Annotated in this window: 50 protein-coding genes and 1 tRNA gene (1 of these 51 running past the window's edge); 29 read left to right on the plus strand and 22 right to left on the minus strand. The window is 64.2% G+C overall.

Going from position 1 to position 57,671, the window contains the following annotated elements:
* Positions 1–257: 257 nt before the first annotated feature.
* From DL237_RS02955 to DL237_RS02975, 5 genes are all read left to right on the plus strand, one after another.
* The gene (locus DL237_RS02955) at positions 258–1,922 is read left to right on the plus strand and encodes an alpha-amylase family glycosyl hydrolase (RefSeq protein WP_119397530.1); all 1,665 of its coding nucleotides are present in this window, start codon (positions 258–260) and stop codon (positions 1,920–1,922) included.
* A gap of 45 nt (positions 1,923–1,967) precedes the next feature.
* The gene (treZ, locus tag DL237_RS02960) at positions 1,968–3,782 is read left to right on the plus strand and encodes a malto-oligosyltrehalose trehalohydrolase (protein WP_158585579.1); all 1,815 of its coding nucleotides are present in this window, start codon (positions 1,968–1,970) and stop codon (positions 3,780–3,782) included.
* Positions 3,779–6,103, plus strand: coding sequence for a malto-oligosyltrehalose synthase (treY, locus tag DL237_RS02965; RefSeq protein ID WP_119397532.1), 2,325 nt, complete (start codon positions 3,779–3,781; stop codon positions 6,101–6,103). The genes treZ and treY overlap by 4 nt, the downstream gene beginning before the upstream one ends.
* A gap of 81 nt (positions 6,104–6,184) precedes the next feature.
* Positions 6,185–6,430 carry a hypothetical protein gene (locus DL237_RS02970; RefSeq protein ID WP_119397533.1) on the plus strand — a complete coding sequence of 82 codons (246 nt, stop codon included), beginning with the start codon at positions 6,185–6,187 and terminating at the stop codon, positions 6,428–6,430.
* Positions 6,423–7,400, plus strand: a complete 978-nt coding sequence (locus DL237_RS02975) for a sensor domain-containing diguanylate cyclase (RefSeq protein ID WP_119397534.1) — start codon at positions 6,423–6,425, stop codon at positions 7,398–7,400. Before DL237_RS02970 ends, DL237_RS02975 begins: the two co-directional genes overlap by 8 nt.
* Before the next feature lie 113 nt (positions 7,401–7,513).
* Here DL237_RS02975 and DL237_RS20455 read toward each other — a convergent pair whose 3' ends face one another.
* Positions 7,514–7,795 (minus strand): hypothetical protein, encoded by a 282-nt coding sequence (locus tag DL237_RS20455; protein WP_147405305.1) that lies wholly within the window; start codon positions 7,793–7,795, stop codon positions 7,514–7,516.
* 39 nt (positions 7,796–7,834) lie between these two features.
* Here DL237_RS20455 and DL237_RS02980 point away from each other — a divergent pair, with 39 nt between their 5' ends.
* From DL237_RS02980 to DL237_RS03000, 5 genes are all read left to right on the plus strand, one after another.
* A complete protein-coding gene (locus DL237_RS02980; RefSeq protein ID WP_119397535.1) occupies positions 7,835–9,196 on the plus strand; it encodes an ABC transporter substrate-binding protein in 1,362 nt (453 codons plus the stop codon).
* A gap of 28 nt (positions 9,197–9,224) precedes the next feature.
* Positions 9,225–10,475, plus strand: coding sequence for a carbohydrate ABC transporter permease (locus DL237_RS02985; RefSeq protein WP_119397536.1), 1,251 nt, complete (start codon positions 9,225–9,227; stop codon positions 10,473–10,475).
* Positions 10,476–10,503: 28 nt separating this feature from the next.
* A complete protein-coding gene (locus DL237_RS02990) occupies positions 10,504–11,709 on the plus strand; it encodes a carbohydrate ABC transporter permease (RefSeq protein ID WP_119397537.1) in 1,206 nt (401 codons plus the stop codon).
* A 4-nt stretch (positions 11,710–11,713) separates the two neighbouring features.
* On the plus strand, positions 11,714–12,760 hold the full coding sequence (locus DL237_RS02995; protein WP_119397538.1) for an ABC transporter ATP-binding protein: 1,047 nt from the start codon (positions 11,714–11,716) through the stop codon (positions 12,758–12,760).
* Between the two features lie 117 nt (positions 12,761–12,877).
* Positions 12,878–13,600 (plus strand): glutathione S-transferase, encoded by a 723-nt coding sequence (locus DL237_RS03000; protein ID WP_119397539.1) that lies wholly within the window; start codon positions 12,878–12,880, stop codon positions 13,598–13,600.
* 112 nt (positions 13,601–13,712) lie between these two features.
* Here DL237_RS03000 and DL237_RS03005 read toward each other — a convergent pair whose 3' ends face one another.
* The 6 genes from DL237_RS03005 to DL237_RS03030 all read right to left on the minus strand — a co-directional run bounded on the left by DL237_RS03005 (position 13,713) and on the right by DL237_RS03030 (position 19,347).
* Complete coding sequence (locus tag DL237_RS03005; protein ID WP_119397540.1) at positions 13,713–14,099, minus strand: DUF302 domain-containing protein; 387 nt, start codon at positions 14,097–14,099, stop codon at positions 13,713–13,715.
* 217 nt (positions 14,100–14,316) lie between these two features.
* Positions 14,317–15,264: a dihydrodipicolinate synthase family protein gene (locus tag DL237_RS03010; RefSeq protein WP_119397541.1), complete on the minus strand. Its 948-nt coding sequence runs from the start codon at positions 15,262–15,264 to the stop codon at positions 14,317–14,319.
* A 122-nt stretch (positions 15,265–15,386) separates the two neighbouring features.
* On the minus strand, positions 15,387–16,700 hold the full coding sequence (locus DL237_RS03015) for a TRAP transporter large permease (protein WP_119397542.1): 1,314 nt from the start codon (positions 16,698–16,700) through the stop codon (positions 15,387–15,389).
* 5 nt (positions 16,701–16,705) lie between these two features.
* Positions 16,706–17,221, minus strand: a complete 516-nt coding sequence (locus DL237_RS03020) for a TRAP transporter small permease subunit (RefSeq protein WP_119397683.1) — start codon at positions 17,219–17,221, stop codon at positions 16,706–16,708.
* Positions 17,222–17,254: 33 nt separating this feature from the next.
* Complete coding sequence (gene dctP, locus DL237_RS03025; protein WP_233544845.1) at positions 17,255–18,316, minus strand: TRAP transporter substrate-binding protein DctP; 1,062 nt, start codon at positions 18,314–18,316, stop codon at positions 17,255–17,257.
* 314 nt (positions 18,317–18,630) lie between these two features.
* Positions 18,631–19,347: a GntR family transcriptional regulator gene (locus DL237_RS03030; protein WP_119397543.1), complete on the minus strand. Its 717-nt coding sequence runs from the start codon at positions 19,345–19,347 to the stop codon at positions 18,631–18,633.
* 546 nt (positions 19,348–19,893) lie between these two features.
* On the opposite strand from DL237_RS03030, the gene DL237_RS03035 reads away from it, so the two are divergent.
* Positions 19,894–21,888 carry a putative bifunctional diguanylate cyclase/phosphodiesterase gene (locus DL237_RS03035; RefSeq protein WP_119397544.1) on the plus strand — a complete coding sequence of 665 codons (1,995 nt, stop codon included), beginning with the start codon at positions 19,894–19,896 and terminating at the stop codon, positions 21,886–21,888.
* 85 nt (positions 21,889–21,973) lie between these two features.
* Here the strand turns inward: DL237_RS03035 and DL237_RS03040 are convergent, their stop codons facing one another.
* From DL237_RS03040 to DL237_RS03090, 11 genes are all read right to left on the minus strand, one after another.
* Positions 21,974–23,437, minus strand: a complete 1,464-nt coding sequence (locus DL237_RS03040; RefSeq protein WP_119397545.1) for a YncE family protein — start codon at positions 23,435–23,437, stop codon at positions 21,974–21,976.
* 77 nt (positions 23,438–23,514) lie between these two features.
* Complete coding sequence (locus DL237_RS03045) at positions 23,515–24,828, minus strand: NADPH cytochrome P450 oxidoreductase family protein (RefSeq protein WP_158585580.1); 1,314 nt, start codon at positions 24,826–24,828, stop codon at positions 23,515–23,517.
* Entirely contained in the window at positions 24,825–25,808 is a 984-nt protein-coding gene (locus DL237_RS03050; protein WP_119397547.1) for an FAD:protein FMN transferase, read from the minus strand. Before DL237_RS03050 ends, DL237_RS03045 begins: the two co-directional genes overlap by 4 nt.
* A complete protein-coding gene (locus DL237_RS03055) occupies positions 25,805–26,449 on the minus strand; it encodes a PepSY-associated TM helix domain-containing protein (protein WP_119397548.1) in 645 nt (214 codons plus the stop codon). Before DL237_RS03055 ends, DL237_RS03050 begins: the two co-directional genes overlap by 4 nt.
* Position 26,450: 1 nt before the next feature.
* Entirely contained in the window at positions 26,451–27,038 is a 588-nt protein-coding gene (locus DL237_RS03060; protein ID WP_158585581.1) for a DUF2271 domain-containing protein, read from the minus strand.
* Positions 27,039–27,042: 4 nt separating this feature from the next.
* A complete protein-coding gene (locus DL237_RS03065) occupies positions 27,043–27,627 on the minus strand; it encodes a hypothetical protein (RefSeq protein WP_158585582.1) in 585 nt (194 codons plus the stop codon).
* Positions 27,628–27,721: 94 nt separating this feature from the next.
* A complete protein-coding gene (locus tag DL237_RS03070) occupies positions 27,722–29,671 on the minus strand; it encodes a TonB-dependent receptor plug domain-containing protein (protein WP_119397550.1) in 1,950 nt (649 codons plus the stop codon).
* 459 nt (positions 29,672–30,130) lie between these two features.
* Positions 30,131–30,206, minus strand: a tRNA-Thr gene (locus tag DL237_RS03075).
* A gap of 87 nt (positions 30,207–30,293) precedes the next feature.
* Positions 30,294–31,856 (minus strand): heme biosynthesis protein HemY, encoded by a 1,563-nt coding sequence (locus DL237_RS03080; protein ID WP_119397551.1) that lies wholly within the window; start codon positions 31,854–31,856, stop codon positions 30,294–30,296.
* A 12-nt stretch (positions 31,857–31,868) separates the two neighbouring features.
* On the minus strand, positions 31,869–33,320 hold the full coding sequence (locus DL237_RS03085; protein WP_119397552.1) for a COG4223 family protein: 1,452 nt from the start codon (positions 33,318–33,320) through the stop codon (positions 31,869–31,871).
* A 49-nt stretch (positions 33,321–33,369) separates the two neighbouring features.
* Positions 33,370–34,098: a uroporphyrinogen-III synthase gene (locus DL237_RS03090; RefSeq protein WP_119397553.1), complete on the minus strand. Its 729-nt coding sequence runs from the start codon at positions 34,096–34,098 to the stop codon at positions 33,370–33,372.
* A 117-nt stretch (positions 34,099–34,215) separates the two neighbouring features.
* Between DL237_RS03090 and tsaD the strand changes: the two genes are divergently transcribed.
* The 6 genes from tsaD (at position 34,216) to DL237_RS03120 (ending at position 39,576) form a co-directional block, all read left to right on the plus strand.
* Positions 34,216–35,307, plus strand: coding sequence for a tRNA (adenosine(37)-N6)-threonylcarbamoyltransferase complex transferase subunit TsaD (gene tsaD / locus DL237_RS03095; protein ID WP_119397554.1), 1,092 nt, complete (start codon positions 34,216–34,218; stop codon positions 35,305–35,307).
* Entirely contained in the window at positions 35,304–36,269 is a 966-nt protein-coding gene (locus DL237_RS03100) for an NAD(P)H-dependent glycerol-3-phosphate dehydrogenase (RefSeq protein WP_119397555.1), read from the plus strand. Before tsaD ends, DL237_RS03100 begins: the two co-directional genes overlap by 4 nt.
* Positions 36,270–36,273: 4 nt before the next feature.
* Entirely contained in the window at positions 36,274–36,546 is a 273-nt protein-coding gene (locus DL237_RS03105; RefSeq protein ID WP_119397556.1) for a YciI family protein, read from the plus strand.
* A complete protein-coding gene (locus tag DL237_RS03110; RefSeq protein WP_119397557.1) occupies positions 36,546–36,968 on the plus strand; it encodes an EVE domain-containing protein in 423 nt (140 codons plus the stop codon). The genes DL237_RS03105 and DL237_RS03110 overlap by 1 nt, the downstream gene beginning before the upstream one ends.
* Positions 36,969–37,579: 611 nt before the next feature.
* A complete protein-coding gene (locus DL237_RS03115) occupies positions 37,580–38,014 on the plus strand; it encodes a universal stress protein (protein ID WP_119397558.1) in 435 nt (144 codons plus the stop codon).
* Positions 38,015–38,031: 17 nt separating this feature from the next.
* A complete protein-coding gene (locus tag DL237_RS03120; RefSeq protein ID WP_119397559.1) occupies positions 38,032–39,576 on the plus strand; it encodes an alanine/glycine:cation symporter family protein in 1,545 nt (514 codons plus the stop codon).
* Between the two features lie 80 nt (positions 39,577–39,656).
* Here the strand turns inward: DL237_RS03120 and ahcY are convergent, their stop codons facing one another.
* Positions 39,657–41,051 (minus strand): adenosylhomocysteinase, encoded by a 1,395-nt coding sequence (gene ahcY, locus DL237_RS03125; protein ID WP_119397560.1) that lies wholly within the window; start codon positions 41,049–41,051, stop codon positions 39,657–39,659.
* Positions 41,052–41,160: 109 nt separating this feature from the next.
* Here ahcY and DL237_RS03130 point away from each other — a divergent pair, with 109 nt between their 5' ends.
* Entirely contained in the window at positions 41,161–41,754 is a 594-nt protein-coding gene (locus tag DL237_RS03130; RefSeq protein ID WP_119397561.1) for an HD domain-containing protein, read from the plus strand.
* The gene (locus DL237_RS03135; RefSeq protein ID WP_119397562.1) at positions 41,751–42,239 is read left to right on the plus strand and encodes a GNAT family N-acetyltransferase; all 489 of its coding nucleotides are present in this window, start codon (positions 41,751–41,753) and stop codon (positions 42,237–42,239) included. The genes DL237_RS03130 and DL237_RS03135 overlap by 4 nt, the downstream gene beginning before the upstream one ends.
* A 163-nt stretch (positions 42,240–42,402) precedes the next feature.
* On the opposite strand, the gene DL237_RS03140 is transcribed toward DL237_RS03135, so the two are convergent.
* Entirely contained in the window at positions 42,403–42,951 is a 549-nt protein-coding gene (locus tag DL237_RS03140) for an ActR/PrrA/RegA family redox response regulator transcription factor (RefSeq protein WP_119397686.1), read from the minus strand.
* Between the two features lie 105 nt (positions 42,952–43,056).
* On the minus strand, positions 43,057–43,689 hold the full coding sequence (locus DL237_RS03145) for an SCO family protein (RefSeq protein WP_119397563.1): 633 nt from the start codon (positions 43,687–43,689) through the stop codon (positions 43,057–43,059).
* Between the two features lie 104 nt (positions 43,690–43,793).
* Here DL237_RS03145 and regB point away from each other — a divergent pair, with 104 nt between their 5' ends.
* The 8 genes from regB to trxA all read left to right on the plus strand — a co-directional run bounded on the left by regB (position 43,794) and on the right by trxA (position 55,762).
* Positions 43,794–45,185 carry a sensor histidine kinase RegB gene (gene regB, locus DL237_RS03150; RefSeq protein WP_119397564.1) on the plus strand — a complete coding sequence of 464 codons (1,392 nt, stop codon included), beginning with the start codon at positions 43,794–43,796 and terminating at the stop codon, positions 45,183–45,185.
* Between the two features lie 98 nt (positions 45,186–45,283).
* Positions 45,284–46,858 carry a PAS-domain containing protein gene (locus tag DL237_RS03155; protein WP_119397565.1) on the plus strand — a complete coding sequence of 525 codons (1,575 nt, stop codon included), beginning with the start codon at positions 45,284–45,286 and terminating at the stop codon, positions 46,856–46,858.
* Between the two features lie 65 nt (positions 46,859–46,923).
* Positions 46,924–47,409, plus strand: a complete 486-nt coding sequence (gene tsaE / locus DL237_RS03160) for a tRNA (adenosine(37)-N6)-threonylcarbamoyltransferase complex ATPase subunit type 1 TsaE (RefSeq protein ID WP_119397566.1) — start codon at positions 46,924–46,926, stop codon at positions 47,407–47,409.
* On the plus strand, positions 47,402–48,421 hold the full coding sequence (locus DL237_RS03165; RefSeq protein WP_119397567.1) for an aminoglycoside phosphotransferase family protein: 1,020 nt from the start codon (positions 47,402–47,404) through the stop codon (positions 48,419–48,421). Before tsaE ends, DL237_RS03165 begins: the two co-directional genes overlap by 8 nt.
* Entirely contained in the window at positions 48,397–49,089 is a 693-nt protein-coding gene (locus DL237_RS03170; protein WP_119397568.1) for a nucleotidyltransferase family protein, read from the plus strand. The genes DL237_RS03165 and DL237_RS03170 overlap by 25 nt, the downstream gene beginning before the upstream one ends.
* The gene (gene addB / locus DL237_RS03175) at positions 49,082–52,003 is read left to right on the plus strand and encodes a double-strand break repair protein AddB (RefSeq protein ID WP_119397569.1); all 2,922 of its coding nucleotides are present in this window, start codon (positions 49,082–49,084) and stop codon (positions 52,001–52,003) included. Before DL237_RS03170 ends, addB begins: the two co-directional genes overlap by 8 nt.
* On the plus strand, positions 52,000–55,380 hold the full coding sequence (addA, locus tag DL237_RS03180; protein ID WP_119397570.1) for a double-strand break repair helicase AddA: 3,381 nt from the start codon (positions 52,000–52,002) through the stop codon (positions 55,378–55,380). Before addB ends, addA begins: the two co-directional genes overlap by 4 nt.
* A 58-nt stretch (positions 55,381–55,438) precedes the next feature.
* On the plus strand, positions 55,439–55,762 hold the full coding sequence (gene trxA, locus DL237_RS03185) for a thioredoxin (protein WP_267897001.1): 324 nt from the start codon (positions 55,439–55,441) through the stop codon (positions 55,760–55,762).
* A gap of 67 nt (positions 55,763–55,829) precedes the next feature.
* On the opposite strand, the gene DL237_RS03190 is transcribed toward trxA, so the two are convergent.
* On the minus strand, positions 55,830–56,729 hold the full coding sequence (locus DL237_RS03190; protein ID WP_233544846.1) for a hypothetical protein: 900 nt from the start codon (positions 56,727–56,729) through the stop codon (positions 55,830–55,832).
* A gap of 110 nt (positions 56,730–56,839) precedes the next feature.
* On the opposite strand from DL237_RS03190, the gene hslV reads away from it, so the two are divergent.
* Positions 56,840–57,394 carry an ATP-dependent protease subunit HslV gene (gene hslV, locus DL237_RS03195; RefSeq protein WP_119397573.1) on the plus strand — a complete coding sequence of 185 codons (555 nt, stop codon included), beginning with the start codon at positions 56,840–56,842 and terminating at the stop codon, positions 57,392–57,394.
* Between the two features lie 27 nt (positions 57,395–57,421).
* On the plus strand, positions 57,422–57,671 hold the start of the coding sequence (gene hslU, locus DL237_RS03200; RefSeq protein WP_119397574.1) for an ATP-dependent protease ATPase subunit HslU. It continues 1,058 nt past the right edge of the window; 250 of the gene's 1,308 nt are visible here — the first part of the coding sequence; its start codon is at positions 57,422–57,424; the stop codon falls past the right edge of the window.

Below are 57,671 nucleotides of genomic sequence, written 5' to 3' on the forward strand. Positions count from 1 at the left end.
CGCGCCCAAGTCGCCAGCGCGGCCTCAGATAAAGACCCAACACGTTCATCGATTTAACAGTTCCCCGCCCTCGGGTCGCTGCAATCCGCGTATTGCAGATCAAATCAGCATAGTTCGCCCGACGCCAGCCTTGAAAGACGCGCAACTAACGCAATCATTGTAATGGCTGACGCCCCGTCCCATCCTTTTTGCACGCGCTGCGGAAAGGTTGCGATTCTCGCCAGATACTTTCGCACAGAGCCAACCAGGGACACCGCATGTCGAACCGTCCAGCCGAAACCGACCCGCATCAGACACCGCGCCATACCGGCGGCTCCGACTGGTGGCGGGGTGCCGTTCTCTATCAGATATATCCCCGCAGTTTTCAGGACGACAACGGTGATGGCATCGGGGATCTGCCAGGGATTACCCGCCGTCTCGATCATGTGGCCAACTTGGGCTGCGACGGCATCTGGCTGTCTCCGATCTTTCCCTCGCCCATGGCCGACATGGGTTATGACGTCTCAGATTACGTCGATATCGACCCGCTGTTCGGGACGCTGACGGACTTCAGTGCCCTGATCGACCGGGCCCATGACCTGGGACTGAAAGTCATCGTGGACCAGGTGATGAACCATTCCTCGAACCTGCATCCCTGGTTCGTCGAAAGCCGCTCCAGCCGCGATAATCCGCGCGCCGACTGGTACGTCTGGCGCGATCCAAAGCCGGACGGATCGCCGCCCAACAACTGGCCTTCGGTCTTTGGCGGACCGGCCTGGACATGGGACGGCGAGCGTCGACAGTATTATCTGCACTCCTTCCTCGCCGAACAGCCCGACCTGAACTACCTCAACCCCGACGTGCAGCAGGCTGTGCTGGATGCCATGCGCTTCTGGCTGGAACGTGGCGTTGACGGCTTCCGCCTCGATACGGTCAATTATTTTTTCTACGACCCCGAGCTGCGCGATAACCCCGCAAAATCGTTCAAAGGGGAAAAACCCCCGGTGAACCACTACGACTGGCAGCTGCATCTGTATTCCAAAAGCCGCCCGGAGAACGTCGAGTTTCTGCGCCGGATGCGTGCCCTGACGGATGAATACCCCAACAGGATGCTGCTGGGCGAGGTTGGCGATGCCGATCAGGCGATCGAACTGATGGGTGAATACACCTCGGGCAACGACAAGCTGCACATGGCCTATTCCTTCGACATGCTTTCCGATCTCTACACGCCGGACCATTTCCGCGAGGTGATAAATGGCTTTTGGGCGGGCGCACCGGATGGCTGGCCGCTCTGGTCGATGTCCAACCACGACGTCGTGCGTCATGCGACCCGCTGGGCGGCCAAGGACAGCGGCAATGATGCGCTGGCCCGACAGGCGATTGCCTTGCTGCTGGCGTTCGAAGGCTCGATCTGCCTGTACCAGGGCGAGGAACTGGGCCAGACCGATACCGATCTTCTCTACTCGGAGCTGACGGACCCGGTCGGCCTGCGTTTCTGGCCCGCCAACAAGGGGCGCGATGGCTGCCGCACGCCGATGGTCTGGGTCGCCCAGGATCCACAGGGCGGCTTTACCACGGGCACGCCTTGGCTGCCCGTAAAGCCGGCGCAAGCGGCCCGCGCGGTCGACGTGCAAGTGGAAAACACCGCTTCGATACTGACACATTACCGACGCATGATTGCGTATCGCCGCGCCACGCCTGCGTTGGCTCATGGCAAGATGCGTTTTGTCGATGCGCCCGATCCGGTGTTGCGCTTCACACGCGGGGCCGGGGCCGACGCGCTCGACTGCGTCTTCAACCTGTCGACGAACCCGCAACGCGTACCATGCCCCGGCACAGCGGCGATCACCGGCCCCTCTCAGGCGGCTGAACTGACGGGCGATGAACTGACCCTCGGGCCGAACGGCTGGGCCTTTCTTGTCAATGACAGGGCCGGCAAATGACCCCAAGACTGCATCCTGGAAACCTTTAAGCCATTGGGAAACATGATGGATCAGACCGGACTGCCACAGACCGCACTCGTCGGACCATCTTCCATCCAAGATCAGCATCAGCCCTATTGGGGCGTTCATCTTCGCAACCGGGGCAACGATGGTGCCGCGCCTCTCTGGCAGGCCGCGCTTTGGGCCCCCGACACCGATCACGTGACCCTCGTCCTGCAAGGAGAGCGGTACGCCATGCACCGTGGCACCGATGGCAGGCATCTGCTTGAGTTTTCGGCCCCCTTCGGCGCGGAGTATGGCTTTGATCTCGGCGCGGGCCTGCGCCCCGATCCCGCCGCCCGACGTCAGGCAGATGGCGTTCACGGGCCCTCAGTCCTCGTCGACCCCCACCATGCGTGGCCCGCCTCCGAGGATGGCTGGAGCGGTCGCCCCTGGGACGACGCCGTCATCCTGGAAATCCATATCGGTCTCTTCACGCCGGAGGGGACATTCGCCGCCGCCGCGTCCCGCCTGCGCGGGTTGGCGGATCTGGGGATCACCGCTGTCGAAATCATGCCAGTGGCCCAGTTTTCGGGAACCCGGGGGTGGGGCTATGACGGCGTTCTGCCCTATGCGCCACATGGCACCTACGGCACCCCGACCGACATGAAGGCGTTTGTCGCCACCGCCCATGCCCTTGGCATCGCTGTCATTCTGGATGTTGTGTATAATCACTTCGGTCCTGATGGTGCCTATCTGCATGAAATCGCACCCGGCTTTTTCGACGCAGGGCGCAGCACACCATGGGGGGCCGGAATCGATTATACCCGCCCTGCCGTGCGCGACTTCTTTCTGTCGAACGTCGCCATGTGGATTGGCGACTTTCACATAGATGGCCTGCGCATCGACGCCGCACATCAGATCCGGGATCCGTCGGACCCGGAGCTGCTGACCGAAATCGCCAGGACAGCCCGCGTCACCGCTGGCCCGCGCACCATCTGGCTGGTGCTGGAGGATGAACGTAACCTGACCTGGCCAACACAGCCCGTCACCGGCCCCTACGATGCCCAGTGGAACGACGATTATCACCACGCCCTGCATTGCCTGCTGACAGGCGAGGATGAAAGTTACTACGCGCCCTTTGCCGCCGACCCCCTTGCCGATCTGCTGCTGGCTCTGCGCGAAGGCCAGGTCGATCAGGGCCAGCCGCGCCCAGGTGGCGCCAGCCCGCGCGGAATGCCCTCGGCGCATCTGCCCGTGACGGCCTTTGTCAATTCGAACCAGACACATGACCAGATCGGCAACCGTGCCCACGGCGACCGCCTGATCAGTCTTGTCGGCGACGAAGCGGCATGGATCGCCCATGCCCTGCTGCTGACGGCGCCTTTCATCCCGATGCTGTTCATGGGCGAAGAGGCGGGTGAAACTGCCCCCTTCTGCTTTTTCGCAGACCTGCCGGAACCCTTGGCCAGCGCCACCCGCAAGGGGCGGCAGGCCGAGTTTTCACGTTTTTCATCTTTCAGTGGCAAGGTGCCCGACCCCATGTCACGGGCAACCTTCGACGCGTCACGCCCCTATCTCGGGCAGGCAGATCGGCTTTCGCAATGGCGCGACTGGACCTCTCGTCTGGTTCAAGTCCGACGGGACCATGTCCTTCCCTTGATCAGATCTGGCCGAGGCGCGCCAACGCAAGCCAAGGCGACCGGCGCCCGCAGTCTTTCCGTGCTGTGGCGCTTTGCTGCCGGAGAGCTGTTGATCAACGCGAACCTCGGCTCGCCCCCTGACACCCCGGTTCCGCATGTCCCCCAGCCTGAAATCGCTGTCGGAAACATCGATACCGATCCCTTTGCCTTCACGCTCAGCATAAGGCCCGCATCATGATGGCATCCAGATGCCCGGACGCGCTCAACACCGCGACTGCAACCTACCGCATCCAGCTCCGCGATGACGTCGGTTTCGCGGAGGTCGCGGAGTGGCTGCCGCATCTCGCGCGGCTCGGCATCAGCCATCTCTACCTCTCACCGATCTTTACCGCGCAAACCGGATCGACCCACGGATACGACATCACCCGACCCGACCAGATCGAACCGACGCTGGGCGGGCGCGCGGGGTTTGAAAAGCTGGCACTGAGCGCGCAAAAGCATGGCCTGGATATCGTCATTGATATCGTGCCCAATCACACAACCCTCAGCTTTGAAAACATCTGGCTGCGCGACGTGCTGCGACACGGAGCCAGCAGCCGATACGCCCGACATTTTGACATTGATTGGGACGGTCGCATGCGGCTGACGATGCTGGGCGATGCGTTCGAGGTCGTTGCCGCCAATGAAACAGGAGAGCTGGCCCAGGAGCCTGATGGCCCCGTACTGCGCCTTGCCGGCCTGTCCGTTCCCCTGAACCCGGCCACGTGCGAGGGCCTGCCGTATGGCCCGCTGAACCCCGCCCGCCTGCGCGCCCTGCATGATGCACAGCCCTGGCAACTGGTCCACTGGGAGACGGAGCGCGATCATCTGTCACATCGGAGATTCTTCAACGTGACCTCGCTGATCGGGATGCGCATCGAGGATCCGCAGGTCTTTGAGGAGATGCACGCCCTGACCTTCGACCTTGTCGAATCCGGGCTGGTTCAAGCCTTGCGCGTCGATCACGTTGATGGGCTTGCAGACCCCGTTACCTACATGGAAAGGTTGGCCGCACGTCTGCCGGAGACGCCAATTTGGGTCGAAAAGATCCTGACCGGCGATGAAGCATTGGACGACAGCTGGCCCGTGGCAGGCACCACGGGGTATGAGGCTGCGCGCGCGATTACCGCGGTGCTCAGCGTGCCCGAAGGCGTGGCGCGCCTGGCAGGCGCCTGGGCAGAGACGACCGGCAGCAAGGCGGATTTTCATAGCGCCCTGCACACCGCGAAACACGAGGTAATCCGCCAAGAGCTGTCGGCGGAGCTGACGCAACTGGTCCTGCTGGCACAGGCGCTCGCCTCCAGTTTGCCACATCTGGAAACAGGCCCGGAGACATTGCGCGAAGTGCTGATTGCCTTGCTGGTCGAAATGCCCCGTTACCGTACGTACTTTGCCGACGGCCTTGCACGCCCCGAAGACATTGCGTTGTGGCAAACCGTACAGGATCGGGCCGCGACACATCTGCGCAATGATCGCGTCCTGCGGATTCTGGGTGCGGAAATTGCCACGGGCAGCGGTGCCGCAGCGCATCGCCTGCGTGTCCGCTTTCAACAAGTCAGTGGCGCCCTGCTGGCCAAGGCCCATGAGGACACTGCCGGCTTTCGCCATGTGCCCTACCTTGCCGCGAACGAAGTCGGCGCGGACCCCGATGATCCGACCATGTCGATAGGGGCATTTGCCACCTTTTGCCGGGACAGGTTGCGCAACTGGCCGGCGGCTCTGACATTGACGTCATCTCATGACACCAAGCGATCCGAAGACGCGCGAATGCGCCTCGTTGCGATCAGCCACGACCCAGAGGCATTCCTGTCACTGCTGGGCGCGACCAGGTCGCGCGCCGATGCCAAAGAGATCACGGCGGCAAACCTTTGGCTGCTGACTCAAAGCGCCCTGGCAATCTGGCGACCGCGCGATGATCCCGACGGCGGCGATGTCGGCGCGCGTCTGGCCGCCCATATGCAGAAGGCACTGCGCGAGGCCAAGCAGGCGACGTTCTGGCCCTATCCGAATCCCGATATCGAAAACCCGGTTTGCGCATTGGCGGTTGCCCTGATGTCCGACTGGCAGGCAAACCCGCCGGCCGAACTGCTGCGTCTTTGCCAGCGGGGCCAGACGCTGTCGCTGTGCCAACTGGCCCTCAAATGCGTTATGCCCGGCCTGCCCGATATCTACCGAGGTACCGAAGCAGCCGCGCTTGATCTGACCGATCCCGACAACCGCCGTCCCGTTGCCCTGCATCACCTGTCGGACCTACCCTCCCGGGGCGACTTCGACGGGCAAAAGGCGCGGCTCATGGCGCACCTTCTGGCAGCACGCAAAGCTGACCCCGGGCTGTTCCTTGCCGGCAGCATCGAAATCGACGCCACGAAGGGGGCCATCACCCTTGTACGCAAATCCAAAAGCGGACGCACCTTTGCCCTTTCCCTGCGCCCCTGGCTGCCATCGTCGCAGGCGGTAGAGATCAACGTGAACTCGTCCGAGCTGAGCCTGAACCTGTCTCATGCAGACTCGGATCGTTGATCTGGCGACGCCCCCCGTGTTATCGGTTACAGTGTGAAATTCATTGTCTCGCTCGGCGCCTGGCGACAAAGGATCAGCACCATGTCCCACCTTGACCAAGGCAAGACTGTCGAAAGGGCGATGCAACCGATCGCCGACCTTGATGTCCCGAAACGCCTTCGTGCCAGCGTCGACAAACAGAACCAGATCCTTCTGGATCTGGCCATCTCCCTGGTGCAGGCAGGGCTACCCGAAGATCAGGTTCGTTCGATCATAGATGCCGCCTGCGCCTCTTACCGGGACGAGTTGGTTTCGACCATTCCGGCAATAAGAGCGCAAGATGGATGAGCGGCGGCGATTGAACGACGAACCGGGACGACTTGCAGCCCTCAGGCGCGCCGGAATCCTCGATACCCCGCCTGAAGAGCCGTTTGAGCGGATCACCGAACTGGTGCGGTCCGTTCTGGGCGTCCCCATCGCAACTGTCAGCCTTGTCGATGAAGAACGTCAGTGGCTAAAATCCAGCGTCGGGTTGACGATTACCGAAACACCGCGCGACCTTTCGTTTTGCACACATACGATCAAGACACGTGAGCCTCTGATCGTGCCTGATGCAAGGCTGGATACGCGCTTTCGCGACTTTCCCTACGTGATCGGAGAGCCCGGTGTGCGCAGTTACCTCGGCCTGCCGCTTGAAACCCCCGACGGATACAACCTGGGCGCGCTCTGCGCGATCGACACCGTGCCGCGTGATTTCACGACGACCGAAGCTGCCATCATGAAAAACTTTTCCAGGCTCGTCATGAACGAGCTGGAATTGCGCCAGATCGCCATGAGCGACTCCCTGACCGGTGCGATGACGCGAAGGGGCTGGATGGAGGCGGTTGAGACCCAGATTGCCCGCTGCCGCAGAAACGGTCAGGCATCGTCGATCGTGTTGCTGGATGTCGACCATTTCAAGCGCATAAACGATGGCCATGGACATGCTGCGGGCGACCGGATCCTGCGCGGCGTCGCGCAGGCCTGTTTTGCCAACCTGCGCGACGCCGACCTTTTCGCCCGCATCGGCGGCGAAGAATTTGCCATATTTCTGCCCATGACCGATGCGGCGCACGCCGCGGCATTGGCCGAACGTCTGCGCGAACAGATCTCTCTGACGCCCTACGATCTGGACGGGGCGGCGGTGCGGATCACCGCCAGTTTTGGCATCACCCAGGTCCGGGCAGATGTCGAAGGGGTCGAGGCCGGACTGAAGATCGCCGATGCCATGTTGTATCGTGCCAAGCTGGATGGTCGCAATGTGTGTCGCGTCGCCTGACGTGCACGGCGCCCAATTCTTGCGCCATCTGCAAATCGCGGCACCGTCCGGGACTGGGGAAATGACAAGCTGTTCCGCGACCCGCCTTTGACGCGATATTGCCCCGATGCGGGTCAAAGGGTACGGTTCCGACACAGATTTGAGTGCTTTTCGCAGGCTCTGATCGCAGCGCCGCGCGGCGGAATGGCGGGCAAGCGGATGAATTGGTTTTGAATTCCGCCCGCCAAGAGGTTGACTTGTCGTTCGCCAAGCCCACCAATATAGCCATTGGCGGCGATTGAACCCGCCTGAAAATCCGGGATAAGAAGCACCCAAGTGCCCGCCCCGCCTGAATATTGCAGTTTGAACCGGACCCATCTTTCCATTTTTCGGACCGGGACACGCCATTTTTTCATGGCACTGCCTTAGATAGCAAAGACGATCGGGAGGATCACATGACGTCACTTAAACCCCGCGGCGCTCGCGCGACCGCGCTTCTTGGCACCGCTCTCGCCATCTGCCTGGGTCAGGCCGTTGCCGCACAGGATCTGCGCCTCTGGACAACCGAAGAGCAGCCCGAACGGCTGGCCCGACAGGAGCAGTTGGCCGCCGATTTCGAAGAGGCCACCGGTATTTCCGTCGCGGTCATTCCGGTCACGGAAAGCGATCTGGGCACGCGCGCGACAGCTGCCTTTGCCGCCGGCGACCTGCCGGACGTAATTTACCATACCCTGCAATACGCGCTGCCCTGGGCAGAGGCCGGATTGCTGGACACGGCCGCCGCGACAGAGGTGGTCGAGGATCTGGGCATGGACACCTTTGCCCCCGGTGCGCTGGACATGGCGGCATTTGATGGTGGCATCGCCTCGGTCCCGGTTGATGGCTGGACGCAGATGATCCTGTACCGCAAGGATCTTTTCGAGGAAAAAGGGCTGGAGCCGCCCACGACCTACGACGCCGTGACCAAGGCTGTAGAGGCGCTGAACAACCCCCCAGAGATGTACGGATTTGTTGCCGCGACCAAGGTCGACGACAACTTCATGAGCCAGGTTCTGGAACATGTCTTCCTTGCCAACGGCGTCAGCCCGGTCGGCCCGGATGGCTTTCAGCCGCTGGATGAGAGGAAGACGGTAGAGGTGCTGAATTTCTACAAGACCATCGCGGATGCCTCGCCTCCGGGTGATCTGTTCTGGAAGCAATCGCGCGAAGTCTATTTTGCCGGTGATGCCGCGATGATCATCTGGTCGCCGTTCATCCTGGACGAACTTGCTGGCCTGCGCGACAGCGCCCCGCCGACCCTCACCGACGACCCCACGTCGGCCGAACTCGCGTCAAAGACAGGTATCGTCACCAACTTTGCAGGGCCGTCCAACCCCGACGGCGCGGCCTGGGCCGAAATGAACATGTTCGGTATCACGGCTGACGCCGAGGTCGACGACGCCATTGATTTCGTCAAGTTCTCGATGAACGAGGGCTACATGAACACGCTGGCCATTGCGCCTGAAGGCAAGTTTCCGATCCGGCGCGGAACCGAAGACGAACCGACCAAGTTCGCGGATGGTTGGGCGAAACTTGATGTTGGCGTCGATCGCAAGGCACCCTTGGGTGATCTGTACGCGGCTGACATGATTGACGAAATTGTCGGCGGACTGGACGTGGCACAGCGCTGGGGTGTCGAGGACGGGCAGCTCGCCCTCGCGTCTCAGATGGTGAACACCCAGATCATCAACCGCTATGTGCGCGAATTCATCGACGGCCGCCGCTCCGCGGAAGAAACCGTCGCCGTGATGAATGAAGAGTTGGCCAAGGTCGAATAATGGCAATCTGCACCATCGGGGGCGTGGCATGAGCACCGCCCCCTCCGTCCCCCCCAGGCCGCCGCGCGGTCGTGGGCCGCTGGCCCGCCGAGAGGCGCGGCTGGCATGGCAATTGCTGGCGCCGACCCTGGCGGCGGTGTCACTGGTCGTGATCCTGCCGCTATTGGCCATTTTCTGGATCTCGTTCAAACCGGTCACCCTGGCAGACCTGCGCCCTCCTGCGCCTGTGGTCAGGGAAAGCCTGCGTGGCTCGGGCGAGGATATGCGGGTCGAATACAGCCTGCGCAACTCCTCGCAGGATCAGACCGTGTCGGGTGTCGTGCTGACGGACACCTTGCCCGATGTGCTGTCATTTCGGGGCTCGCCCGAAGCGCCCTGCCAAGCGGATGGCAAGGTTCTGACCTGCAATTTCGGTGATATCGAAGGTGGGTTCCGCACCCGCGTGGCAGTTCCCGTAACTGGCCAGGGTGACGACGACGCGCTGGAGGCCGCTGCCGAAGGGTCGGAACCAACTGTTACCGGCACCGCCCCCAACGTCCTGACGAACCTGACGTTCACCTGGCAGAACTTCGCCCGGATCTTTGATGGCAGCGAATTCTGGAACGTCCTGGGCGTGACGCTGTTCTATACCTTTTTCGGCACCGCCGGCGCGCTGGTTGTCGGACTGTTCGCGGCCCTGCTGCTGGATCGGTCCTTCAAGGGACAGGGCATTCTGCGCGGGCTTTACCTGTTTCCCTATGTCGCCCCGGTCATTGCCGTCGCCTTCACCTGGGTGACGCTGTTCGATCCGTTTTCGGGTTCGGCAAATGCGCTGCTGATCCAGATGGGCGTCAGCCAGTCCGCGATCAACTTTTTCGGGGAACGCCCCCTTGCGCTGGTCATGGTGACCCTGTTCGAGATCTGGCGCTATTTCCCTCTTTCCTTCCTGTTCATCCTGGCCAGAATGCAGTCGATCGACACCGATATGTACGAAGCTGCCGATATGGACGGGGCTTCGCCGTTTCAGAAATTCCGCTTTCTGTCATTGCCGCAACTGCTTGGGATCCTTTCGGTTCTCTTCCTCTTGCGGTTCATCTGGACCTTCAACAAGTTCGACGACATCTTTCTGCTGACCGGCGGTAATGCCGGGACGCGGGTGTTGACGGTGAATGTCTATGAACAGGCGTTCGATCTGGCCAACATCGGCGCGGGCGCGGCGGTGGCCGTGGTGATTTTCCTGTGTCTGACGCTGTTCAGTATCTTCTTTTTCCGCGTCATGAGCCGGGAGGAAGGCCTGTGACCCCTGCCCGCCAAGTTCGGAGCCAACCATGAAGAGCCTGAGAACCGGATACATCACCGGCGCAGCCCTGGGCGTGCTCTGGTCCTTCACCATGGCAGTGACCGTGGCCGTCGCGATGAGCTTTGCCACCGGCGACGGCTTTCGTCCCGGCACTCTGGGCATTGTCCTGTCGGGCCTGCTGTGCGGCGCCCTGTCCGCGCGCGTGGGTCGCTGGGTCGCACCGGTGGCCGGCGTCGTGATCTATGCCGTGCTGACCGCTGTCGGCCTGCCCCCTGTCGTCGCCGAGGGAGGGATGCTGCATGTCGTGTTGAGCGCGGTAATCGGCGGCGCTGTTGTCGGGCTGGGCATGTGGGCGATCAGTGGCGACCTGCCGCCCGGTGCGCTGACCCGGCATGAGTTCGAGGCGTCGATCATCCGGTTTCTGACCGGGTTCGGCTATGTCTTCTTCACCGCCATCGTGGTGATCCCCTTCTACGTCATGGTGATGACCAGCCTGAAAAGCCAGCAGGCGCTGTTGCAGAATCCGCTCGATTTCAGCCTGGACCTGTCGCGCGGATGGGACCTGCTCCGCAGCTACCGGGAATTGCTGACCGACTACAACTTTGGTCAATACCTCTGGACCAGCTTCTTTATCTCGGTCCTTACGGTGTTGATCACCTTGGCTTTTTCGATCCCAGGTGCCTATGCCGTCGCACGCCTGCGGTTTCGTGGCCGCGCCGCGATGTCCCGGTCGGTGCTGTTGATCTACATGGTGCCGATGATCGTTCTGGCGCTGCCGATCTACATCGGCTTTTCGATGGCCGGGCTGCGCAATACCGTGTTCGGGATCATCGTGATCTATCCGGTCACCACCATCCCGGTCGCGCTGTACATGCTTCAGGGCTATTTTCGCGGGTTGCCCGCCGAGGTCGAGGAGGCGGGGCTGATGGACGGCCTGTCGCGCCTTGCCGTGATCTGGAAGATCACGTTGCCGCTGTCCCTGCCCGCCTTGGCGTCCGTGTCGCTCTATGTCTTCATGATTGCATGGAACGAATTCCTGTTGGCTTTCATGCTGTTGGACGACCCTTCAAAGTTTACTCTGACCCGGGGGATCGCCAGCCTGAACTCTTCGGAGATACCGCGGCAGCACCTGATGGCGGGGGCCGTGATCGCGACCGTCCCGATCATGGGGCTGTTCCTGGGGCTGGAAAGATTCATGACACGCGGGCTTACCGCGGGATCTGTGAAAGGATGAGGCGATGAGCGCTATCACATTGAAAGCAGTCGAAAAATGGTACGGCCCGGTCCAGGTGATCAAGGGCATCGACCTTGAGGTGCACCCCGGCGAATTCGTCGTGTTCGTCGGCCCGTCGGGTTGCGGCAAATCCACTCTTCTGCGGATGATCGGCGGGCTGGAGGAGATCAGCCGGGGGCAGTTGCTGATCGACGGGCGCGACGCCACCAGCGAGGCCCCGAGCCAGCGCGGGTTATCGATGGTGTTCCAGAGCTATGCGCTTTATCCGCACATGTCCGTGGCCGACAACATGGGCTTCAGTCTGAAAACCGCCGGAGCGCCGAAGTCGGAGATCGATGCCAAGGTCGGCACCGCCGCCGAGGTGCTGAAGCTGGAGGAGCTGCTGGACCGGCGGCCCAAGGACCTGTCCGGCGGGCAACGGCAGCGGGTGGCCATCGGGCGATCCATCGTGCGCGATCCGACGGCGTTTTTGTTCGATGAACCGCTGTCTAACCTGGACGCCGCGCTGCGCGTCGAGATGCGGTATGAAATTGCCAAGCTGCACCAACGCCTTGAAAAAGCGATGATTTACGTGACCCATGACCAGGTCGAAGCGATGACGCTGGCAGATCGGATCGTGGTTCTGGACGCCGGGCGTATCGCGCAGGTCGGCACCCCGCGCGAGCTGTACGAGCGGCCGGCGAACCTGTTCGTGGCGCAGTTCATCGGGTCGCCCAAGATGAACGTATTGCCCTGCACCACCGTGGAAGGCAGCTGGAAGATCGAAGGCGGACGGGGCGATATCGGGGCCCCGGAGGGGGCCGTGCACCTTGGAATCCGGCCCGAACATATCGAAGTGCTGCCCGCTGGCCAGGGGGATTGCGACGTACGTCTGGATGTCGTGGAATACCTTGGCGCGGATACCTTTCTGGTCTGTGACGGCGGGCCGATGGGCCGGCTGACGGTGCGGGTCATCGGCAATACCGTGCTGCGCCCCGGCGCCGATTGCGGGCTGCGGTTCGACCGGACGCGGATGAGCTTTTTCGACGAGACCGGCAAGACGTTGCGCTGAGCCGGGGCGCAACGTCGGTCTATCCGGGCTAAACCCTTGATATCGCCGGATTCGAACGTCGGTATTTGGGCGGTATCTATACGGTATCTGAACGGTGTTTTTTGAAAGGGGCGGAACGTGGCGCAGTACACTCTGTATTATTGGCCGATCCCGTTTCGTGGCGCGTTCGTGCGCGCCGCTCTGGCCCATGCCGGGGCAAGCTGGGACGAGGCCGGGTTCGACGCGACGCTTGATCAACGCGCCGCCGATCCCGCGCAGCAACTGGTGCCCCACATGGGGCCGCCCGTTCTGGTGGAGCACGCCACGGGGCTGAGCCTGTCGCAGATGCCGGCGATCCTGATCTACCTGGGCGAGGCGCATGGGCTGCTGGGCCAGGACAGGGCCCAAAAGGCGCTGTGCCTGAAGTTGATCAGCGATGCCAACGACGTGTTGTACGAGATGACCCGCTATAACGGCGCGCAGGTCTGGACCAGTGAGAGCTGGGCCGCGTTCCAGCCGCGCCTGGCCCGATGGATGGCGATTTTCGAACAGCTTGGCCTGCGCCATGGGCTGCGGCGGGAAGACGGCTATATGCTGGGCACCGAAGCGCCGAATATGGCAGATTTGGTGGTATCGACGCTTTGGGGAACCATGACGGACCGGTTTCCGCCCCTGCGGACGCTGCTGGACACCCACGCCCCGGCAATCGCTGGCCTGTCCGACCGGATCGCTGCCCTGCCCGCGCAGGCCGCCCTGATCGAACGATCCCGCGCAACCTATGGCTCTGCCTGGTGCGGGGGCCAGATCGAGGCGTCCTTGCGCGCGGTATTGGCGGGCGATGCAGGCGGCACACCTGGCTGACGCCCACCCGACTGACGCCCACCCAGCCTGTGCGTGACCGCGCCGCTGTCGGAGACGCCGCAGAGGCTGCCGGTACCTGTCTGTAGATCGGCCGGCGGCGCGCGGCGCGGTGTCAGGCGGCGTCGACGGCCTTTTGCAACAGGTCCCGCACCTGGGCGGCCACGCCTTTCAGCGCGTCATTGTGGATGGCGGTCATCGAGGCAACGGGGTCAATCGCGCTGACCTCGACCCCCGCGTCGGTCTGGCGCAGGATCACGTTGCAGGGCAGCATGGCACCGACACGCGGTTCCATCCCGATCGCCGCGTGCGCCATTGCGGGATTGCAGGCCCCGAGGATGACATAGGGGGCCAGATCCACGTCGAGCTTTTTCTTCATCGTCGCGGCCACGTCGATTTCGGTCAGCACGCCGAAACCGTTTGCCGCCAGCGCGGCGCGGGTGCGTGTGTCGATGTCTGCGAAATCGGCGCCCGCGAACAGGCGATCGAAGGTATAAGGCATCCTGCGTCTCTCCCTTTGGGAACGTGGGCCGGTCGGCCCCGTGCCACAGCCAGGCATTCCACCTCCGACATTAAAGCATTCAGCTCAATGAATATGGAGAGGGTCCGGCGCGGCACCCTGATCTTTGCGCGCTGCACGGCGGCGGCACCCCGCATGCGCGCGCCGACCCCGTGGGCGGGCGGCACGGTCGTGCGGGGGCCAGATGGTGTGGGCGGGATCAGGCGGCGGGGTTTGCCACGCTCCAATCCGCGTACCAGGTGCGGAACAGGGTGAACTGGGCCTCGATATAGTTGCGCTGTGCGTCCGACAGCGCGTCCTCTTCGTTGAAATGCAGGGTGTAGGCCGCGTCACCGCCCAGAACCATCAGGTGCTTGTAGTACAGAACCAGGTCGGGGCCTTCGTCGAAGGATGACAGCACACCGAGCGCCGCGTCGAGTTCGAGTGCCTGGGCGCGGGCCTTTGCATCGCCGGTCGCGGCCTTTTTGCACAGAGAGACAAGGTGCAACACTTCGCGCGGCAGGGCGTTGCCGATGCCGGTGATCGCGCCGGTCGCGCCGCAATTGACGAAGCCGTGAAAGACGTTGGTGTCGACGCCGACCATCAGGGTCACGTCATCGCCCTGCGAGGTGATGTTTTCCGCCGCATAGCGCAGGTCGGCGGCACCGCCGAATTCCTTGAAGCCGATCAGGTTGGGATGTTCGGCGCGCAGGGCAAAGAACAGGTCGGCGCGGGTGGCAAAGCCGTAGTAGGGGCTGTTGTAGATGACGGCGGGCAGGTCGGGCGCGGCGGCAAGGATCGCCTTGAAATGCGCCTTTTGGGCGGCGGGCGAGGTGCCGCGCGACAGGACGCGGGGGATGACCATCAGGCCCTTGGCCCCGACCTCGGCCGCATGGGCGGCGTGGGCCACGGCCTCTTTCGTGTTCACGGCGCCGGTGCCGACGACAACGGGGATGCCGGCGGCGGCCAGTCGCGCCACGCCTTCGCGGCGCTGGTCATCGGTCAGCAGCGGCCAGTCGCCCATGGAGCCGCAGTAGACCACGGCCGACATGCCTGCCGCGATCAGCGATCTGGCCGTCGCGACAAGGGCGTCGTAGTCGGGCTGCCGGTCGGGGGTGCAGGGCGTCATCAGCGCGGGGATGGAGCCGGTGAAGATGGTGTCGGTCATGGTCTTTGGTCCTTGGGGTTGGGGCAGGGTGCAGGGCACCGCCGGGCAACAGGGTGCTGCCCGCAGGTCTGGCCGTCAGGGGTGCGGCGCGCGGCGCCACGGGTTTCGGGGGTAAGCGGGGGCTAGAACCCCACGATCTGGTCGGGCAGCCAGGTCGCCAGCGCCGGAAACAGCGCCACGATGGCGAGGGTTGCCAGTTGCAAGAGGATGAAGGGAACAACGCCCCGGCACATCTGGCCATAGGTCATGTCGGGCGGGGCGATGGATTTGAGGTAGAAGATGGACGAGGCCATTGGCGGCGTCAGATAGCTGGTCTGGATGACGATGATCGCCATGGTGCCGAACCACACCGGGTCGATCCCGGCCTGACGGATGAAGGGGGCGAACAGCGGCACGCAGATCAGCACGTTCGCCGTCCAGTCCAGCACGAAGCCCAGCAGCAGCACGATCAGCAGGAAGAACACGATCATGCCCGCATCGCCAAAGCCCGCCGCCTGCACCGCGTCGCGGATCAGACGGGAGCCGCCATTGGCTGCGAAGGTGCCCATGAACATCGTCCCCGCCGCCACGATCAACAGGATCATGGCCGAGATGCGGACGGTGATCTTGAGCGACTCGGACAGCATCGGTAGGCTGAAACGCCCGTACAGGATGCAGAGCAGCAGCGCACCGACAGCCCCGACCGCCGCCGCCTCGGTCGGAGAGGCGATCCCGGCGAGGAGCGAGCCGAGAACGGCAAAGATCAGCGCGCAGATCGGCAGCATCGAGGTGAAGGTCAGCCACAGCTTGTCGCGCAGGGACATGGTCGTGACGTCATCGACGAAATCCACGGCCTCGGGCGGGTCGATCATGCCCTGGATGATCAGGTAGGCGATGAACAGCACGATCATCAGCAGGCCGGGCAGCATCATGCCCGCCAGCAGCTCGCCCACCGAAATCTGCGCCAGCGCGGCATACATCACGGCAATGACCGAAGGCGGGATCATCGTGCCGAGCGAACCACCGGCGCAGATGGTGCCGGCGATCAGGCTGTTCTTGTAGCGATACCGTTGCATCGCGGGGATCGCCATCATGCCGATCATCACCTCGACCGCGCCGACAACCCCGGCGGCGGCGGCAAAGACCGCACCCATGGCGATGGTGGCGACGGCCAGACCGCCGGGCAGGCGACCGAGCCATATCTGCATGACGCGGAACAGCCGCTCGGCGATGCCGGAACGTTCGAGGATCGCGCCCATCAGCACGAACATCGGGATGGCCGACAGGATGAAGTTGGTCGCCGCGGAATAGAACGAACCGTAGAGCTGCCCGAAGGCGTTCGGGCCGAAGGCCAGCAGCCCGGCCCCGGCCGACACGACGATCAGCGAAAAGGCGATGGGGATGCCGGTCAGCACCAGAACGAACAGCAACGGAAACATGAAGGCGGCAACGGACATCAGGCTTATGCCTCCAGATCGAAGGAAGAACGGGTCTGGCCGACGAAGGCCCGCAGACCCTGCACCGCGACTTGCAGCGTCAGGGCGACAAGGCCGAGGGCGAGCAGGCTGTAGAACGGCCACATCAGTGGCGCCCATGGGCTGACCATCTCGACCTCGGCGGTGGTCCAGGCCCGCAGCGCGCGGTTGATCGCGAACCACGACAGCCCGGCAAAGATCGGCATCAGCAGAAAGAAGAAGACCACGCCTTCGATGCCGCGGCGCAGGCGGGGCGGCAGTTTTTCCGCCAGAAAGTCGATGCGCACATGGGCGTCTTCGCGCAGGGCATAGGCGGCCCCGAGGATGAACAGCGTGCCGGTGCACATGTAGGAGATATCGAACGCCCAGATCGTCGGCGCGCTGAAGATATAGCGCGCCACGACCTCGAAGATCATCGAGGTGACCAGCACGATCGCCACGCCATCGGCGATGCGCGACAGCACCAGCGATATTCCGTCGACGATTGCAAACAGCCTTGTCATGTTGGTCACCTCGTTTTCAGATCCGTTTCGGGATCAGTCCTGGTTGCGGATCAGGTACTTGCTTTCGGCCGACCACGTGGCCTCGAATGCCTTGTACCGGGTCAGCAGCTCGTCCATCGCGGGTTTGCCGGCCTCTTTTTCGGCCTCGGCCTTTTTGGTGATCCAGTCGACGCCGGCGTCCGTCAGCTCGGTCACGAAGGCAGGGTCCAGGGTGATGATCTCGTTCTTGCCGCTGCGATAGGTTTCCATCGCTTTCACGTCGGCGCTGTAGAAATGGATCAGACCTTCCATCGTGGTGATTTCGGCGGCCTTTTCGATCAGCGGCTTGAGGTCGTCGTCAAGCGCATCCCAGGTTTCCTGTTTCAGCACGACTTCCCACAGGAAGGTCGGCTGGTGAACACCGGGAACGATGATGTACTTGGCAGCTTCGTGGAACCCTTCGGGCAGGTTCGCGGAGGGCGGGCCCCATTCGATCAGGTCGACGCCCTTGCGTTGCAGCAGGGTATAGATTTCCCCGGGCGGCACGACGGTGGGAACGGCGCCAAAGTATTCGCGCATCACTTCGGCCCAGGGACCGGAGGTGCGATATTTCATGCCCTTGAGGTCAGCGGCGGTTTTGATCGGCACGTTGGAATGGGCCATGATCTCGGACGAGCCGATGCCGACGACCAGGCTTTTGAAGCCTTCGCTGGCGCGCAGGTCATACAGGGCTTCCTTGCCGCCATCCTCGTAGATCCAGGTGATATAGGCCTCGGGGCCCATGCCACCGGGGAAACCGGCAAAGACCGCGTTGATCGGGTCCTGGTTGACCAGGTAGCTGGGGGTCGAATGGCCCGCCTGGATGATACCGTCGCGCACGCCGTCATACACCTGAAGGGCAGGGACGAGGACACCGGCACCGAAGGGTTCGATTTCGACCCGGCCGCTGGTCAGCAGGTCGACGTTGTCGGCAAAGCGTTCGAGGAAGTTGACATAGAAGGGCGATCCTTCGGGAACCGAGGTCGGCACCTGCCAGGTGACATCTGCCGCCGTCGCGGGGATCGCGGCTGCGAGCAGGGGGGCGATCAGCGCCCAACGTTTCATGGTCTTGAACATGGGAAGGTCAAAAGCTCCTGTTGTGCGCTGCGAAGGAAAGCACGCCGCAGCGTTATTGTTGGCCGGTCGCGCAGACGGGGTCGCACGACCGGAACACCCCGTCGAAGGGACGATGCAGAAACCATACATATTTGTATTTTTCGTGTCGACATGAAAAATATTCGATAGATACTGTGATTAAGTCACTACGATTTATCGGTAATTTTTCACGCCGCCGGTTTTCGCGCGCTGAATGGCCCCCGTGCGCGGCCTTGCGCAGGGCGAACGGACCTTGATTCGGCACATGGGTGAATTGGCCGTCGAGGCCCGCGAAATTACAGCGTGATGTCGCCGTTTTCGCGCCGGTCGGCGGTGATATAGGCCTGGATCTGGCGGACGATCTGATCGGCGTGCTGCTTGGCAATGCGGTCGGCGGCAGGCACGTCGGAGGCTTCGATGGCGCGCACCATCTCTTCGTGTTCGTCCAGGAACAGCGGCGGCAGATCGTCATTGAAGGACGAATAATAGAACCGCAGCAGGCGGCGCCCCTCGTCCAGCAGGCGGTCGAACAATTCGCAGTAGTAGCGATTGCGCCCGGCCAGCGCGATGGCCGAATGGAAATCGCGGTTCACCTCGATCATGTCGGACACGTCGCGGGCGGCAACGGCCTCGGCATAGCCCTGCTGCAAGTCGCGGATCGCGACGATGTCCGCCGCCGTCCGGTTGGCCGCCGCCAGTCGCGTGGTGACGCGGTACATCAACGTCAGGGCATCGAAGAACTGGGGCAGGTCGAGCAGGTCGATGGGTGCCACGATGGTCGAGCGGTTGGGCAGCGCCAGCACCAGCCCTTCGCCCGACAGCTTGATCAGCGCCTCGCGGATCGGGGTGCGTGACATGCCGAAACGTTCGGTCAGGTTGGTTTCGTCGATCGGGCTGCCGGGGCGCAGGCGCAGTTCGAGGATTTCGCGCTTGAGCGTGTCATAGACCGTCGCGACACCGGACCCGCGCCGGCGTTTGGTCTGTTCGAGCGATGGAATCGTCGGTTTGTCCATTGGCGCATCCCCTGCACACGGGCGAAAATCGTGAAGACGTCATGCCAAGTAGTAAGAAATATATATAATGTCGACAAGAGAGTGTTGGAGGGCGGCGCCACCGCCATTGAGCCTGTGCCAGGCCCCGGGCGCGGACGGCGCAACGTGCAGGCGCGCGTTGCAACACAGGTGGTTTCAGCCGATTTCGCGCGCATCCGGCCGCGTCTGCCCCCGGCAGCGAGGTTGTGCACCGGGGGGGCACGGGGGTCACTGGGGGTCAAACGGGCGGCAGGGCCAAAGCCGTGCGCCCTTTCGGCGACAATTTGTGCAACATATCCTTGTGGACTTACGGCGACGCTCGCCCGAACATGTGCACAACCGGGGCCTGCCCGTTCGCAGGCCCAGGCCGACCAGGTAATGTGTGTGTGACGAAGTCCCGTGGTGCACGGGGGAGGAGCTTTATGGGACATACTGCAGGGTACTCCGTGTGCTTTTTGCCGTTTGTGCGTCACGACCAACGACACCGCTGGCGCATCGGGACCATGCGTACCGGCAGGGGGTCGCGCCATGTCCGCTAGCCGCCTGCACGCCGATCTGAAATCGCTGTCCGTCCGCCCCCGCAAGGAGGACCTGGAACATCTGATCCGCTATACGCCGACCGGCTGTGCCCTGTCGGCCATCGTGGCGGCGATCGTCCTGATCGCCATCTGGCCCGTGGCCGGCGGTCCGGTGCTTGGGGTTTGGGCGGCCTATACGCTGGGGTTGAACATCTGGGTGTTCGCCCGCTCGGTCCGGGGCAGTCGCCGGGTGTACCGGGTCACGGCGCGGTCGCTGATGAAACTGCGTATCTTCGCCATCCTCCTGGCGCTGCCCTGGGCCGCGCTGACTCTGCTGGCCTTCGGCCTGTGGGACAATCACCAGCTGGCGCGCGTCGTCTCGTCCTTTTCGGCCGTCGGCATGGCGGCAGGCGGGGCCTTCATGTTGTACCGGGTGCTGTGGTCGGCGCTGCTGTTTCTGGTGACGATTCTGGGGGCCGTGGTCGTTGCGGTCCTGATATCGGATGTTCAGGGCGGCTGGTCCATCGCCGCCTTTTCCGTGGTGTATTGCGTGTTCCTGTCGGATTTCGCGATCAATTTCGCCCGCCTGGACTGGAGCCGCAACGACGCGCTGGATGCCCTGACATCGACGGTGGGCAAGCTGGAAAAAGCCAATACCCGGATATCGGAGCTGGCCTATGCGGATTCGGTGACCGGGCTGTCGAACCGGACGTCGTTCCAGTTCGCCTTGCAGGAGATGCTGGACACGGTCGCGCCAATCGACGCGGACGGACCCGTGAAAAGCGGCGTGGAGGGCGGATTTGCCTTGCTGCTGATGGATCTGGACCGCTTCAAGAACGTCAACGACACGCTGGGACATATCACCGGGGATGACCTGCTGGCCGCGGTCGGGCAGCGCCTGGTCGAGATCTGCCCCGCCCCCGATATCGTCGCCCGCCTCAGCGGCGATGAATTTGCCGTTCTGTGCCACACGCCGAAATGCGATCTGCCGGTGCTGATGCAGCGCATCGTGGTGGCGATGGCGCAGCCCTTTCGCGTCAACGACATCAGCATCCATACCGCCATTTCCGTCGGCGCCGCCCTGTGCCCCGACGATGCTCGCGACCCCGAGCGCCTGATGGGCATGGCCGACCTGGCACTGCGCGACGCCAAGAACGAGGGCCACGCGCAATATTGCATCTACAGCCCCGCACTTGGCCAATCCTTCGAAGAAGCCAATCACCTGGCGGACGAAGTGCGCATCGCCCTGCGCAATGGCGACCTGTCCATGCGCTATCAGCCGAAATTCCGCCTGACGGACGGCAAGATGTCGGGCGCCGAGGCGCTGATACGCTGGTACCACGCCGACATGGGCTTTGTTTCGCCCGACCGGTTCCTGCCGATCGCGGCAGAGCGTGGCCTGATGCTGGACGTGACGACGGCGGTTTTCGACATGGTGCTGAACGACATGATGGCCTGGCGCGCCGCCGGCATCAGCTTTGGCCCCGTGGCGATCAACCTGCATGCCAACGACCTGAAATCGCCCGATGTCCTGCTGAGCCACCTGGAGCGGGCGCTGGGATTGGGGTTCGGTCCCGAGCATCTGATCCTGGAGATCACCGAGGGCTGTTTCAGCGAGCGCAACCCCGAGGCCGCGATTGCCCTGCTGCAACAGATCTCGGACATGGGGTTTGAATTGTCGCTGGACGATTTCGGCACCGGCTACGCCGCCCTTTCGCATCTGCGGACGCTGCCGGTGTCGGAAATCAAGATCGACCGGTCCTTCGTGGCCGAGATCAACCAGTCAGAGCGTGATCACACCATCGTCGCCGCGACCCTGTCGATTGCCCGCAGCGCCAACCTGCGCACGGTTGTCGAAGGGGTCGAAACGCTGGACCAGGTACGCACCCTTCAGGCGCTTGGCGCGGATTATGGCCAGGGCTATTACTGGACGCCCGCCCTGAGCGCGCCCGATCTGCAACGAATGGCCCTCAAGGGACCGCGGCCCGACGAGCCGCGCCATTAGCCGCCGGATACCCGGCCAAAAAAACGCCAAAAAACCCCGGCAACGCCGCCGGGGGGCAGGGTGTGCGCAGGCAGGGTGCGCTGCCCTAGTCCTGGCGGGGCCGGATCACGCTGATCAGATCGCCACGCGCGTCCTGCGCGCCGAAGGATTTGTTGACGGCATAGACCGTGCCATCCCGCGTGGCGGTGACATCGTTGGGATAGCTGCCAAGATCGAGGTTCGCGGCAATCGTGCCATCACGACCGACCGCCGTGATGGTGCCCGCCCCCCGGTTCACGACCCAGGCAAGCCCGTTGGCCGCATCGAACCCGACGCTGAGCGCACCTGCGCCCACCGGCACATCGTGGCGCACATCGCCCGTATCGGGATCGACCAGCAGCAGGTCGTCGGACCCCTGGCCGGCCACGAACACCAGACCGCTGTCGGGATCATAGGCCACGCCGGTCGCATGGATCGCACCGGGCAGGGCGAATACCTGGGTAACCTCGGCCGTCTGCGTGTCGATCACCGCCAGTTCGCTGGTGGCGCGCGACGTGACGAATAGCCGCCCCCCCGCCGCATCCAGCGCCATGTTCATGACATAGAAGTTTTCGCCGCGCAGAGAGCTGTCGATCTCGATGATCTGGCGGGGCTCAAGCGTTTCGGCGTCGAAGACGTGCACCTTTGCGGTGGCAGAGGAGGTCACGAAGACACGGTCGCTCGCCGCATCCACCAGCACCTCCCGGCTGTGATAGACCTGCCCCTGCGGGAACTGCCGGATCAGCCGCAGATCGTCGGCGGCATAGACCGCGACACTGTTGCTGGCGGTGTTGGTGACCCAGACGTGGCCGCGCGCCTCGTCCAGACCGATGCCGAAGGCGGCGGCGGGCGCGTCCGCGAACCGGCCACCTTCGGTCGTGCGCAGCGCTTCTGGGTAGGGCGCGGGAGTGGTGCAGGCAATCACCCCGAGCGTCCGGGGATCCAGTTTCAGGATCTCGGCCGCCATGGGCCGGAACGACGAGGCCGTGACGAACAGCGCCCCGGCAGAGGGACTGTAGGCAAGCTGGTACAGACCCGGAGCGGGCGATTTCACCGAGGTGATGTCATACTCCTGCGCGCCCGACAGCGGCACGCGGGGCGAGATCTTGAGATCGAGCAGATCCGTGGTCGAGGGCGCGCTGCCCAGCACGACAATCGGGTGCATCCCCACGGCGGCGGTCTCGGGCAGGGTGAATTCAAAGGCCAGGGCGCCCTCGGCATCTGCGGTCAGCGGCGCGTCGCCGGTCAGGCTGTCCGGGCCGCGCTGAAGGGTGATGGCCTGCCCCGGCACCAGACCCTGACCGCTGAGCACGACCGTGCTGCCGGGATAGATCGGTTGATCCGGGGTGGTCGGGGCCACGCGAAAGCTGCCCGTCTGGGTGACCGGCGGCGGAAAGGCGGATTGCGCCATGGCGGGCAGGGTCGTGGCTAGCAGGGTCGCGGCGGGCAGGGTCGCGGCGGGCAGCGCGCCCAGCATCAGGACAAGCGCGGCGGCGCGGCACCCGGGGGCGGGTTTCTGTTTCAGGGTCATGGTGGGATCCTTTCGGTTCGGCCTGCTGGATGCAGGAGTGAGAAGGGCCAATCAGCACCGGCAGGGCCGACGGGCGGTCAGTAGAAATCGGTCAGGAAACGGCCCGACTGCTGCATCTGGTGCAGGTCCGAGGCGTTGAGGCTGGTGCCGAGGGCCGCAAGGATCGCCCGTCCGGGGTCCCGGCTGCCGCAGACGAAAAGGGTGGGCTGGCGGCCCGGAGCGCCGGGCGCGACAAAGGCGCTGAGGGCCTCGGCATGGTCGCGGATCCAGTCCGGCAGGCGTTGTGGCCGTGGTCCGCGCGACAGCACGCAATCGATCCGCAGGCGGTCGGGCCCGGTGCGGGCCAGATCGCGCAGCGGGGCAAAGGCCGCATGACGTTCGCCGTGGACCAGCCACAGAGGCGCGGTGCCCGACCCCGCCAGACGCGCGCGCAGCGGCCCCAGCACGGCGGCAAGGCCGGTGCCCGTCGCGATCATCAGCAACGGCTGGTCGTCACGGTCCGCGATCGCAAGAGCGTCCATATGCGGACTGTCGCGCAGGCTCAGCTGTACCCGCCCGCCCTGCGCCAGGCCTGCGGTCAGCCAGGCCGAGCCGAGGCCCGGCGGGCCATCGGGGCCATGCCGACGCCGCAGGATCAGCTCGACTTCGCCGCTCTGGGGGAGGGAGGCAACCGAATAGCTGCGCTGCTGCGGGGTGCCGTCCGGGGCAAGCAGCGCCACATCGGCAATCGCGCCGGGCGTCCATTCCACCGGCACATCGGGGCGCAGCCGCAGATGATACGCGGGATCCCCAGCCTGACGCGGTGTCAGCAACCGACGCTCGGTCAATCGCCACTGGCCCGGTGTGTCGGCGCCCACCCTTGCGTGCCATTGCGCCAGATCCGCAGGCGCGCCGCGGTCAACCTCGACCCGCGGGAACAGCGGATGCGCGCCGCAGGCCACAAGCGCGGCGTCGACCTGCCGTCCGAAGCCGCAAAACGCTGGATAGCGCCGGTCGCCAAGGGCCAGCAGGCCGTACCGCAGGCCGGTCAGATCGCACTGGCGCAACGCGCCCAGGCGGCGGGCAAAGGCGCGGGCGTTGTCGGGTGCCTCGCCATCCCCGGCCGAGGCCAGCAGGAACCAGGCCGTGCTGGCGCGCCGCAGGATTTGCGGCGTGACGCTGTCCAACGGGTGTGGCGTCGTGCCCAGCCGTCGCGCCTGATCCCAGGCCAACCTCTCGGCCAGACCCGATTGCGATGCAAACAGCACCAGGGTGTCGCCCGATGCGGTGTCGCCCCCGCCGGGGGCGGTCGCAGCGGCGCGGCGCTGCCACAGCAGAACCGCCAGCCAGCCCAGCCCAAGAACCACGGCAAGGCTGATCCGAAACGCCGAAAGGGTCAGGGCCGGGATCACGCCGCGTCCTCCCATTCTTGCAGGCAGGTACCCACGCGGGCGCCGTCGGGCAGGGTCAGCAGCGCGGGCAGGTCCTGCGCGCGGGCCAGCGCCAGCCCCTGCTGCGGCGGCAGAACCATCAGCGCGGTCGCCCAGGCATCGGCCAGCGCCGCGCGGCGGTGAAAGACATGGGCCGACAGAACCGCCCCTCCGCCCGGCTGGCCCGTGACTGGGTCGAGCGTATGGCTCCAGCCTGCGCCGGGCCCCGCGCGCCGCCGCCAGTGGCCAGACCCGGCCAGCGCCATGCCGTGCAGCGCCGCCAGATGACGGGTCGCATCGTCGCGACAGGTCGGTGGGGCTTCGATGTCGATCCACCAGGGTTGACCGTCCGGCGACAGGCCACGCGCCGCGACCTCGCCCCCGATCTCGACCATGTGCACCCGCAGCCCGGCGGCCACCAGGTGCTGCGCGGCACGCTCGACCGCCCAGCCCTTTGCGATGCCGCCGAAGTCGAGCCACAGGCCGCCGGGTTGAAAGGCATGATCCCCCTCGATCCTGAGCCGCGCGCGCCCCGAGGCGGCGCGCGCATCGCGCAGCTCGGTCGCGTCCGGGGCTGCGGCAACCGGCCCGGAGGGGCCAAACCCCCAAAGGTCGGCAAGCCGCCCCAGCGTCGGATCCAGCGCGCCCCCTGTCAGGTCGCAGATGCGCAGGCTGTCGCGCAACAGCGCCATCAGCGGCCCCGGCAGACGATGCCAGCCCGGCGGTGCCGTATTGAACCGGGACAGCGCGCTGTCAGCCGCCCAGGGGCTGAACAGCGCGACGGTTTCGGCGCAGGCCGCGGCCACCAGCGGCGCGGGGTCGGGCAGGCCGGGGGCCGTCCAGGCGATCAGATGCCAGCCGGTGCCCATGCTGGTGCCGCGCGCCGTGATCCGCCGCCAGCCGGGCCCGGCCATGTCGCCCGGCGCGCCGGGTTCGATCAGGATATGGCGCGGCCCGGTCATCCGCCGTGCACGAACAGCAGGAACAGCACGGCCGGCAGGACAAGACCGCCCAGGGTCACCGGCCAGGTGGCGGGACGGGCGCGCGCGTGCATCGCCAGAATGCCCAGCCCGCTGAGCGCAAACAGCACGGTCCCGAGCGCCAGCGCGTCGATCACGAAGGGCCAGGCCGCACCGCTGTTGCGTCCCTTGTGCAGATCGGCGGCCAGCGCCAGCCAACTGCGCCGGGTGATGCTGATGTCCGCCGTGGCGGTGGCGCGGTCGATGATCACGCGGCCTTCGCCGCCCGGTCTGGGCAGGTCGATCCAGACCTCGCGCGTGTCGAAATCAGCGACGCTGCCGCGCAGAGGCACCCCGACACGCGGCGCCAGCCAGTTAGCCAGCGGGCGCGGCAGCGGCGCGGTGCCCGATGTCGGTGCGGCGCCGAGCACCTCTTGCAGCGTCACGGGCAGCGTCAGGGCGCGCACTTCGGTATCCACCCGTGCCGGGATCAGGCCGGGGTGGTTCAGGAAAACGCCCGTAGCAGCGAAAAAGATCAGGATCGACAGGCTGGCCGCGCCGGTGATCCGATGCCACAGGGTCAACTGCCGCAGCCACCAGGCGCGGGCCGTCGACCCCGGCAGAGAGGATGCGTTTCCTGCCATCTCAGGGCGCGATGGTCAGCGTCACGGCGCCCAGCTCTTGCGTGCCGGTACCGGTGGCAGTGGTGGTGATCCCGCTGGCGGTCGCCGCGCCGGTTTCGCGGGCGGCGGACCCGCCCCAGTCGAAGGGCAGCCGCACCAGGTCGCGGTCGCCGTCTTCGCGGGCGACCTCGACCGCCAGCACATACGCGCCGGGCGCCAGTGCGGACAGCGGCGCGGCGTCATCCGTCAGCCGCACCTGGTAGCTGCCCGGACCGCGTGTCGGGCCGCTGATGCCATCTGCGGGCAGGGTCATCTGTTCGCCCGTGGCGCGCCACCAGCTGCGCAGATGCCTGAGAAACCCCGTGCCCAGGTCATCGCGCAACCGGGTGTCGTACCAGACCGCCAGCGTCGCCTGCGGCACCCCGTCAGGGGTTTCGACCCATGCCGCCAGGTAGGGGCGGTAATAGGGGGCCGCCGCCACGCGGGGCAGGGTCAGGTCGATCGTGACCTCTCCGGCACCGGCGGCCGGGGCGACCAGGCTGGCCGCGACCACAGGCAGCACACCGCGGCAGAGGGGCCGTGGCAAGGGCCGTGGCAGGGACCGTGGCATCGGATCAGCCCTCGTTGGTGCCGGTGGCACCATTGCTGTCACCTGTCGCGCCCGCCCCGGTATCACCGTCATCCTCGGGGTCCGGGATCGGATCGGCATCGTTGACGATTGCATTCTCGTCCGTGTCATGGCGGGCGAACGTCGACGCGGCGACAAGCTGTTGCTCGGACCAGGACAGCGACCCGTCGCGGCTGCGGTCGACAATGGCGAACCGCACGTGCGCCTGTTCGATGGACCGGTCGTAGCGCTCGTCCTTTTCCAGCCCCTGATCGGCATATTGCTGATCCAGTCGGCCCTGGAACTCGGCCACGTATTCCGCCTCGTTCAATGCGCCGTCGCCGTCGGCATCCGCACCGTCAAAGCGGGATTTGCGGATGGCGTCGTATTCGTCCAGCGTGACGGCACCGTCGCCGTCGGTGTCATAGGCTGCGATGAACGCCGCCTTTCGGTGGCCGCCAGCCACACCGGGGGCGGGGCGGTCGTTTTCGCCGGCGGCGGTTGCAGGCTGATCCGCCGCCTGCTGGGCCATCACGGGCGCAGCGGCAGGTGTCAGCAGGGCAAGGGCAAGCGGGATCAGGATGGGGCGCATGTCTGTTCTCTTCTCTCGGCAGGTGGGTGGTGGGGGAACGGCGGGCGGGGTATGTCGGCCCCGCCCGTCGGGTGATGGATCGGTGCCTGTCGGATCAGAACGTCCGACCCAGCGAAACCTTGACGGTGCGCCCCGGTGCGGGCCGCGTGGCAAGGTGCGGCTGATAGTATTCGTCCAGCAGGTTCTCGACGCCCAGCCGCATGTCGACGCCCTTGAGCATCCCGCTGTCGGCGGTGTAACCGACCGAGACATTGTGCAGGACGACACCCGGGGTCGGGGTCGTGGCGCGGTCCATGTCCAGCGCCCAGACACCTTCCCATTTCAGGTTCAGACCCGAGTCGAACCGCTTGCCCAGCCCTAGGCGCACCTTGTCGGCGGGCTGTTGCGACCAGAAGTTGCTGGCGGCGTCGGGGGTGCGGTTGTAGCCGTTGGCGAAACTGGCGTTCAGATCACCGTAATAGCCCGCGTCGGTAGCATAGGAGGCTTCGATCTCGACGCCTTCGACCTCCAGATCGGTGATGTTGCTATAGCTGGTCACGTCCCAGACGTCGGTGTGATAGGCATTGACCTTGAGCGCCAGGCGGTCCCCCGACGCCAGCAGGTCGCGACGGTCGAACGACACCCCCAGCTCCCAGGTTTCGGCCTTTTGCGACTGGGTCATGTAGGCGGCATTCGTCAGGTCATCCAGGATCGGCATCCCCTCGGTATAGGACCAGGACCCGAAGACGGCGAAACCGCTGGCCCACTGGTGGCGCAGCGACGCGCCACCCATCAGGGCCGTATTGTGATAGGTGCCATAGCCGTATTCGCTGCCATCGATATCCTGATCCTCGAACCGCACCGCCGGCGAAAAGGTGAAACCACCGAAGGTGATGTCGTCGACCAGGAACAGCGCATGGCGTTCGTCATCGCCGCCCGGCGCCGACGACGCATCCAGCCGGTCCTTGAGGATGTATTCCGCCCCCATCCGCAGGCGGTGGTCGGCCTGCCCGGTGACAAACTCCATGGTGTTCTTGGCCGTCAGCTTGGTCGTGACGTAATCCTGATCGGCGTTGAGCAGCGACATCGTGCTGCCGGTCGAGGATTCCTGGTCGATGGTCTGCTGGGCCCGGCTGAGGATCACATCGACGTTCACCAGGTCACTGTTCAGCGAATCGTAGCTGTATTTCAGCACGCTGGTCTTGGAATGCACGTCGCGGTCGACATTGCCGAAATTGGACGATCCGAATTGATCGTAGGGCACATCCTTTTCCGAGCTTTGCGTGTCGGAATAGCTGAGGGTCAGCGAATGCTCTCGGTCCTGACCGAAATGCACGGTCCCCTTTGCAAGGTAGGACGGCGTTGCGAAATCGGTGTTTTCCACCGTTTCGCCATTTCCATCCTCGTAGGCCCCCTGTTCGCGCCACGTATAGTTGAACAGCAGCTCCAGGGCGTCGCTGGCCTGCCAGGCCAGGGTCGAGGACGTGACCAGACCGTCGCCGTTCGAATTGTAACCAAGGTACTGGCGGGCGGCGAAACCGTCTTGGCCATTGGTGAAATCCGACGCGTCCTTGGTGTCGAAACGCACCATGCCGCCGATCGCCCCCGAGCCGTATTCGAAGGTGCCGACGGATCCGCGGATCACCTCGGCCTGCTTGTACAACGCCGGATCGGTATAAAGCTGCGTACCGATGCGATACAGTTCCTCGGCCCCGCTGGTCGCGCCGTCAACGATGATCTGCACGGTCTGATCGGTGCCATATGTGCCGGACCAGGCGCCCATGCCGCGGATGTTGATGGCCGACCCGCCGGGCGTGGATCCGTTGACCAGGTTCACACCGGGCACGGAATCCAGCAGCTCGGCTGTGGTCGAGGCCTGCCTGTCGTCGATCTCTTCCTGGTCGATGACGGTGACGGGGGTGGCGGTCTGGGTCTGCACCTCGCGGTCGGATTCGACAACGATGGGGGCCAGCGTGATCTCTTCGGATTGGGCAAGGGCGGCATGGGGAAGCACAAGCGCCACACTGCCCAAAAGCAGTCGGCGCAGGGTCGCGGAACGATCCATCTCAAGGTCCTGTCGGTTGCGCGGGGGTGCAGCGGTGCACGCCCGTCGTCAAATATGTTTTAGGGGAAGTGCTGGATGCCTTGAGAGGCTCTGGCCTGCGGGCGCTTATAAAGGGGCAGGGCGGGCTGTCAATCCTGATAGATATACTCAGGAAATATTTTCGCGCCCTTGCGCGCCTTTCACCGACCCCTGCACATCTGCGCCGCATCCCGGCGGTGCTGCGCAGGGCAACCGGGTGCGGCCCGCCTGGACAGGACTGCCATTGCCCGCCGTGTCCGGGTCGGGTTCACCGTCGGTTTCGGGGTCAGTATCAGGCGACGCCGCCCAGCCCGCTGGGAAAAACGCCATCCTGTGAAGATCGGCAGGCCGGGAAAAATGAATGGGGCAGGCGCAGGTCGGCAGAAACGAAAAAAGCCACCCCGGAGGGTGGCAATTTTCGGACCAACCCGCTGGGGTTGGTGGTGCCGCTGAAGGGACTCGAACCCCCGACCCCATCATTACGAATGACGTGCTCTACCAGCTGAGCTACAGCGGCCCTTAGTCGAAACAAGGCCCGGCCACCGGAGTGGAAAAGAGCCTTGTGCGGCGGGGCTATAACACCCCTCCGCGGCTGGGGAAAGTGCTATTTTCGACCGAAACGCGGTGCCTCTGCCGGGGCGATGGCTGCCTCTTCCTCTGTCAGCACCTCTGCATCGGGAACGGATTCCGTGGCCGACGTTTCGGTTTCCGGTTCGGCGCGACGGGGTGTCTCGGGTGCGGTGTGGTCAGGCGCCGGATCCGCCGGGGCGGGCACGTTCACCGCATCGTCGATCCGCCCCACGATCAGCGGCAGCATGTGTTGCGACATCGGGGTCTGATATTCGGTTGCAGGCGGCACCTTCCAGGCCAGCGTATCGAAGGCCTGGCAGTTTTCGCAGACCGGCACCCATTCCGCGTGGACCTGGTTGCAGTTCTCGCAGGTCCATTGCGGGCCACGCGGCGCGCTGACGGCGCGGGTCAGCCAGCCCTTGACGATGGCATCGGCGCTGCCTTCGCCGCGTTCGATCGCGGCCATGATGGTCAGGGCGCGGGCGTCGGGGGCGGTCACGGCCAGATCCCCCAGGGCCCGGCGCGCTTCGGGGAAATCTTCGGCCCCGATGTTCAGCTCGGCCAGCAGCAACCGGGTCTCGCGGTGCTCGGGCTGAATACGCGTCAGCGTGCGGAATCGCTTCAGGCGGGCTTCTGCGCTCTCGTCCGGTTCAAGGGCTGCAAAGGCGGCGGCAAGATCGGGATGCGGCAGTGTCTCCCACGCCTTTTTCAGCACGCGGGTGGCGTATTTCACCTTGCCCTGCTCGGCATAGGCGCGGGCGGCGAAACAGGCGGCGGGGATCAGGTCGGGCGACAGGCGGTTGGCCTCGATCGCGGCCTCGCGTGCCTCGATGCTGCTATCCTCGTCGATGACGGTCTTGGCCTCGCTCAGCGCCAAGACCGCGTCGCGGCGCTTGTGCACATCGCGGGGCAGGGCGCCGGTGCGCAACTTGGCCTTCAGCGTGGCGCGCGCGCCCTGCCAATCCTGATTGCCGGCCTGAAGGCGCAGCAGGGTGTCCTGCACCTCGACGTGGCCCGGTTTCAGCGCAAAGGCCTTTTCGGCCAGCTTCATCGCCGTCTCGGTATCGCCCTCTTCCAGCTTTTGCTTCATCAACCCGCGCACCCCGACAAACCGCGTGCGTTCATCGGTCAGCAGGCGTTTGTACGCCTCTTCGCGCTTGCGCTTGTCGCCCGTCAGCTCCGCCGCCTGGGCGGTCAGCAGGTTGGTCAGCTCGGGCCGGTCAAGATAGCGGTCGGCCTTGTTCGCCTTGGCGATCGCCAGCCGCCCCTCGCCCGAGGCCAGCGCCATCATGCCCTCGCTCAGCGCCTGAAGGCCCTTGCGTTCGCGGTTGCGGTCGAAATAGCGCGTCAGCGCGGTCTCGTCACCGTTGATAAAGCGCAGCAGCGCCACCAGCAGCCCGACCAGCTTGCCCAGCACCCAGATCGCGGCGACCAGCAGCAACAGCGCGATGACCGCCTTGATGGGGGTCAGGTTGTATTCATAGGCACCAAACGCAATCCGCACCCCCCCCTCAAGGTCCAGCAGATAGCTCGCGCCAAGGGTAAGAGCGGCGACGATGACGACGAAAACGACGATTTTGACAAGCGACCATAGCATACGGGGAAATCCTCAGTTCGTCTTGAAATCGGCCGACATCGCCTCTTGGGCGGCGACGGCTTCGGCCCGGCCCGACGCAGGGTCGATCCAGGGTTGCATTTCGGCCTTGGCGGCGTCGGGCAGCGACGAAAGTTCGTCCAGCGCCGCACGCAGCTGACCATCCCGCAGCTTGCCCTCGGCGCGCGACAGGATCGCGTCGGGGTCGTCGCCGTCGCGCGGGTTCAGCGATCGCGCGCCCAGCTGGGTCTTGAGGAACGACACGACAGACGAGGTATCGCCGCTGTCACGTGTCACCGCCAGCGCCTTGCGGGCGTATTCGGGGAAATCGTCGCGCAGACGTGCCATCGTGACAACCCCGGCAGAGGCATGGTCCTGCAGCGGGGCCGGGATCTCAAGGCCCATGTCCGCCAGCGCACTCAGCGGTGTTTCGTAGGGATCGCCGGCATCCAGCGCCGACCCGATGCGCACCAGGGCCGCGCGGATCTGCGTGTCGCGGGCCGTGCTGGCGGCGTCGGCCTTCATCTCTTCGGACTGCGCGATCATGTCCTCGATCTCTGCGCGCTGGTCCTGCATGGCCTGCTGCAACTTGCTCAGCTCGCCCTCATAGGCCTGGATCGCCTCTTGCGACACGCCGGTTTCTACGGGCCGCTTTTCAATCTCGGTCAGACGCGCGGCCAGGTTCGACAGGCTGGCGGTATTCTGATCGGTGGCCGAGGACAGCTCGGACAGGCCGGATTTTACCTCCGCGACATCGCCGCTCATCCCCTCCAGCGCCGACAGGTCCGGGCCTGCGTCGACACGGGCGCGCAGATCCTCGATGGCACTGGCCTGTTCGTCGATCCGCGCCGAAAGCCCATCGTCGCGGCCGCCGCCACTCATGAACGGGGCACCTTCGGGATAGAGCGCCAGCGCCAGGCCAAAACCCAGGCCAGCCGCGATGACCCCACCCAGCAGCGCCGGGAAAAACCCGCCGCGCTTGACGATGACGCGTTCGGCGACAGGCGCGCCATTCTGCGCGGCACCCGAGGCGGTGTTCTTGGCTGCGTCCCGGGCTGGGTCCGGGGCTGTGGTCGGGGCGGGTTTGGTCGAGGGAATGCTGCTGGCCGAAACGGCCGCGCTCTCGGGTGCGGCATCCTCTGACGGGATGTCACCGTCGGCTTCCGCCCCCAGGGTCGCGGCATCGCCGTCATATTCGTCCGCCGCACGCGGATCATGTTCCGGGGGGGCCAGGGCAGCGGCAGGGGTCAGCGACGTTCCGTCGCGCGGATCATGCAAAGGCGCGCGCAACACGACCTTGCCGGTCTGCGCAGGCGCGTCAGCGTCCGCGTCGGGCACCGCGTCGACTTCGGACGCGCCCGTGTGCGGTAGATCATCGCCGGATGCTGCCGCCTCGGGGGCGCCGGTTCCGGTCCCCGTCGACGCGATCTCGGCCTTGTCTGTCTTGTCGCTGGTCTTCTTGGCCACGGATCAATCCTCTTCGATTCTCAAATATCGCCGCATAACTTCCGGCAGCTTAGCCGCCACCCCCACGCGTCTCAAGTTGATGCGCTGCGGCGATAAGTCCAGTTACCACACCTAGCATTGTTTCGCTGCCGGGGTGCGCAGCAATTTCGACGCGAATGCGTTTCAAACCCGCGATCTGGGGTAAAATCATCGGGCTGATCGCCGCGATGAGCAAGGGCGCATCGCCCTGCCAGGCGTCTGCGAACAACCGCGCAGAGCGGGGTGAGTATAATGGCGCCACAATCGGTGCCACCCCGGTCATCGCCGCCCTCGCCTGGGGTGTCGGCGGGCAGGGGCGCTGCTGATATGCCTCGATCGCCTCGGCCCTCAGGCCCGCGGCCTGCAACGCGCCCACCAGGTCGCCCCGATGGTTCCTGCCCCGCAAATGCAGCAGGGGAACACCAGGGTTTTCTCTCAATATCAGGGCCTTGAGGTCTTCGGCATTGCCATCGGCAGACATCGCGTCGTGCCCAGCCGCCCGGGCCAGCTCTGCCGTGGCATCGCCCACGCAATAGGCAACCCGCGCGCCGCCTCGCCAGCTGCGCACGCCGTTGCGCGAGGTAAAGATCAGGGCGCATTCGGGATCGCGCGCGGCAAGGTCGGCCAGCACCGCCGCATCGAACACCACCTCCTGCAAGGGCGAGATCACGATGCGCACATCTCCAGCGCGTGCCGTGACAGCCTCTGCCAGGCGCTGCGCCTCGGCCTCGGGCCGGGTGATCAGGACAACGGGTTGCATATCTTTACCCCACTGGGGGCGCCGCGCCTGCCCACAGCGGTTTCGTGCCGCCGGCAGAGTTGTTTGCGCCCTGTCCCGGTGTTACCTGCCACGCAGTGATTTCGCAACGGACCGGCCATGACCCAAGACCTCACCTTCCTCGGTATCGAGAGCAGCTGTGACGACACAGGCGCGGCTGTCCTGCGGGGCCGGCCCGGCGCGGCGCGCGTCTTGTCCTCGGTCGTCGTCGGCCAGAACGACCTGCACGCGGCCTTTGGCGGCGTGGTGCCCGAAATCGCCGCCCGCGCCCATGCCGAAAAACTGGATACCTGCGTGGTCGAGGCGCTGTCGCAGGCGGGGCTTTCCCTGGCCCAGGTCGATGCCATCGCCGTCACCGCAGGCCCCGGCCTGATTGGCGGCGTGCTGTCCGGTGTCATGTGCGCCAAGGGGCTGGCCGTGGCCACGGGCAAGCCGCTGATCGGGGTCAATCACCTTGCCGGTCATGCGCTGACGCCACGCCTGACCGATGGCATCGCCTTTCCCTATCTGATGCTGCTGGTGTCGGGCGGGCACTGCCAGTTCCTGCTGGTGCGCGGTGCGCAGGATTTCACCCGCCTCGGCGGCACCATCGACGACGCCCCGGGCGAGGCGTTCGACAAGACCGCCCGCCTGCTGGCCCTGCCGCAGCCCGGCGGCCCCTCGGTCGAGGCCGAGGCGAAGACGGGCGACCCCGACCGCTTTGCCTTTCCCCGCCCGCTGCTGGACCGCGACGGCTGCGACATGAGCTTTTCCGGCCTGAAAACCGCCCTTCTGCGCACCCGCGACAGCGTGATGGACGGCGATGCCCTGCGCCGGGGCGACCGCGCCGACCTCTGCGCCGGGTTTCAGGCCGCCGTGGTCGATGTGCTGCGTGAAAAGACCCGCCGCGCGCTGGCGCTCTACCTGGCCGAGGCACCTGCACAACCGACCCTTGCCGTCGCCGGGGGCGTCGCCGCCAATACCGCGATCCGCTCCGCCCTGATGGGCCTGTGCGCGGAAACCGGAACCACCTTCACCGCCCCGCCGTTGGCCCTGTGCACCGACAATGCCGCGATGATCGCCTATGCGGGCATCGAACGCTTTGCACTGGGCGAACAGGATGACATGACACTGATGGCCCGCCCGCGCTGGCCATTGGACACCGCCAGCCCGGCCATGCTGGGCAGCGGCAAGAAAGGGGCGAAGGCATGATTTCCATCCTCGGGGCAGGGGCCTTTGGCACCGCGCTCGCCGTGTCGATGCAACGCGAAAGCGACGCCCGTACCGTCTGGCTCTGGGGTCGCAACGCGGATGCCATGGCGCAGATGCAGGCCAGCCGCGAAACCCCGCGCCTGCCCGGCGTCACCCTGCCCGACGGGCTGACCTGTGCGTCGGAGATGTCGGCGCTGCCCGACCACGGCCCCATCCTGCTCGCCACCCCGATGCAGACGCTGCGCGCCCTGCTGACCACCCACGCCGATCAGCTGTCGCACCGCACGCTGGTGATCTGCTGCAAGGGGATCGAGCTGTCGAGTGGTCTGCGCGCCTCGCAGGTGCTGGCCGAGGTGCTGCCCGATGCCACCCCCGCCACCCTGACCGGCCCCAGCTTTGCCGCCGACATCGCCCGTGGCCTGCCGACCGCGCTGACCCTGGCCTGTGGCACCGCCGCCTGCGCCGAAACCCTGCAAACCCAGCTGTCGACCCACAACCTGCGCCTCTACAGTTCGACCGACATTATCGGCGCGGAACTGGGGGGCGCGCTGAAAAACGTCATCGCCATTGCCTGCGGCGCCGCCATCGGCGCGGGTCTGGGGGAAAGCGCCCGCGCCGCCCTGCTGACACGCGGCTATGCGGAAATGCAGCGCATGGCGGCTGCCCTTGGCGCCGAACCCGAAACGCTGGCGGGCCTGTCCGGCTTTGGCGACCTGACGCTGACCTGCACGTCCGAGCAATCGCGCAACTACCGCTTTGGCGCCTCCATCGGGCGGGGCGAGGCGTTTGATCCCGCCGTCACGGTCGAAGGCGCCGCCACCGCCCGCGCCACCCATGACGTTGCCACGCAGCGCGGTCTCGACATGCCCATCACCGCCGTCGTCACCGGCCTTGTCGAGGCGCGCCTTGACGTGGCCACCGCGATGGACATGCTGCTGTCACGCCCGCTGAAAAAGGAATGACCCGATGCCCTTTGCCCTGATTGCCCGTGACAAACCCGATGCGCTGGACCTCCGCATGGCCAACCGCGCTGCCCACCTCGCCTATGTCGAGGAAACCGGCGTCGTGATGTTCGGCGGCCCGCTTCTGTCGGATCAGGGCGACATGCGCGGCTCCCTCGTCGTGCTCGACCTGCCCGACCGCGCCGCAGCCGAGGCCTGGGCCGCGGGCGACCCCTATGCCCGCGCGGGCCTGTTCGAAGATGTCGAAATCTCGGCCTGGAAAAAGGTCGTCGGCTGATGCGCTACTGGCTGTTCAAATCCGAACCCGGCACCTGGGGCTGGGACGATCAGCGTGCCAAAGGCGACGCGGGCGAGGAATGGAATGGCGTGCGCAACTACCAGGCCCGCAATTTCATGCGCGAGATGGAGCTGGGCGACCGGGGTTTCTTTTACCATTCCGTCAACGAGAAACGCGTCGTCGGCATTGTCGAGGTTTGCGCCACCGCCCACCCCGACAGCACGACCGAGGATACCCGGTGGGAGTGCGTCGATATCAAGGCGGTCCGATCGTTTGAGGTGCCAGTCACCCTCGACCAGATAAAGGATGACCGCAGGCTGGCCGAAATGGTGCTGGTCAAGAACTCTCGCCTGTCCGTTCAGCCTGTAACCCCCGCTGAATGGCGACGCGTCTGCGAAATGGGGCAGACGGACCCGGATTGATGTCCCCTGCCGTGACATGCGGCAACGACGCGTCCCCCCTCGGGACGCGCCGCTCGGCGTCCGGGCTTACCCAAAGACGCGCTGCCTGAATTAAACGAAGGGTCGGCCTTACCCGTTACCCTCCGTCACCCCACGTGCTCCCTAAGCACCACACGTGTATCTGATCTGAAAGGTCCGGGCCTACATGGCCGTGCCTCAGCAATAGCGTGAAACACCCCCACATTGCAAATTCCGAATGCGAAAAATGCGCTTGGTTTTTGAAAGGTTTCGATAACCTGCGCCTCCGTTCGCAATCCTCCGCACCCGCCATTTACGCACAAACGCACAACCTCCGGCGGCACCCGCCACCGTTCCGACATGCGGAACGAGAGGGAAATCGCGGAGAAAATCTGCGCCGCGCCGCAGCAAAATCACGCCCTTTATCCCCAAAATGGCCGAAAAAGCGCGAAATCCGAACCCTTTCCGTGAAAAATCCATGACACGGCGCGCCTGGCCAAGGCAGGCTGGTGCCATGCAGCGTCAGATCCGCCGCAGACGACCAAACATCGCACCAAACGGGGGACCGATCCGGACCCGACCGGAGGGTACCCCCGAAAAAACAGGGGGAAGTAATGTCGAAGGAAATTTTCGTCGTGGCTTACGAGGGCGGGGATGACAGTACGCTGTTGAACTACGCCATCGAACGGGCCCGCAGGGAGGATGCGACGCTTCATATCGTCCACGTCCTCGAATGGTCGCCCTATACCTTTCTCACCCCGCAGGAAGTCGAGGAGCGTCACACCCGCCGCAAGCAGGAAATGACACGCGCGAAAGAGGCGATCATTGATCCCGCCATCGCCACGGCAACCGCCGCCGGTGTCGAGGCGACGGGCGAGATGCGCTATGGTCAGGTCGTCGAACTGATCGCCGCCACCGCCACCGCCAAGGCCGCCGCGATGATCTTTGTCGGTCGCTCGGGGTCCAACTCCATTTCGGCCCGCGTCTTCGGATCGGTCCCGCTGGGTCTGGCGCAGATTGCGCCCGTGCCCACCGTCATCGTCCCCTGAACAGAAAGGCCGAACACATGAACAGATTTCACGCATTCGCGGCGGCCACAGGCTCTGCCCTGCTGATGGCCGGGCCGGCGCAGGCCCAATCCATCGACGCCACCATCAACCAGATGTTTGCCGATTACACCGGCTGGTACGTCAGCCTGATCTTTGCCGATCTGCCGGGAACCAACTTTTCCTGGATCGCGCTCTGGCTGGTGGTCGGGGCGCTGGTGTTCACCGCCTATTTCGGTTTCATCCAGCTGCGCGGCTTTGCCCACTCCATCGCGTTGGTCAAGGGCGACTACTCCGACCCCGATGACGCGGGCGAGGTCAGCCATTTTCAGGCGCTGGCGACGGCGCTGTCCGGCACTGTCGGTCTGGGCAATATCGCCGGGGTCGCGGTCGCCGTCGGGATCGGCGGGCCGGGGGCGACCCTCTGGATGGTCATCGCCGGGCTGTTCGGCATGGCGACCAAGTTCACCGAATGCACGCTGGGGGTGAAATACCGCAATGAATACCCCGATGGCCACGTCTCGGGCGGGCCGATGTACTATATCACCAAGGGCTTCAAGGAACGCGGTCTGCCCGGCGGTGGCTTCATGGCCGTGCTGTTCTGCATCTTTACCATCCTCGGCGCGCTCGGCGGTGGCAACATGTTCCAGTCGAACCAGGCCCATGCCCAGCTTGCGGGCGTTTTCGGGGATTATCCCGGCTGGATCACCGGCATCATCCTGGCCATCGTGACCTTTGCCGTCATCGTCGGCGGCATCAAGTCCATCGCCCAGGTCACGGAAAAGATCGTGCCGTTCATGGGCGTGTTCTACGTCGTCGTGTCGCTGATCATCCTGGCGATCAACTATGACATGATCGGCTGGGCCTTCGGGCAGATCTTCATGGGGGCCTTCACCGGCCTCGGCGTGCTGGGCGGCTTTACCGGCGCGCTGATCCAGGGCTTCCGCCGGGCGGCCTTTTCCAACGAGGCGGGCATCGGCTCGGCTGCCATCGCCCACTCGGCCGTGCGCACCAAGGAACCCGTGACCGAAGGCTACGTCGCCCTGCTGGAACCCTTCATCGACACCGTCGTGATCTGCACCATGACCGCGCTGGTCATCGTCATCACCGGGGTGCTGAACGTCGATCCCGACACCGGCCTCTATATCTGGAACGCCGAAGCGGGCCGCATCTCGACCGAAGGCGAAGTGTCCGGTGTCGCCCTGACCTCCGCCGCCTATGCGCGGGCGTTTTCGTGGTTCCCCTACCTGCTGGCCATCGCCGTCGTGCTGTTTGCCTTCTCCACCATGATCTCGTGGAGCTATTACGGCCTCAAGGCGTGGACCTACCTGTTCGGAGAGGGCAAGGCAGTCGAAACGGTGTTCAAGGTGATCTTCTGCCTGTTCATCATCATCGGCGCGGCCGCCAACCTCGGCCCCGTGATCGACTTTTCCGACGCGATGCTGTTTTCCATGGCGATCGTGAACATCATCGCGCTCTACTTCCTGATGCCCATCGTCAAGCGAGAGCTGAACAGCTACATCGCCCGGCTGAAATCAGGCGAGATCAAGCGCTTCAAGCACTGATCCCGATCCGAAAAACGAAAGGCCCCGCATCACCTGCGGGGCCTTTCCTGTCTGAAAGGGCGACAAAGGCCGCCGCAGGATCAATAGCGGTAATGCTCGGGCTTGAACGGGCCATCCGGCGTCACGCCGATATAGGCCGCCTGCTCGGGGCTCAGCTTGGTCAGCTTGGCACCGACACGTGCCAGATGCAGGGCGGCAACCTTCTCGTCCAGATGCTTGGGCAGAACGTAGACTTCGTTCTTGTACTGGTCGCCCCGGGTCCACAGTTCGATCTGGGCCAGCGTCTGGTTGGTGAAGGACGCCGACATCACGAAGGACGGGTGGCCGGTCGCATTGCCGAGGTTCAGCAGACGCCCCTCGGACAGCAGGATGATGCGATTGCCTGACGGCATCTCGATCATGTCCACCTGTTCCTTGATGTTCGTCCACTTGTGGTTCTTCAGGCTGGCGACCTGGATCTCGTTGTCGAAGTGGCCGATGTTGCCGACAATGGCCATGTCCTTCATCGCGCGCATATGCTCGATCCGGATGATGTCCTTGTTTCCGGTGGTGGTGATGAAGATATCGGCGCTGTCGACGACGTCTTCCAGCAGAACCACCTCGAACCCGTCCATCGCCGCCTGAAGGGCGCAGATCGGATCGGCTTCGGTCACCTTCACACGCGCTCCGGCCCCGGACAGCGACGCCGCCGACCCCTTGCCGACATCGCCATAGCCACACACGACGGCAACCTTGCCCGCCATCATGGTATCGGTGGCGCGGCGGATACCGTCGACCAGCGATTCCTTGCAGCCGTACTTGTTGTCGAACTTCGACTTGGTGACGCTGTCGTTGACGTTGATCGCGGGAAACGGCAGATGACCGCTTTTCTGCAATTCATACAGACGGTGCACACCCGTGGTGGTTTCCTCGGAAACGCCCTGGATGGCCTCGCGCTGCTTGGTGAACCAGCCGGGATTGGCCGCCATGCGCTTCTTGATCTGCGCGAAGAGAAAGGTCTCTTCCTCGCTCTGCGGCACTTCGATCAGGTCGGTTTCACCGGCTTCGACGCGCGCGCCGATCAGGATGTACATCGTGGCATCGCCACCGTCGTCCAGGATCAGGTTGCAGGTACCTTCGGGGAAATCAAAGATCTTGTCGGCGTAATCCCAGTATTCTTCCAGCGTCTCGCCCTTGATGGCGAAAACCGGCGTGCCGGTTTCGGCAATCGCCGCCGCGGCGTGATCCTGAGTCGAGAAAATGTTGCAGCTCGCCCAACGGACCTCCGCACCAAGAGCGACAAGCGTCTCGATCAGCACGGCGGTCTGGATCGTCATGTGCAGCGACCCGGCGATCCGTGCACCCTTCAGCGGCTGGCTGTCGCCGAATTCCGAACGCAGCGCCATCAGGCCCGGCATTTCGGTTTCCGCGATATCCAGTTCCTTCCGTCCGTAGGCGGCAAGGTTAATATCCTTTACGATGTAGTCCTGGGTCATATAGTCCGTTCTCCTGGTGGGTCGGTCCCTAGCCGGGATATCAGTTGCCCGAAAGCTCGACAATGGCAGGCCCGGATATGTACGGCCTCAGCATGACGAAGGTGTAAACATGAAGCAAGCCAGAGCATGGCAACGCATGTTGTCCGGGCGCCGGCTGGATTTGCTCGACCCGACCCCGGTGGATATCGAGATCGAGGATATCGCCCATGGCCTGGCCTTCGTGGCCCGCTGGAACGGCCAGACGCACGGCGACCACGCCTATTCCGTGGCCGAACATTCGCTGCTGGTCGATACGCTGTTCTGCCGCCTGAACCCCGGTGCGAAACCGCCCGAACGGCTGACCGCGCTGCTGCACGACGCCCCCGAATACGTCATCGGTGACATGATCTCGCCCGTGAAATCCGCCATCGGCCCGGATTATGACGTGCTCGACAAACGCCTCGCGGCGGCGATCCACATCCGCTTTGGCCTGCCCGCCAGCACGCCCAAGGGCCTGAAGACCCGTATCAAGAAGGCCGACCGCGTTTCCGCCTGGATGGAGGCCACCCAGATCGCCGGGTTTTCCGAAGCCGAGGCGACCCGCTTTTTTGGCCGCCCCGATGCCGCGCTGATCGACGGGTTGGACATCGTGCTGCGCCCCGCCCCAGCGGTGCGCGCCGATTTCACCGCCCGCCACGCGCACCTGATGGAGCAGATGACATGACCACGATCCTGACCCGCCGCGCAGGGGTGCTTGATTGCGCCGCCCTCGCGGACCTGCTGAACGAGGTGATCTTGCAGGGGGGCACCACCGCGATGCTCGACCCCGTGACGCGCGATGATCTGGCCTCCTGGATGGCGCGCAGCGACCGCGCGGTCTGGACCCTGGCCGAGGACGAGGCGGGCACGCTGCTCGGGTTTCAATGGATCGAACCGCACGCCCGGCACGGTGCCAGCGTTGGCCAGATCGGCACATACGCCCGCATCGGCAAGACCGGCCTCGGCATCGGTTCGGCGCTGTTCGAGGCGACAAAGGCCGGCGCCCGCGCCGCGGGGTATACCTGGATCAACGCCGAGATCCGCGCCGACAACACCGGCGGGCTGATCTATTACCAAAGCCGCGGTTTCGAGGATTATGGCCGGATCGACGATTACGTCCTGTCCGATGGCAGCCACGTCGACAAGGTGCTCAAGCGCTACGATCTGTGATCCGGGGCGGGCGGGCGGCAACACACCCGCAAGACTTCGGCAACAAAGATGAACGCCCGGGTTAACCCCCGGACGATTTTTTTCGCACCGCTCACCTACCGAATAGATACCGTCAAGATACCGACGTTGCGATTTGGCGCAAAACCCTTGTTTCGCAGGGGTGTTAACGCGGCGAACGCTTGGCCAGAATCCGCTGCAAGGTACGTCGGTGCATGTTCAGCCGGCGGGCGGTCTCGGAGACGTTGCGATCACACAGCTCATAGACCCGCTGAATGTGTTCCCAGCGCACCCGGTCCGCGCTCATCGGGTTTTCCGGTGGCGGCGGCAGGGCATCGCCCAGCGCCAGCAGCGCATTGGTGATATCCGTCGCATCGGTCGGCTTTGACAGGTAATCCGTTGCCCCGATCTTGACCGCCGCAACAGCCGTCGCAATCGCGCCATAACCGGTCAGCACCACGACCCGGCAATCGGGGCGCTGTTCGCGCAGAACCTCTACCACGTCTAGTCCGTTGCCGTCCTCAAGTCTCAGATCGCAAACGGCAAATCGCGGTGGCCGCGCCGTGGCAAGCGCCTTGCCCTCGGCCACCGAACCGGCAGTTTCAACGTCGAAACCGCGCTTTTCCATGGCCTTGGCCAGGCGTTTCAGAAACGGCTCGTCATCATCGACCAGCAGCAATGTCCTGTCTTCGCCGATATCCAACTGGTCATCCATCTGTGCCACGCCTTCCTGCATCACGCGCGGCACCCCGGCCCGCGGAAAACCCGCGCTTTCCCAAAGTAGTAAGCGCGAAGCAGGCCGCCGTCAAACCCGACCCGCTCAGGACGCGGCGTCGATAAAGCACGACATCTGCTCTGCAAGCTGCTCGGCACTCAGGTTGCGGCGATAGAAGTCGGCAAAGCCCAGATCGGGGAACATAAGGTAGGAAAACGTAGAATGATCAACAAGATAATAGTCTTCGTCAGCCGGATCTTCCGGCGGATTTATCTTGTAGTAGGTGCGGTAAGCCTGGCTCGCAGCCTTCAGTTGTGCGTCACTTCCACTCAGGCCCAGCAGGCGGGGGTGCAGATAGTCGGTGAACTGCGCCAATTGGTCCGGCGTGTCGCGCGCGGGATCGACCGAGATGAAGACCGGCGTGACGTCCTTGCCCTGTTGTTCAAGGATTTCCACGGCTTGCACATTGCGCGCCATGTCCATCGGGCAGACATCCGGACAATAGGTATAGCCGAAATAGATCAGCGTCGGCCCGGTGATCACATCCGCGTCAGTCACCGTCCTGCCCGTTTCGTCGACCAGTTCGAACGGCCCGCCGATCTGGCCCGATCCACCGGAAACTGCGCTTCCCCGGCAGGCCGCAAAGGCATCCTCGGACCCCTGCCGGGAACTGTACCACAAGGCCCCGGTCAGTCCGACCATGGCCGCGACGGCCGCCGCTGCATATAGGCGCAACATCTGCTTTTTCCTCTCCGGCAATTGCCTGATGGTGGTCCAACACCTATCAATCAGGGCACCAAATGCAATGCGACCCGTTGCGCCCCACCCCCAAGAAGGCCGCCATGTCAGATACCGACTTTCCGATCCAGAAAGGCCACAATCGCGGCAATTGGATCAGGCTCAGAACCCTTATTTTGCTGCGTTGGGGCGCCATCACCGGCCAGCTTTCGGCACTGCTCGTCGCCGCCGAGATCTACCAGCTCGACCTGCAGTACGGACTGTGTTTCTTCGTCGTCGGCATCTCGGTCATCGGCAACCTCGTCGCCAGTGTGATCTTTCCCGAAAGCAAGCGCCTGACCGAAGCCGAGAACCTGCTGATGGTGCTTTTCGACCTGCTGCAACTGGGCCTGCTGCTGTATCTGACAGGCGGGCTGCACAACCCATTCTCGATCCTCATCGTCGGCCCCGTCACCGTCTCCGCTGTTGCGCTGACCGCGCGCTCCTCGCTCTTTGTCGGTTCGACCGCCATCGTGCTGGTGACGCTGCTGTCGGAATTTCACCTGTCGCTGCGCACACAGGATGGCAACGCGCTCGAGGTGGCCGAGCTGTTCCTGTTCGGCAACTGGCTGGCCATTGTTATTGCAGTGATTTTCCTCGGGATCTATTCGCGGTGGATCGCGACCGAGATGCATTCGATGTCAGACGCCTTGCAGGCGACGCAGATGGCCCTGGCACGTGAACAGAAACTGACCGACCTGGGCGGGGTGGTCGCCGCAGCCGCGCACGAACTGGGTACCCCCCTGGCCACCATCAAGCTGACCTCTGCCGAGCTGATCGACGAGCTGGATGCCTCCCCCGAATTGCAGGAAGACGCGCGGCTGATCCGCGATCAGGCTGACCGGTGCAGGGATATCCTGCGCTCGATGGGGAGGGCCGGCAAAGATGACCTCCACATGCGCCAGGCACCTCTGTCGACGGTGATCGAAGAAGCCGCCGAGCCACACCGCGAACGTGGCAAGGTGATCCACTTTACCCACGGCGACGGCATTGATCTGCCCCCCGCAATCCTGCGTCAGCCCGAATTGATCCACGGCTTGCGAAACCTCGTCCAGAATGCCGTCGATTTTGCCAATGCCAACGTCTGGGTCGAAAGCGCGTGGGATGACACCGAGATTTCGGTCCGCATCATGGATGACGGACCCGGCTATTCGCCCACCGTCCTGGGCCGCATCGGAGATCCGTTCATGCGGCGGCGGCGCATGTCATCGGACCGCCACGCGCGCCCTGAATACGAAGGCATGGGGCTGGGTCTGTTCATCGCGAAAACCCTGCTTGAGCGCACCGGCGCCGAGCTGACCTTTGCCAACGGCAGCGACGACCCACTGGACGCCGGCGATACGGACCCCGAGCGCAGCGGAGCGGTCGTCGAAGTGACCTGGCCACGCAGGAAGATCGACGCGCGCAACGGCGAGTCTGCCCTCCCGCCGGGAGAAAATATTCAAATTACCAGATAGAGGCTGAAAACAAACGCAAACATGATAGTGTGATTTGAAGTTAAGAAATTCTTTACCACTTTACGGCCTCCTTGTTGAGTAAGTTATTGGAGCCTGCTGTGACCTTCGATATCGGCACACATCTGGCTGGGTTGAGCCTTTACGACACACTGCTTGCGGTCACGCTCAGCGTGCTTCTGTCACTGGGCAGCATTGGGTTGATCACCATCGTCACGCGGCGTGTAGCACGGGCGCACACGGGTTCGCCGGATGTCGCAGCGCCGACAACGTCTGTCTTTCTGTTTGATGAACAACGGCTTGTATCGGCGCCTGCCGACTGGCGCGACAATCTTGATACGGCTGGTCAGGATGCGTCGGACTGGGATGTCCTGCGGCGGCAACTTCTTCCACGGTTTCCCGATCTGCCTGAACTGCCTGAGCTTGGGCCAGATGAAACATTTCGCAGCCTCAAGGCGCGCTGTTCCGATGATCATGGCGTCCTGCGGATCCGACAGATCGGCCGCAGGCTACGCCTGACCCTGCGGGAATCCGAAGCAGGCAGCCTTGTCCACCTTCATGCCGCACAACTGAACGGGCAGCGACTGGATCAGATGACCGCACTTGTGGAATATCTGCCGATCCCGATCTGGACCATGGACACGTCCGGCCACGTCCTGCGCAAGAATGCCGCCTATCGCGCACTTGAGGAGCAACTGGAGGGATCGTCCGACGTCAACGTGCCCCTTGTCCGCAATGGCGAAACAGCGACGGACCGCCCCGTTCTGACCTATCGGATCATGCTGGATCCACGTGGTCGACTGCCGGAACGCTGGTTCGACGTCTCCGCGCGCCGGATCGAGGACGGGTGGCAGTGTTCAGCCCAGGATGTCACCGCGTTGGTGCGGGCCGAACTTGCGCAGCGGAATTTCGTTCAGACCCTGACCAAGACCTTTGCGCAGCTCTCGACCGGCCTTGCCATATTCGACCGGGACCGCCAGCTGATCCTGTTCAATCCGTCGCTGGTCGACCTGACGTCCCTCTCCCCGGAATTCCTGACATCTCGACCCGCTCTTTCGCATTTCTTCGACCATCTTCGCGATCAGCGCATCATGCCGGAGCCAAAGAACTATGCCTCGTGGCGTGAACAGCTGAATGCCCTTGTCAGCGCTGCCGCCGACGGGCGCTATCAGAAAACATGGAGCCTGCCATCGGGCGCGACCTATCGGGTCACCGGACGCCCACACCCCAACGGGGTCGTCGCGTTCCTCTTCGAAGATATCAGTGACGAAATCTCGATGACGCGGCGGTTCCGGCAGCAACTGTCTCTGTCCCAATCCGTTCTGGATGCCATCACCGACCCGATCGTGATCTTTGATGCCCAGGGCCTCATGAGCTATTGCAATGCCGCCTACAGGCGATTGTTCCACATCGACCCGGATGAGGACCTGTCGCAGGTGGTGATCCGAGACGCACATCGCACCTGGTGCCGCAAGGCGACAACCTCGACCGGTCTCGGTGAATTGCTGGAGCGGCTTCTGACACGACCGGACCGACAGGACTGGACCCATACCCTGCAACTCCGTGACGTGGGCGAGGTGTCTTGCAGGGTAGTGCCCCTGGTTTCGGGTGCCTGCATGGTGAACTTCGGATTGATGCGGGTCGCCGCGCTGCCGGTGGAAACGGCCGCCGAATAAGTCCGACGCGACGCGTAGCGCCATATCCCGCTTGCGACGGGTCAGGGGCACGGTAATGTCGCGCCATGAGCAGGCAAACATTTCAACGAGATCTCACCCTGGTTTCGCCGGACGCCACCTGCGGGTTCGCGCAGCGCCTCGGTTCGGGCCTTTCGACCGGTGACGTATTGCTGCTGTCGGGTGGCATTGGTGCGGGCAAGACCCATTTCGCCCGCTGCCTGATCCAATCGCTCCTGACCCTTCCAGAAGACGTGCCATCGCCCACCTTCACGTTGGTGCAGGAATACGACACACGCAAAGGCCCCCTCTGGCACGCGGATCTGTATCGGCTGACCGACCCGCTGGAGGCCATCGAACTTGGCTTGGAAGATGCATTCGAACAGGCGATCTGCCTGATCGAGTGGCCTGATCGACTTGGCGACCTTGCGCCGATGGCGGCTCTGCGGATCGACTTTGCCACGGACCCGGTTCATGACGAGGCGCGGCGTGTGCGGATCGAAGGCCCCGTTGCCATGCAGACACTAATCGAAGAGGCTTTGGCACATGGATAGAACCGCGCGAAAACTGCGCTTTGTCGCCGGAACCGACTGGGCCGATGCCCGGATCGTTCCCCTGGCCGGCGATGCCTCGATGCGCAAGTACGACCGCCTGCACAAGGCCGATGGCCGCACGGCTGTTCTGATGGATGCGCCACCCGACAAGGGCGAAGATGTGCGGCCCTTTCTGGTGATCGCCCGATATCTGCTGGGTCTCGGACTGTCAGCGCCGCAGATCCTGGCCACGGACGAGGCCGAAGGTTTTCTGCTGATCGAGGACCTTGGGGATGCGCTTTTTGCTCGCGTTGTCATCGAAAGGCCAGCGCTGGAAAGTACACTCTACCAGGCCGCGGGCGATGCCTTGGTCACCCTGCATGCCGGCACCCCGCCCGAAGGTCTCGCCACCTATGATCCCGCCACGATGACCCGGCTCAGCGCGCTGTCCTACAGTTGGTATCAAAGCGGTGCACGCGGGACGGACCCGACGGGGATGGAAGACTTTGCCAAGGCGTTCGAACCGCTGCTCGGCCAGACCACCGGCACCCCGGACGTGGTGATCCTGCGGGATTATCATGCCGAGAACCTGCTGTGGCTGCCCGAGCGTGACGGCGTGGCCCGTGTCGGACAGCTGGATTTCCAGGATGCGATGCTGGGGCACCGGGCCTATGACCTCGTCTCGCTGCTTCAGGACGCCCGCCGTGATGTGCCACCAGCCCTGGAAGAGAAGATGATCGCCCGTTTCATAGCTTCTTCGCACGCGGATCCCGACACGTTCCGCCGGGCCTACGACGTGCTGAGCGTTCAGCGAAACCTGCGCATTCTCGGGGTGTTTGCCCGCCTGTGCATGGCGTACGGACGGCCACATTACGTGGACCTCATCCCCCGCGTCTGGGCCTATCTTTTGCGCAGTCTTGATCGCCCCGCGTTGTCCGACCTGCGTGCTAGACTGCTGCACGACCTGCCTGCCCCGACACCGGAAACCCTTGATAAACTGAAAGAACAATGCGCCACACGCCCGCTGCCCTGATGTTGTTCGCTGCCGGGAACGGGACCCGGATGCGTCCGCTGACCGAGACGGTGCCAAAGCCCCTGATAGAGGTGGCCGGCAAGCCCTTGCTGGCGCATGCGATGGACCAGGTCGCGACCATGCCCAACCTGCGGGTCGTCGCCAACGCCCATTACAAGGCCGACCAGATCGAAGCCTATTTCGCCGGCTCCGATGTTGTCGTGAACCGCGAGTCGCCCGACCTTCTGGATACCGGCGGGGGCCTGCGAAATGCGTTACCGCTGCTGGGCGATGGTCCGGTTTTCACGATGAATACCGATGCCGTATGGCTTGGTCCGTCGCCGCTGGACTGCCTGGCCAGGGCGTGGGACCCGGTAAGGATGGATGCACTCCTGCTGGGGATTCCGTTGGATCGTGCCCATGGTCATGCAGGTCACGGCGATTTCAGCGCCGATCCCGATGGACGCGCCGCGCGCGGGCCGGGCCTGATCTATTCAGGTGTGCAGATCCTGTCGACGAAGGAGCTTCTGGAAATCGAGGGGTCGGTATTTTCACTGAACGCCCTTTGGGATCGCCTGCTGGTGCGGCAACGCGTCTTCATTCAGCCCTATCCAGGACAATGGTGTGACGTTGGACGACCGGAAAATATCGCTGTCGCTGAGGCGATGTTGCGGGGCGGCGATGTTTAGGGAAACCGGCCCGGCGCGTGTATTCGGCGTTCCGCCCGGGGCAGATTTCCCCAGGGAATTGCTGCGGGGATTGAACGCACGGATGCAGGGCCGCCCCCCACACGAGATGGCCCAGGTTCAGCTGGTGGTGAACACCCGACGCATGGCGCGGCGAATACGCAGCATTTTCGATGCCGGGCCACCCGCGTTGCTGCCTCGCGTTCTGTTGCTGACAGATTTGCAAGGCGCTGAGCCGATCCCGACAGCGGTTTCCCCCATACGCAGGCGACTGGAACTGATCCGACTGCTGTCGGCGCTGCTGGATGCAGAGCCTGATCTGGCCCCGCGTGCCGCGCTGTACGACTTGGCCGACAGCCTGGCCAAACTGCTGGACGAAATGCAGGGCGAGGATGTGACGCCCGAAGATATTGCCCGCCTGGACGTCACTGACATGTCCGGGCACTGGGCGCGCAGCCTGCGCTTTCTCGAGATCGTGAACAGCCTGCCTCGTGACAGCGACACGCCAGACCCCGAGCAACGTCAGAGGCGGGTCGTCGAATCGCTGATTGCGGAATGGCAGGCGCGACCGCCGCAGCATCCCATTCTGCTGGCCGGGTCCACCGGATCGCGCGGTGCAACCCATCTGCTGATGCAGGCCGTCGCACGCCTGCCGCAGGGCGCGGTCATCCTGCCCGGGTACGACGACCATGTGCCAGAGGCGATCTGGCAGCGACTGGATGAACCCCTGACGGGAGAGGACCACCCCCAATTCCGCTTTCGCAAGCTTATGCTGGGTCTCGACCTTGCCCCTGCTGATATCACGCCTTGGGTTGACGACGTTCCATGCAATACCGCGCGCAACCGGTTGGTGTCGCTGGCCATGCGGCCCGCCCCGGTGACGCACCAATGGCTGGAAGAAGGACCGGCCCTTGGTGATCTTGAAACGCCGACCCGCGATATCACCCTGGTAAAGGCAGCCACACCCCGGGCCGAGGCGATGGCGATTGCGCTACGCCTGCGCAAGGCGGCCGAGGATGGCCAGACCGCCGCCCTTATCACGCCCGATCGGATGCTGACGCGCCAGGTCAGCTCTGCACTCGGACGGTGGGGCATTCTGCCGGACGATTCCGCCGGAACGCCACTTCAGGTGACACCTCCTGGCCGCCTTCTACGCCAGGTTGCGGCGCTGTTCGTCGCCGCCCCCAATGCAGTGGAGCTTTTGGCGCTGCTCAAGCATCCATTGACACATTCGGGTGCAAAGCGTGGTCCCCACCTGGATCTGACCCGCAAGCTTGAGATTTACCTGCGCCGCCGCGCCCGTCCGAAACCAGACCACGAGGATGTGCTGGCCTTTGCCGCGCAACAAAGTGGGGACTTCGCGCCGCTTTGGGCCGACTGGCTTTGCAGTCACGTCTTCGGGGTGGCCGCCCCCCAGGCTACGTCGCTCGCGGATCGGGTCATCGGACATATCGCCCTTGCCGAGGTGATCTCTCGGGGCTGTATCGACGACGCCACGGGAACGATCTGGGACAAGGACGCTGGTGTCGAGGCGCAGCGGATCATGGCCAGCCTCGCCCAGGATGCGGTCCACGGCAGTGATTTTGCGGCCCGAGACTATGGCGATCTGGTCGGTGCCATCATCGCCAACGGCGAGGTGCGCAATCCTGATGAACCGCACCCCCATATCCTGATCTGGGGCACGCTAGAGGCGCGTGTCCAGGGTGCGGACCTGGTGATCCTCGGTGGTCTGAACGAAGGCAGCTGGCCCGAGGCCGCAACGCCCGATCCCTGGCTGAACCGGCAGATGCGCAAGGATGCCGGTTTGCTGCTGCCCGAACGACGCATTGGCCTGTCCGCGCATGACTTTCAGCAGGCGATTGCCGCAAGAGAGGTTTGGCTCAGCCGCTCCATCAGATCGCAAGATGCGGAAACCGTCCCGTCGCGATGGCTGAACCGGCTGACGAACCTGTTGAACGGGCTTTCCGATGGCGGGCCCGCCGCATTGGCGCAGATGGAGGCGAAGGGCGATGACTGGCTGGCCAGGGCACGACTGATCGAGGCGCCCTTTGACACGCCGCCCGCAACACGCCCCGCACCTTGCCCCCCCATAGAGGCACGACCCCGAGAGCTATGGGCCACCGACATCCGCAAGTTGATCCGGGACCCCTACGCGATCTACGCCAAGCGGATCCTGCGCCTGTCGCCGATGAATCCCCTGATGCGTGAACCCGATGCCCTGATGCGTGGGATCGTCAGCCACGAGGTCATCGAGGCGTTCGTCAAGGGTGTCTGCGAAGACGGGTTGCCCAATACGCCCGAAGCGCTGCTGGAAATTGCCGGCGAGGTGTTGAACCGAGAGGTTCCCTGGGGCGAGGCGCGCGTGCTTTGGCACGCCCGTTTGGGGCGGATCGCCGGGTGGTTCACCGCGCACGAAGCCGCCCGACAGGAAGACGCCGCGGAAATCCAGTATGAACAGGTTGGCAAGGCGATGGTCGCAGGCCTCGGGTTTACGCTGGCGGCCAAGGCGGATCGTATCGACCTGGACCATGCCGGGCGCGTGCACCTTTTCGATTACAAGACAGGGGCACCCCCTACCAAGGATCAACAGGCGCTTTTCGACAAGCAGCTGCTGTTGGAATCCGCGATCGCAGAACGTGAAGGGTTCGGCAAGATGGGGGCGCGTCCCGTCGCGCGCGCCGTCTACATCGGTCTGGGCGCCAACCCGGTTGAGGCCCCGGCGCCGCTTGACGACAATCCCCCCGGCCAGGTCTGGGAAGAATTCACCGAGCTGGCGCGCGCCTGGTTGGAACCGACGCGCGGATACACGGCCCGTCGCGCAATGTTCGACATGAAGGATGCCAGTGATTACGACCTGCTGTCACGACATGGAGAATGGGACGTGACGCAGGACCCCGACAAGAGGACCGTCGAATGATTGCCCGCGACCCCGCCTCGGCCCGCCAGATCCAGGCCGCACTGCCGGACCGGTCGACCTGGCTATCGGCCAACGCCGGGTCCGGCAAGACCCGTGTGCTGACCGACCGCGTCGCACGCCTGTTGCTGGATGGCGTGTCGCCCCAGAACGTGCTGTGCCTGACGTACACCAAGGCCGCCGCCTCCGAGATGCAGAACCGCCTGTTCAAGCGCCTCGGTGAATGGGCAATGCTGGCCGATAGCGACCTGCGGACGGCGCTTGCGCGGCTCGGAGTCGAGGATGCGATTGACAGCACCCGCCTTGCCCGCGCACGTACTCTTTTCGCCAGCGCGATCGAAACCCCCGGTGGCCTCAAGATCCAGACAATTCACTCTTTCTGCGCCTCCCTGTTGCGGCGGTTTCCGCTTGAGGCCGGGGTCAGCCCGCAGTTCCAGGAGATCGAGGACCGAAACGGCGTCATCCTGCGCGACGAAGTGATCCAGAAGATCGCCGAAGGTCCGGATGCGGCCGTTCTGGAACGGGTCGCCTACCTGCTGACCGACGAGACATTTCGTGCCCTCACCCAGGAGGTCGCGCGACACCAGGACCTGTTCGCCAGACCACTTGAGCCGGGCGCGGTCGAAGCGGCGCTGAACCTTGCGCCCGATGTCACCGTGCAGGACGTTCTGGACAATGCCTTTACGGACGCGGATCTGGCGTTTCTGCCGGAGCTGATCGAGATGCTGCGATCAGGCACCACGAAGGGCGACCAGACGGCGCTGGAACAACTCTCGGGGATTGGTCAGCGTTCGCTTGCGGCGCTCGCGATACTGGAGGACCGGTTTCTGACGAAGTCAGGCAAGGCCCCGTTCACGCCCGCCAAGTTCCCCGGAAAGGATGCCAGGTCGGCGCACCCGCACCTGGTCGACCGGATCGACGACTGGCAGCAGCGTGTTTGCGAATGGCGCGATACCCGCGTTGCCCTTGCCGCGCGCGATAAGGCACTGGCCCTGCATGATTTCGCACGGATATTTCTGCCCGCCTATGCCGCCGCGAAAGAGGCCCGTGGCTGGCTGGATTTCGACGACCTGATCCTGCGAACCCGCGACCTGTTGACCAACACCGTTGTATCGCAATGGGTACTTTGGCGGCTGGACGGCGGCATAGACCACATCCTTGTCGACGAGGCGCAGGATACATCGCCCGTGCAATGGCAGGTGGTGTCGGCACTGGCACGCGAATTCACATCCGGGGCAGGGGCGCGCGACGACGTCATGCGCACGATCTTTGTCGTCGGTGACAAGAAGCAGTCGATCTATTCCTTTCAGGGGGCCGACCCCAGCGAATTCGATCGGATGCGCGAGGCGTTCGGTGACAGCCTGCGCCACACCGGCGAACCCCTGCAATCGCTGGAGCTGGAGTATTCCTTTCGATCAGCCTCGACGATCCTGAACCTGGTGGACCGCGTCTTTGACGGGCGCGAGGCAGCCGGATTTACCACAGACCAGCGCCACCGCGCGTTCAAGGAGGCTATGCCCGGGCGCGTCGACCTGTGGCCTCTGGTGGAAAAATCCAAGGACAAGGACGAGAGGGAGTGGTTCGACCCTGTCGATCTTCTGGCCGCCACCGACCATAACGTCGTGCTGGCCCAGCAGATTGCCCACTCCATCCGTGACATGCTGGCCTCCGGTCAAACCATCCCCGAAGAGGTGGGGCATAGCGGCACTTACGTGCGTCGCCCGATCCGCGCTGGCGACATCATGATCCTGGTCCGTGGCAGGTCCACGGTGTTCAACGAACTGATCCGCGCCTGCAAGAAGGCCGACCTGCCGATCGCCGGCGCCGACCGTCTAAAGGTTGCCGCCGAACTTGCGGTCCGCGACATCGGTGCCCTCCTCAACTTTCTTGCGCTGCCCGAAGACGATCTTTCGCTGGCCTCGGTCCTGAAATCGCCGTTGTTCGGGTGGGACGAACAGGCGCTATACGATCTGGCCCACAAGCGGGGCGATCACAAACGGCTGTGGGAGGCGATGAAGCTGCGTTCCGCTGATTATCCGGCCACGATTGCGATGCTGACCGACCTGCTGGAACAGGCCGATTTTCTGCGCCCTTACGACCTGATCGAGCGTATCCTGACCCGGTTCGAAGGGCGGCGAAAACTGCTGGGCCGCCTTGGCGAAGAGGCCGAAGATGGTATCGACGCCCTGCTGGATCAGGCGCTGGTGTATGAGCGTACCGAAGTGCCCAGTCTTACCGGCTTTCTGGTCTGGATGGAGGCCGACGAGCTGGAAATCAAACGACAGCTCGACAGCGCCGGAAACCAGATCCGTGTCATGACGGTCCACGGCGCCAAGGGGCTTGAGAGCCCCATCGTGATCCTGCCGGAAACCCTGATCTCCGCACCACGATTTGAGGACAAGGTCGTGCCCGCGGGCAGCGTGCCCCTGTGGTCGATGTCGCAAGGCGAGGCACCCGCAGCCTACCGGGCCCTGCGCGAAGAAAAGATCGAGAGACTGACCCAGGAACGTGACCGACTGCTCTACGTCGCGATGACCCGCGCAGAAAAATGGCTGATCGTCGCCGGGGCCGGAACCGAGGGTAAGTCCGGGGCCGATTGGTACAGCCGTATTCGCGACTCGATGATCGAAATGGGCGCAGGAGAACACGAGCATCCGGGCGGGCAGGGCCTGCGGTTGGAAAACGGTGCGTGGGACGAGCTTGACCTGATCCGCCCCCAAACAGTCGAACCCACGCAGCCGATGCTGGAGAGCTGGGCCACCGAAAAGGCCCCCCGAGCAGAAGGGCCCGCCAGGACGCTCAGCCCGTCCGACCTGGGCGGCGCAAAGGCCCTGCCCGGCGAAGCTGGTCTTGACGAGGACGCCGCCAAAAGGCGTGGGCGGCAGGTTCACCTGCTATTGGAACACCTGCCATTGCTGGATCAGGCCGAGTGGGAGGAGCAAACAGAACGCCTGCTGGCCGACGGTCCTGACGCGGCAGTGCAGGCGGAGCGCGCATTGCTGTTGCAAGAAGCCCGCCGGGTTCTGACAAGCGCCGCGACCAGCCCGTTTTTCGAGGGAACCGCGCTGGCCGAAGTGTCGATCACTGCCACGTTGCCAGAGCTGGGCGGCCAACGCATCCACGGCACCATCGACCGCCTGATCGTCGCTGACGATCACGTGCTTGCCGTGGATTTCAAGACGAACGTCGTCATTCCCGAAACCGCCAGCGCTGTACCGGCGGGGCTTTTGCGCCAGATGGGGGCCTATGCCTCGGCGCTGTCGCAAATCTATCCGGACCTGCCCATTCGCACCGCAATCCTGTGGACGCGCAATGCGACACTCATGCCGCTGCCGCACGATATCGTCATAGCGGCGTTGCAAGACAGTCCCCCTGCTTGACCCCTGCCCGGGGGAGACTTAGGTTCAGGTCCAACACGCATTCCCCCGATGGAGAGAAATCATGACGACCGTTGCTGTCACGGACGAAACCTTCGACGCCGAAGTCAAAAACTCCGATATCCCCGTTCTGGTGGATATCTGGGCCGAATGGTGCGGCCCCTGCAAGCAGATCGCACCCGCCCTCGAAGAGCTGTCGGACGAGATGGAAGGCAAGCTGAAAATCGTCAAGCTCGACGCCGATTCCAACCCGACCTCGGTCATGTCGATGGGCGTTCGCGGCATTCCCGCTCTGTTCATTTTCAAGGACGGCGAGATCATCTCCAACCGCACCGGCGCGGCGCCCAAGGCCGCTCTGAAAAGCTGGATCGACGATTCCATCTAAGGCATTTCACTGCCGACCGATTACGAAAAGGGCGCCCCAGGGCGCCCTTTTTCATGCGCCGGCGGCGTTACAAAGGCACTCCGCCTCGCCGCAGCGCACCCGTGATCTTTTGCATGGCGTCGTCACGACCGGCATTGATGCTCATCTTCTGCCAGAACCACCAGATGTAGCGGGCAAAATCCGGTACATGATCGGCAATGCGGTCAAAGTCCTGCGGGCCGAGCGCGATGTGATGAAAATCCACCCGACCGAACAGCAGTGCGGGTTTTTCAAACAGGAACCCCGAAAATGCCGCCGCCGAATTCTCGGTCACGACATAGTCGCAGGCCTGCAGGCATCTCTGCATCGGTGCCGTTGTCAGCTGCAATCGCGCAAACCTGCGCGACAGGTTTTCAAGCGCACCAAGTTCTGCCCCGGAATAGCGCACCCGTGGATGCAGCGTCGCCCAGATCGGGCGCGTCGGATCGGCTGCCAGGGTGCGCTCCAGCATTTCGATGGGGGCGCAAACCTGAAACAACCTGTGTTCCAGCAGTCGGGATTGCAGTGGCGCATAGATAAATCCATCTCGGGTTGCCTGATTTGGGGCATCATCGAACAACCGCTTTTGCCACCGCCGGAAGAATTGCCGCGAAACCCCCGGATCGACTTCGGAGGGCACGAAGTCTCGGCGGGCAACGCGCCAGTTCCAGCGTTCGGCAAACGGCTCTATCGCCCAGAAAGGATAGTGATAGACGCGGCGAAACGTCAGGGCCCTGTCGTGCGTCGGGTGTTCCATGTGAAACATCGCATAGCCCGGTAAATCAGGTGCCCGCGCGCGGGCTGCGGCACCCGTTTCCAGCAGATGAACCTGATACCCCGACCGCTCCAGAACAGTGCAAAGCAAACCGATGAAATTGTGCTGGCCTGCGATCGCGTCCGATCGCAGGCCAGGCTCAAGGTACAGCCGCATTTCCCTCGGGTGATCCATGCCGCAAACGCTACCCGCGCCCCCTGGCTGCGGCAAGCGGGATATGGCCCAGGCCCTTGCCGCCCCGTGCCAAGGCCCTCATATACCTCCCCAGACCAAAGGAGATTTACATGGCAGAGAGCGACTTTCCCGGCTGGCACGGCACGACGATCATCGGCGTCCGCAAGGGGGACAAGGTGGTTGTCGCTGGCGACGGGCAGGTATCCCTGGGCCAGACGGTGATCAAGGGGACGGCACGCAAGGTGCGCCGCCTGTCCCCGGGCGGCTATGATGTGGTCGCCGGTTTCGCCGGCTCCACCGCCGATGCCTTTACCTTGCTGGAGCGGCTGGAGGCGAAGCTGGAAGCGACCCCTGGCCAACTTGCCCGTGCCAGTGTCGAGCTTGCCAAGGACTGGCGCACCGACAAGTACCTGCAAAAGCTCGAAGCGATGCTGATCGTGACCGACGGCAAGGACCTGTTCGTGATCACCGGCGCCGGCGACGTTCTGGAACCGGAAAACAATATCGCTGCCATCGGGTCGGGCGGGAACTTTGCCCTGGCCGCTGCACGTGGCGTTTATGACTATATGGATGACCCTGAACAGATTGCGCGCCAGGCAATGGCGATTGCGTCCGACATCTGCGTTTACACCAACGGAAACCTGACCGTGGAGACGATCGGCTAAGCGCCGATATCTCTTGAAAGGACCCCAATGACTGACCTTACTCCCCGGGAAATCGTCTCGGAGCTCGACCGTTTCATCATCGGCCAGAAGGATGCAAAACGTGCCGTGGCCGTGGCCCTGCGTAATCGCTGGCGTCGCAAGAAATTGTCCGATGACATCCGCGACGAAGTCTATCCCAAGAACATCCTGATGATCGGCCCGACCGGCGTCGGCAAGACCGAGATCAGCCGCCGCCTGGCGAAACTGGCCCGCGCGCCCTTCATCAAGGTCGAAGCGA

The organism is Pseudooceanicola sediminis (assembly GCF_003575965.1).
Lineage (GTDB): Bacteria > Pseudomonadota > Alphaproteobacteria > Rhodobacterales > Rhodobacteraceae > Pseudooceanicola > Pseudooceanicola sediminis.

Excerpts from the sequence above, each read along its gene's own strand:
- DL237_RS03135 (WP_119397562.1), top strand. The coding sequence starts at position 41,751 with ATGACCACGATCCTGACCCGCCGCGCAGGGGTGCTTGATTGCGCCGCC.
- DL237_RS03030 (WP_119397543.1), bottom strand. The coding sequence starts at position 19,347 with ATGGACAAACCGACGATTCCATCGCTCGAACAGACCAAACGCCGGCGC.
- hslV (WP_119397573.1), top strand. The coding sequence starts at position 56,840 with ATGGCAGAGAGCGACTTTCCCGGCTGGCACGGCACGACGATCATCGGC.
- DL237_RS03035 (WP_119397544.1), top strand. The coding sequence starts at position 19,894 with ATGTCCGCTAGCCGCCTGCACGCCGATCTGAAATCGCTGTCCGTCCGC.
- DL237_RS03010 (WP_119397541.1), bottom strand. The coding sequence starts at position 15,264 with ATGACCGACACCATCTTCACCGGCTCCATCCCCGCGCTGATGACGCCC.
- DL237_RS20455 (WP_147405305.1), bottom strand. The coding sequence starts at position 7,795 with ATGAAAAAATGGCGTGTCCCGGTCCGAAAAATGGAAAGATGGGTCCGG.
- treZ (WP_158585579.1), top strand. The coding sequence starts at position 1,968 with ATGGATCAGACCGGACTGCCACAGACCGCACTCGTCGGACCATCTTCC.
- DL237_RS03015 (WP_119397542.1), bottom strand. The coding sequence starts at position 16,700 with ATGTCCGTTGCCGCCTTCATGTTTCCGTTGCTGTTCGTTCTGGTGCTG.
- DL237_RS03100 (WP_119397555.1), top strand. The coding sequence starts at position 35,304 with ATGATTTCCATCCTCGGGGCAGGGGCCTTTGGCACCGCGCTCGCCGTG.
- DL237_RS02955 (WP_119397530.1), top strand. The coding sequence starts at position 258 with ATGTCGAACCGTCCAGCCGAAACCGACCCGCATCAGACACCGCGCCAT.
- DL237_RS03090 (WP_119397553.1), bottom strand. The coding sequence starts at position 34,098 with ATGCAACCCGTTGTCCTGATCACCCGGCCCGAGGCCGAGGCGCAGCGC.
- DL237_RS03065 (WP_158585582.1), bottom strand. The coding sequence starts at position 27,627 with ATGCGCCCCATCCTGATCCCGCTTGCCCTTGCCCTGCTGACACCTGCC.
- DL237_RS02985 (WP_119397536.1), top strand. The coding sequence starts at position 9,225 with ATGAGCACCGCCCCCTCCGTCCCCCCCAGGCCGCCGCGCGGTCGTGGG.
- addA (WP_119397570.1), top strand. The coding sequence starts at position 52,000 with ATGATTGCCCGCGACCCCGCCTCGGCCCGCCAGATCCAGGCCGCACTG.
- DL237_RS02995 (WP_119397538.1), top strand. The coding sequence starts at position 11,714 with ATGAGCGCTATCACATTGAAAGCAGTCGAAAAATGGTACGGCCCGGTC.
- dctP (WP_233544845.1), bottom strand. The coding sequence starts at position 18,316 with ATGTTCAAGACCATGAAACGTTGGGCGCTGATCGCCCCCCTGCTCGCA.
- DL237_RS02975 (WP_119397534.1), top strand. The coding sequence starts at position 6,423 with ATGGATGAGCGGCGGCGATTGAACGACGAACCGGGACGACTTGCAGCC.
- DL237_RS03105 (WP_119397556.1), top strand. The coding sequence starts at position 36,274 with ATGCCCTTTGCCCTGATTGCCCGTGACAAACCCGATGCGCTGGACCTC.
- tsaE (WP_119397566.1), top strand. The coding sequence starts at position 46,924 with ATGAGCAGGCAAACATTTCAACGAGATCTCACCCTGGTTTCGCCGGAC.
- DL237_RS02970 (WP_119397533.1), top strand. The coding sequence starts at position 6,185 with ATGTCCCACCTTGACCAAGGCAAGACTGTCGAAAGGGCGATGCAACCG.
- DL237_RS03080 (WP_119397551.1), bottom strand. The coding sequence starts at position 31,856 with ATGCTATGGTCGCTTGTCAAAATCGTCGTTTTCGTCGTCATCGTCGCC.
- DL237_RS03190 (WP_233544846.1), bottom strand. The coding sequence starts at position 56,729 with ATGGATCACCCGAGGGAAATGCGGCTGTACCTTGAGCCTGGCCTGCGA.
- DL237_RS03040 (WP_119397545.1), bottom strand. The coding sequence starts at position 23,437 with ATGACCCTGAAACAGAAACCCGCCCCCGGGTGCCGCGCCGCCGCGCTT.
- DL237_RS02980 (WP_119397535.1), top strand. The coding sequence starts at position 7,835 with ATGACGTCACTTAAACCCCGCGGCGCTCGCGCGACCGCGCTTCTTGGC.
- DL237_RS03130 (WP_119397561.1), top strand. The coding sequence starts at position 41,161 with ATGAAGCAAGCCAGAGCATGGCAACGCATGTTGTCCGGGCGCCGGCTG.
- DL237_RS02990 (WP_119397537.1), top strand. The coding sequence starts at position 10,504 with ATGAAGAGCCTGAGAACCGGATACATCACCGGCGCAGCCCTGGGCGTG.
- ahcY (WP_119397560.1), bottom strand. The coding sequence starts at position 41,051 with ATGACCCAGGACTACATCGTAAAGGATATTAACCTTGCCGCCTACGGA.
- DL237_RS03050 (WP_119397547.1), bottom strand. The coding sequence starts at position 25,808 with ATGACCGGGCCGCGCCATATCCTGATCGAACCCGGCGCGCCGGGCGAC.
- DL237_RS03055 (WP_119397548.1), bottom strand. The coding sequence starts at position 26,449 with ATGGCAGGAAACGCATCCTCTCTGCCGGGGTCGACGGCCCGCGCCTGG.
- DL237_RS03020 (WP_119397683.1), bottom strand. The coding sequence starts at position 17,221 with ATGACAAGGCTGTTTGCAATCGTCGACGGAATATCGCTGGTGCTGTCG.
- addB (WP_119397569.1), top strand. The coding sequence starts at position 49,082 with ATGTTTAGGGAAACCGGCCCGGCGCGTGTATTCGGCGTTCCGCCCGGG.
- DL237_RS03070 (WP_119397550.1), bottom strand. The coding sequence starts at position 29,671 with ATGGATCGTTCCGCGACCCTGCGCCGACTGCTTTTGGGCAGTGTGGCG.
- DL237_RS03145 (WP_119397563.1), bottom strand. The coding sequence starts at position 43,689 with ATGTTGCGCCTATATGCAGCGGCGGCCGTCGCGGCCATGGTCGGACTG.
- DL237_RS03120 (WP_119397559.1), top strand. The coding sequence starts at position 38,032 with ATGAACAGATTTCACGCATTCGCGGCGGCCACAGGCTCTGCCCTGCTG.
- DL237_RS03165 (WP_119397567.1), top strand. The coding sequence starts at position 47,402 with ATGGATAGAACCGCGCGAAAACTGCGCTTTGTCGCCGGAACCGACTGG.
- DL237_RS03140 (WP_119397686.1), bottom strand. The coding sequence starts at position 42,951 with ATGGATGACCAGTTGGATATCGGCGAAGACAGGACATTGCTGCTGGTC.
- DL237_RS03110 (WP_119397557.1), top strand. The coding sequence starts at position 36,546 with ATGCGCTACTGGCTGTTCAAATCCGAACCCGGCACCTGGGGCTGGGAC.
- DL237_RS03005 (WP_119397540.1), bottom strand. The coding sequence starts at position 14,099 with ATGCCTTATACCTTCGATCGCCTGTTCGCGGGCGCCGATTTCGCAGAC.
- treY (WP_119397532.1), top strand. The coding sequence starts at position 3,779 with ATGATGGCATCCAGATGCCCGGACGCGCTCAACACCGCGACTGCAACC.
- DL237_RS03170 (WP_119397568.1), top strand. The coding sequence starts at position 48,397 with ATGCGCCACACGCCCGCTGCCCTGATGTTGTTCGCTGCCGGGAACGGG.
- DL237_RS03060 (WP_158585581.1), bottom strand. The coding sequence starts at position 27,038 with ATGCCACGGTCCCTGCCACGGCCCTTGCCACGGCCCCTCTGCCGCGGT.
- regB (WP_119397564.1), top strand. The coding sequence starts at position 43,794 with ATGTCAGATACCGACTTTCCGATCCAGAAAGGCCACAATCGCGGCAAT.
- tsaD (WP_119397554.1), top strand. The coding sequence starts at position 34,216 with ATGACCCAAGACCTCACCTTCCTCGGTATCGAGAGCAGCTGTGACGAC.
- DL237_RS03115 (WP_119397558.1), top strand. The coding sequence starts at position 37,580 with ATGTCGAAGGAAATTTTCGTCGTGGCTTACGAGGGCGGGGATGACAGT.